We start from the raw sequence: 57,671 nt of genomic DNA on the forward strand, positions 1-57,671 counted from the left end.
GTACGCGCCAACTACCCCGGCGTAGCACTGTTCCAATGCGACTGGGCGTCCAACTTCACCAAGAACGGACTCCACGACCTGGTATGGACCATGAACTTCGGTACAGGAGCCAACATCGACCAACAATTTGCACCGCTGAAGAAACTCCGTCCTGATAGCCCGCTGATGTGCTCCGAATTCTGGAGCGGCTGGTTCGACAAGTGGGGAGCCAACCACGAAACCCGTCCGGCTGCCGACATGATTGCCGGCATTGACGAGATGTTGTCCAAAGGCATCTCCTTCAGCCTCTACATGACCCACGGAGGGACCAACTGGGGACACTGGGCAGGAGCCAACTCACCCGGATTCGCCCCTGACGTAACCTCTTACGACTACGACGCCCCCATCAGCGAATCGGGACAGACCACTCCCAAATACTGGGAATTGCGAAAAGCATTGTCCAAATACATGAACGGCGAGAAGCAGGCTAAAGTTCCCGCTTTAATCAAGCCCATCCGTATTCCGTCTTTCCAATTTACAGAGATGGCTCCTTTGTTCGACAATCTTCCTGCTGCCAAGAAAGACCGCAATATCCGTACCATGGAGGAATATAACCAGGGATTCGGAAGTATTCTCTACCGCACCACACTGCCCGAGATGAAAACCCCGTCCCTGCTCACTGTGAACGATGCGCACGATTATGCCCAAGTTTTCCTGGATGGCAAATACATCGGCAAACTGGACCGCCGCAACGGTGAAAAGCAACTGGAATTCCCCGCCTGCCCCAAAGGTGCACGCCTCGACATTCTGGTAGAAGCCATGGGCCGCATCAACTTTGGACGTGCCATCAAGGACTTCAAGGGTATCACCCAAAGCGTAGAACTTACCGTAGACATCGACGGCCGTCCTTTCACCTGCAACCTGAAGGATTGGGAAGTCTATAATCTCGAAGATACATACGATTTCTATAAGAACATGAAGTTCCAGCCCATCGGCTCACTGAAAGATGAGTTAGGACAACGCATTCCGGGTTGCTATCGTGCCACCTTTAAGGTGAACAAGCCCAGCGACACATTCCTAAACTTCGAGACTTGGGGCAAGGGACTTGTCTACGTCAACGGGCACGCCATGGGACGCATTTGGGAAATCGGCCCGCAACAGACCCTCTACATCCCGGGATGCTGGTTGAAGAAAGGTGAGAATGAAGTGATTGTCTTCGACATCATCGGTCCCAAAGAAGTTAAGTCCGAAGGACTGAGCGAGCCATTACTGGACCAGTTGCTCGTCACCAAACCGCTGACGCACCGCAATGAGGGTGAAAATCTCGACTTGTCCGGTGAGCAGCCCGTCCTCTCCGGCAGCTTCAATCCCGGCAACGGTTGGCAGGAACGCAAATTCGACCAACCCGTCACCGGACGTTATGTCTGCCTGGAAGCCTTGAGTGCACAAGATGGAAAAGACCTGGCTTGCATTGCCGAAATGTATCTGCTGGATGAGAATGGGGAACGTCTGTCACGCGAACCCTGGATTGTCAATTATGCCGACAGCGAAGACGTATCCCACGTCAACTGTTCTGCGGACAAAATCTTCGACCTCCAGGAATCAACCTATTGGAGCACAACAAAAGACACTCCATACCCGCATTCTGTCGTGATTGACTTGGGTAGTACCCGCACCCTGACCGGCATACAATATCTACCCAGAATGGAAAGCGAGGTACCGGGTGGAATCAAAGACTTCAAGGTTTACGTAAAACCCAGGGCTTTCAACTATTAAGCCGGATTTACAACACTAATAGATTCTTTAGACACGGATTACATGAAAAATCATGGATAATAAATGAAGAATATCCATGATTTTTCGCGTAATCCGTGCCTAACTTAAAATCAATCAAACAGATTTTCCGTACAATTCATCGTCTACCACAGCCAGCATTCCCTCCACTTGAGCCAATGCCAGCATACGGCCATGAAAAGAATAACCTGTATTGTACCCTTTATCCTCGTCGCCCAACATCATGCGACCGTGGTCCACACGCATCGGCAATCCCGGATTTTCTTTCTCAAAGATACGAATCAAATCAATGAGGTGTCCCCTTCCCTCCAGATGGGAACTTTCGATAAAGTTTCCACCCGGTATTGCCTTCGTACTGCGCAAATGCACAAAGTGGGTACGCCTGGCAAACTTCCTTGCCAGTTCACGGGTATCATTCTGTTCACCCGCACTCAATGAACCGGCGCAAAAAGTCAGGCCATTATGGGGATTGTCCACTGCACTCAGTATCCAGGCAATATCTGCCTCGTCTGTCACAATGCGCGGCAACCCCAATACCTGAAAAGGAGGGTCATCGGGGTGTACACACATATTCACCCCATATTCCTCGCATACCGGCATGATGGCAGACAAGAAATAACGCATATTCTCGCGCAGAGCCTCCCGGTCTATCCCTTTGTATAGCGCCAGCAAACGCTTGAACAGGGTTACCGGCTCCTTGTCACCTTCCTTGATGTTGCCATTTACGAATCCTTGTGTCTTTACGATAATCGTATCTACCAGCTCTGCCTTTTCAAACTCCGTAATCACCTTATCCAGTTCTGCCACCTTGTCCAGCTCTTCCGGAGAATAATCGGCTTCCGCATTCTCCCGTTCCAATATCATCAGGTCGAAGTAGGCAAAACGGATTCTGTCGAAATAAAGAGAAGATGTCCCGTCTTCCCAGGGATGTTGCAAGTCCGTGCGAATCCAGTCAATCACCGGCATGAAGTTGTAGCATACCGTCCGGATGCCTGCCTTGCCGAGATTGGCAAGGCTTATCTTATAGTTCTCTATCAATCGGTCACGCTCACTCCCCGCATATTTGACAGCCTCGCACACCGGCAGACTTTCTACTACAGACCAGCGCAATCCGAAGGATTCAATATAATCCCTCAAATCTTCAATGGCTTCCAACGTCCATATTTCACCGTTGGGAACTTCATGCAAGGCAGTGACAACGCCTTCCACTCCTATCTGTTGCAACATGGCAAGGGTTATCTTGTCTTTCTTGCCAAACCATCTCCAAGTCTTTTCCATTCTTTATTATTAATTTTCTTGTTTTTCAGGCGTTCAAACGACCCGTTACCTTTTTGCAAAAGTAAGAAAGAATATGAGAACTGTCCATTCTGAATGGATAGATTTGTTTGTTCGCAATGAAAACAATATCTTAGCACTTCATTACATATATTAATTACGCTTATGCAAGACATAACAAACGGACGTTGCGGCTGGTGCGGAACCGACGAGCTGTATATGAAATACCACGATGAAGAGTGGGGAAAAACGGTAACAGACGACAAGACACTATTCGAGTTTCTTGTATTGGAAAGTGCCCAGGCGGGACTGAGCTGGATAACCATCCTCAAAAAGCGGGAAGGCTACCGCAAAGCCTTTTGCAATTTCGATGCCACGCAAGTGGCGCAAATGACCGACGAAGACGTGGAACGGCTGATGCACTTTGACGGCATCGTGAAAAACCGTCTGAAAATCAAGTCGACCATCACCAATGCAAAGCTGTTTCTTGCCATACAGAAAGAATTCGGCAGCTTTTACAACTATACGCTATCCTTCTTCCCCAACCGGAACCCCATTATCAATCATTTTCAGTCATTGAGTGAGATTCCGGTATCATCTCCCGAATCAGATGCCATGAGCAAAGACATGAAAAAACGGGGATTCAAGTTCTTCGGCTCTACCATTTGCTATGCCCATCTGCAAGCTTCGGGGTTTATCAACGACCATCTGACGGATTGCATTTGCCGGAAAGGGTAAGATAAGGCATCCCCTCTTCATCAAACCGGACCGGAATCCAGAGATATCCCGAATACATTAGGCTCTTGGGCCGCCAAATATCGGCCATGAAAAGGTAGCGGTTGCCGGGAAGCTGCAAAATGTAAGTGCTTTGACCGCCGAAAGTCCGCTCACTTCCCTCGCCCTGGCAGGGATTGGGATGCTGTTTCCACGGTCCCCAGATGGAAGGAGCCGAGAACAGACGCGCCGCATTGGGCGCCCAGCCGGTACAACCGGAAGTTATCATCCAGTAAGTGCCGTCTTTCTTGAAGATAGCCGGTGCCTCATTGTGTCCCCCCGGAAAGAGACGGACATATTTTCCGGAATGTCCTTGATAGTCATCTGTCAGTTCGGCTATTTGCAAGGTCAGATTCTCTTCCGAAGAGTAGATATGATAAGCTATCCCATCATCGTCAACATACAATGTCATGTCACGGGACATCTGTCCGCCCTCCAAGTCACGCTTCACGAACAACCCCTTATTTACAGCCTCTCTCCACTCGGGTGTCCACCATTCTTCAAACTGTTCCATATTCCACTGTATGTCCCGTTCTTCCTCCGTCATATTCAGCGGAAATATTCCAGGGCAAACACGACTCGAAGAAACAAAACAATAAGGTCCCGTCGGAGAATCACTGACAGCCACTCCCGCACGGGCAGCCTCATAGCCTTTACCCTTCAGCTCCAAATGAAACCACATGACAAATTTCTTCGTCCTTTTGTTGTAAATCACCTTGGGACGTTCCATAATACAGCCTTTCTCTATTTCATTGCCCGCTTCTTCCGATACAGACAAGGCCACCCCCTCGTATCTCCAGTTACATAAATCGGTAGAAGAGTAGCAAGTTACTCCCACTTCCGTAGAGAATCCCTTTGCCGGACGGTGTTCACCGAACCAATAATATTTACTGTCAAATAACAGTATACCACCACCGTGTGCATTAATATACTCCCCGTTTACATCGTTCCACACTCCGGCCGGAACCATTTCGTCTTTTCCCTTTAAGGTGAAATCATTTTGTGCCTGTAGGCCGGTGATTGACGCTACGATAACCAACCATGCCCCTAAAAACTTGAAATTAAAATTAGTCATACTCTGTCTTGTTTCTATTTATAAAGAAGGGAGCAGGACGCCTTCTCACCGGAAAGTGTATCCTACCCCCTAAATCAAATACCTATTGAAAAATGCCTTTATTTCTCAGCCGGCTGGTCAGCTACCACCGGCCAATAAGGATTCTGGTAAAGAATGGAAGTCGATACATCCGCTCCCGAAGTGGCTGTCAACTGGAATTGCTTGATCATGATAGGATTCAAATAGTGTGCCATTTTCCAAGTACAGCCGTTATAGGCAGACTGGTTGCTGCTTCTCTCGAACGGACGGAGATACTCACTCTTGTCTTTCGATGAGACATTAGCCTTGTCTGTCCCGTCAGCAACCAAAATGGATTTTCCATTATCATCCAGATACCAGTCCTCCATCGGAGTATTCCACAAATGCATACCTTCCAAATGGCTGGGAGCAGTCATCAGTTGGTCCATAGAACGCCAACGGCACAAGTCCATGTAGCGAAGACCTTCAGCCAGGAACTCGCAACGACGTTCACGACGGATATTATACAGAGTCTTGTCAGAGATGACACTTCCACCCGTATAGGCTCCCCAATCATTTTCAGCCTCCTTGCTCATGTCCGTTGCAGCGATAGTCTTGTCAAAATCAGTACTGATGCCGGCACGTTGACGAAGTACAGTCCAATATTCACGAGCCGTAGCATCCAGCGTTCCATTGAGCAGATAACTTGCTTCCATATAATTCAGCAGAGCCTCAGCCGCACGGAAACATACAGCTGCCGTATAACCACCGCCATTGGCATAATACTTACGGTTGAATGAACCACCCTTGCGCAATGCATAGCCGGTAGCATAGCCACGCTCACCGTCACCACTCGTAATGGCCGGATAGGGCTCTTCCATCACAACTTCCGTACCTTCATTATTATCAACTTCAAAAAGGATGTTCTTCTGTCCCGGTTCTTTCAGGAAGATACTGAGACGCGGGTCACGGTTTACACGTACATCAGCAACCGTCTTGTCGCCCATATAATAGCCGTCACCATCCGCATAAGAACCGTGAGCATAAACCGGAGTACCATCCTTCATCAGGAAATTCTGTACGAATCCACGGGTCAGACCGATACGGTAATTACCACGTCCGGCAGCGGCATTGATGTTATGAGTAGAGAGTCCGCGGGCATACTGGCGCCACAACAGTACTTCCTTCACATCCGAAAGGTCTTCTTGTGCAAACATATCAAAGTAAGGATTTGACGGGTCATCAGCTGATTGTTGCAACACACCGGTATTCTCCGTCAAACTCCCTTTGTATTTATCTGCTACAAGTTTGGAAGCCTCTACGGCCTGTTCCAAGAAGTACTTCACTTCATTATCAATGTTTCCGCTCGGATACTGATAATTGTTGTGAAGAGATGCCCCCGGCCAGCCTTCTCCACCAGGTACGAATGCCGTACCCTTGAAATTCTGCAACCAAGTAGCCTCGAACAGTGCCACACGTGACTTAACCAGCATCGCAACATCCTTATTGATACGGGTCGTCGCCATATCGACATCACTCATATAGGCATAAGCCTTGTCAAGATCGGAAATGATGAAACGTGCCACTTCATTACGCGGAAAACGTTTGCTGGCTTCACGGAGAGCTTCCATCTCATCGGCAAGCGGTTGGTTGATAATCGGGAAGTCGCCGAACAACTGGAGCTTCTTAAAGTACTCGTAAGCACGCAGGAAGTACATTTCTCCGATATAGTGCTTGATGGTGGCTACACTCCCGGAAATTGTATTTTGTGAACCGCTCATGTCCTCACCGAATTTGGGAAGTGCTTCAGACAAAAAGAAATTAATACGATAGATGCGTTCGAACTTCCAATTGTCACTTTCGCTATGAGGTACTTTCCAGCGATCCTGGGTATAGCGGTCATTGGCATTCACCTCTATCTGGTTATCGGTTCCTTTGTCTTCACCGAAGATGCCATAAGTCCACTGGCCGAATGACGGAAGGACATTGGGATATTCATCATTCAGATTGGCTTCCAACTGGGCCGCAGTGGAGTAATAGGTTTCGGGAGAAATGCTTGACATCGGCTCTCTGTCCAGAAAATCATCGCAGGAAGTCGTTCCGGCAATCACTGCCATTGCCATGAACGCTTTTACAATATATCTATAATTCGATTTCATAATATTCTTCATTATTTATGGGATTAAAGTGATACGCTAAGTCCAAAAGACCAAGTTCTTGAAAGCGGGTATGCATTACCGGCACTCTTGATAGGTGCAGAAGCATTGCTGTCCGTGTTACCACCGCTGATGGTTTCGGGATCGAACAACTTGCTCAGTTTGGTTCCCGTCCACAGATTCTCGCCCGATACGAAGATGCGGCAGTTGGTGATACCGATTTTGCGAATCATGGAAGCAGGCAATGTGTAGCCAAGCTGGAAGTTCTTCAAACGGATATAAGACGCATCCTGCAGATAGCGGGTTTGGGTTTCCTGGTTCTGGGTACTGTCAAATCTCGGACGCGCATAGTATGAATTGACATTGGCGGCAATCTCATGACCGGCCAGCCCGACGGGTTCATCACGGAAGTAATCTTCGTGTTCCTTCAAACCGGTTGACCACCACATACCCCATTGGCCAACGCCCCAGAAGATATTGGAACCCTGCCAGTAGTCACGCTTCATCACTCCCTGGAAGAAGAGGCGAACATCAAATCCCTTGTAATTGGCATTCAAGTCAAGACCGAAATGATAACGGGGAGTATTGTTGCCTATCACCTTCAAATCACCGTGGTCCTCCAAAGTCTGTGCACCTTTGGTGATGCCCGGTTTTCCATCCTGGTCGGCATACATGATGTCACCGGCAGTCCAAACGCCGGAACCGATGGCACTTTGTCCGCCCACTTTATTCAGATGCGCCTGCATCTCATCATCTGTCTTGGCAATTCCCACGGTTTCAAAGCCCCAGATTTCACCAATCTCGCGGCCTGCGATATAAGTATTGATTGAGTTTGTCGGGTTACCCGGGTATCTGTCTATATAAGTACGTGCATCAGAAACATTGAACTTAATGCCATAGCCCATACCGAAGTTGGTGCGGTCCTGCCATCCGATGGTAAGTTCCCAACCCTTCGTCTTCAAGTCACAGTTATTGGTCTTGGGAGTCGCAATACCCAATGTAGCGGGCAACTCTACAGACGGACCTACCATATTGTCCGTATAACGGATATAAGCATCGAATGACCCGGTCAGACGGTTGTTGAACAGCCCCCAGTCAAGACCGATATTCCAGGTACGCACTTTCTCCCAAGTCAAGGCTGTACTGATAAGGTCGCCTACATAAGCAGTGTTTGGTTTCAGTCCATTCTGCAGCCAGCTTCCGTTTGCCTGCTTCAATGTCATGGCACGATAAGTAGGATACCAGCCGTTTGTATTCATATTCCCCAGTTCACCATAAGAGAAACGGAACTTCAACTGATTGCAAACATCCGCAAAATCTTCCCAGAAGTTTTCCTGGGCAATGTTCCAACCCAAAGAGAAGGAGGGAGACAACTGCCAACGATTGCCACGGCGGAAGCGGGAGGTACCATCATAGCGCAAATTGGCCTCTGCCAGATAACGACCTTTATAATCATAGTTCAAGCGGCCAAAGAAACCCGCTGTGGCCCACTCATTACGATAGCCACCCACCTCGGGCACCTTATCCTTACCGGCGCCGTCAATATTCGAAATCAAGTCCAGTTCCGGAAGGTCTTCCACCTGCAAACCATATCCTTTGGCACTAAAAAACTTCTGGCGCATTTCTTCGGACTGAAAACCACCCATTACCTTAAAATTATGATCATCATTGATAGCAAGAGAATAAGTGGAGTAAATATTCCAGTTCATGTAGCTCTCTTTCTTGTAGTCTTGATAGAGACTTGAGGTTCCTTGCGTATCCACAATATTTCCACTCACATCGTGGTTATAGTAAGGAAGTCCGGTTTCACGTGTATCTATAGAATTGGTACTATAGTTGAACTCAACATTGGTAATCCAATTCTTCACGGGTTCGAATACCAAGCTTGCTTGATGATAAACCTTATCTGTCTGCACATCGCGCTCACCACCCAATGCAAGTGACATCGCCGGCGTATCGGCATTACCATTAAAATAATAGCCGTTTTCATCATAAACCGGAAGATTAGGCCAAGTCTGACGGCCGATTCTCTCATACAAACCGCCACCAAAATTGGTAGGACGGCCAAGGTCTTGACGGACATAACGCAAGCTGTAATTGAACTTCAACCATTTGGTCAGCTCGGCACCAAATTTGGCAGTAGCATTATAGCGCTTCAAGTCATCGGAACCATGACGGAGCAAACCATTCTGATCCAGATAGCCCAATGAAGCATAATAATTGAACTTGTCACCACCACCGCTTACACTGAAATTATGTTCTTGCGAGAAGGAAGAGCCCTTGTAGATTTCGGAAAACCAGTCAGTATTGGCATACGCCGTAGTAAACGGGTCGCCTGCCGGTTTACCCCATACATTGCCATCAGTAGGCAAACCGCCACGATTAGTACCTCCCGCAGCCTGGAAGTCAAGCATCTGCTGCATCACTGTATCAGAGAACTGGGCATTGTCCTGACCGTTGCGTGCAGCCTCATTGAAGTAGTTGGCAAAGGTATAGGAGTCCATCATCTCCGGCAGATTCACCGGACTGTTGAAGCGGAAGCTGTTGTTGTAGTTGATAGTCGGCTTGCCCGATTTGCCTTTCTTGGTAGTCACCAAGATAACACCGAACGGTGCACGCGACCCATAAATAGAGGAAGCGGCAGCATCCTTCAATACAGAAATATTCTCGATGTCCTGCGGATTCACCGTATTGATGTCACCTTCCATACCGTCAATCAAAATCAGCGGACTTCCGCTTGAGCCGTCACCGATGGTACCGTTGCCACGGATATTGATGGACATATTCTTGTCCAGTTCACCGGTATTGGTCGTAATCTGCAAGCCTGGTACCAAGCCCTGCAATGCCTGCGTGGCATTCGCTACCGGACGTGCTTCAATTTCCTTCGCCGTAGCCAGCCCCACAGAACCTGTCAGGTTCACCTTCTTCTGCGTGCCGAAACCTACCACTACCACCTCGTCCAGCATTTCGCTGTCTTCTTTCAGAGTCACAGTAAAGGATGTTTTTCCAGCCACCGGCAGCTCTACCGTCTTATAACCGATAAAGCTGATTGTCAAAGTGGCATCCGAAGGGACTTTCAAAGAGAAATTACCGTCAATGTCGGTAATTGTTCCATTCGTCGCATTCCCTTTCTCCACTACACTGGCGCCAATCACCGGTCCCATCGCATCATTAACCACACCTTTTACATTGATTGTCGAACTCTGTGCGTTCAAGAACTGAACATTCAACAGAAGGGCCATACAAATGGCCAAAGTGACATACACTTTCAGCCCGAGTCCTTCAAAGAATCTCTGTCTTTTCATTGTATAAACTTTAAGATTAAACATTAATTGTTTCACTTTCACTCTTCATTTTAACCGTGAAAACAATGGCAAATGTAGGCGAATGCTGATAGGAAGACCTCCAATAATGCTTCTACGAGGTAGAATTTTAGTTATTCGACCTAATTGAAGCATAATTTGACTTGATCTATGACTGTATGAAGCGTTCCTGATATTCCGTCGGCAACATGCCGAATTCCTTTTTGAAACAAGAACTGAAATATTTCGGGTCATTAAAACCGACGGCATACGCCAGATCGGAAACACGCACAGAACTCCCCTTCTCCTCCATAATGCGGCAGGCCGCTTTCAGACGGATGTTACGGATAAAGGCAGAAGTATTCAGTCCCGTCAGGGATTTCAGTTTCTTGTAAAGGGTGGACTTGCTGGTGCCCATCTCCTCCACAAACTGGGGCTGGTCGAAGTCTGAATCTTCCAGATGGCGGTTTACGCAGTCAATGGCACGCTGCATGAAGTCCTCATCAATGCTGGTATAGTCCAGTTCCTTGATTTCGAACACCAGTTGGTTCTTAAAGTCATGCGCCTTGCGTTCTTTGTATTTCAGCAGATTGCGGATGCGTGCATGCAGCACGGCCAGGTTGAACGGTTTACTGATAAAGGCATCCGCCCCCACTTCATAAGCTTCGGCACGGTCTTCCTCCTTGTTCTTGGCTGTCAGAAGAATCACGGGAATATGACTGAGTTCCAACTTGTTCTTCACATACCTGCAAAACTCGATGCCGTCCATTACGGGCATCATCACGTCCGAAACAATCAGGTCAATATCCTCATTGTCAAGCACAGTCACAGCCTCCTGACCGTTTTCGGCCGTATGGACATTGTATTCACGTTTCAGCAGCCGGACCATTAACTGCAAAAGCTCCTCATTGTCCTCCACCACCAGTATGGTATGCGCTTTGGGCTTTTCAGCAACCACATTCTCCGCATTCTCCTCTTCAAGATAGGTAACGGTTTTCTGTACCGGAAGTACAGCTTCCTCATCAATCTGTTCTTCCTTAAAGTAAGAGCGGTCTACGGGCAAGGTCACGATGAATTCCGTTCCCCGGCCTTCCTCGCTCTCCACTTCAATGCTTCCTCCATGCAGCTCCACCAAGTCCTTTACCAAAGAAAGGCCGATGCCCGTACCAATGGTGTTGAACTTCCGGTAATCCCCCTCGTAGAACCGCTTGAAGAGGCTCTTCTGCTTGTCCTTTGAAATGCCACTGCCATTATCCTTTACATGCAACCGGACGAAGTCCCTGTCTTCGGCATACATCAGCGTGACTTGTATATAGCCACCCTCCTTATTATATTTGGCGGCATTGGAAAGCAGGTTGTAGAGAATCTTGTCCAGCTTGTCCGTATCAAAATAACCGATAATCGACTCCGGATTACAGAGTACGGAGAAATGTATCTTGCGCTTTTTGACAAGCGGCAGGAAAGATTCGGCTTCATTTTTCACAAACGCCGCCACATCTCCTGGAGAGACACGCAACTTCAGATTGCCGGTTTCTGCTTTACGAAATTCAAGAATCTGCTGCAACAGACGGATGAGCCTGCTGATATTGCTACCCATTACCGTATAAAGGTCGTCATGCCCGGGAAACCGCATCTTCAACTCATCGACGGTAGCCGAGATAATGGTCAGCGGAGTCAGCAGTTCATGCGTGATATTTGTAAAGAACTGCAATTTGGCATGATTCAGTTCTTCCAGTTTGGACTTCTCCATCTCCCGAAGATGCAGCTCATTACGCAGCTGCATCCTGTTCTTTGCTGTTCGGAGAATGAAGCAGACAATAGCTGCCCCTATCAGTGCATAAATGATATAAGCCCACCATGTAGCCCAGAACGGTGGCAATACCACCACCTCAAGTTCACGGATTTCCTGACTCCAAATGCCATTTTCATTGGTGGCTTTCAGACGGAACCGATAAGTACCGCTCTTCAAATTATTATAATAGGCAAAACGGCGGTTGGCATCCGTATATTGCCAATCCTTGTCAAAACCTACAAGCTGATAAGCATACCGATTTAAACCGGGATTCTTATAAGTAAGGGATGCGAATTCAATACTGAAATTATTATATCCGTAAGGCAGATCTAACTTCCGCGTAAACGAAGGCATGACAGAAGAAATCCGTTCTCTGACCTCCGGTTCCAATACCGCAAAAGAACGGTTGAAGATTTTTATATCCGTAATCAGATAAGGCACGGCTTCATTGTCTTTCTCCAGAGATGCAGGAAGGAAACTGTTATAACCCTTATTTCCTCCAAAGAATAACTCGCCCTCCCTACTGCAAGAAGACTGTGATATGAAAAAGTTATCCTGCAGACCGTCTGCTGTCGTATAGACACGGACCGTAGCCAAATTCTCGTCCATCGGTACAAAAAGCTGTACCAGCCCCATATTAGTCCCCATCCATAGACACCCTTGCCTGTCTTCCTCTATAGACCCTATCATGTCGGCAGACAGCTGATATTCCTGATTCTTTTCCGTAAATACATTTTCCTTATAATCATATAGATACAACCCTCCTCCCTCAGTTCCGGCCCATAGCCTTCCCGATTTATCCACATGCAAACACAACACCGAGTTCGTTGCCAGCTGGCCGTTGTTATAACTATAGTTACTATATTTCAGCGTTTCGGGATGCAACACATCCCCCATAATATGTATAATTCCATAGTTGGCTGTCGCAATCCAGAAGCTGCCATCCGCATCCTCCACAATGTCCTTCACATGATACCAATCCGCCAACCCGCCTCCGGCAAAAGAAAGTGTTCCGAACCTATAATGCCCTCCATCGGCCAAACTGATTCCCATACCGCCGCGACAGCCTACCCAACAATTCCCCTTACTGTCCTCACACAAGGCCGAAACGCAATCCGAATAGAGATAAGGCGTGTCGGATTCAGTCAGCACCTTCACTTTCTCTCCTTTCTCATAAATCAAGATACCACCGTCATAGGTAGCGAACCATACTTCTCCATTCTTACGCTGAATAATGTAATTGACCGTGGGTACACTGGGAATATCCGAGAATTCCGGGATATGGGAAAAGAACGACAACACACCGGTTTCATAATCCTTGCGTGCCAGCCCATAACTTCCGGTACCCAGCCAAAGGTCTTTATCTGCATCGGCAAACAAAGCGCGGACGGCAGTAGTAGGCACGTCATCCTCTGCCAGATTCAAAGAATAGAAAGCAAACGGAGATTGTTTCGTGTCTATCATCAGGACACCGCCGCCAATGGAACCCAGCCAGATATTATTGAAGCGGTCGCGCAACAGTGAATTTATTTCATCACAAGGTATATGATATGCCGAATGCAACGACTTGTAATTAATGAATGTACCGGGATTCTCCTGCTTCATAATGCTCAGCCCCACCCGGGTCCCTATCCACAAGGTATGGGTGTGTACATCCTCCACAATATCATAAACAATATTGTCCGACAAGCTGGCATCATCCCCTATCCTATGCGAATAATGCGTATAAGACACGTTTGCCATATCCTTTGGGTGATTCAAGAGAAATAATCCGCAATCCCAGCCACCGACCCACATTTTCCGGTTTGAATCCTGATAGATAACATGTGCCGAGTTCCGTTCATTGATTTTGGGATATGCATAGAATTTATCCTCCTTCCGGGAATAACGAAAAAGACCACTGGACCAGGTACCGACCCACAAATCCCCATCCGAGTCCTCGAACAACGATTTGATGGAAGCTGCGGGAAATATACCATCGGTGGACTTGCCGTCATACATCACGAAGGAGTCCTTCTCTGCCACATACCGGCATAAGCCAGAATCCGTACCAATCCATACCTCATTTTCCCGGGTGACCAACAGGCATGAGACCGCATTGTTGGGAATGGCAGGCGCAGTATATTGACGGATTTCTCCGGTTTTCTTATTGAGTGTGTTCAACCCCTCTTGTGTACCAATCCACAAGAAGCCGTCATTGTCATCGGCAAAACAATAAATGTTGTTACTGGTCAACAAACCGGGAGTATTCAAGCTCGATTTATAGACAGTAATCTGGTAACCGTCGTATTTACAGAAACCATACCGGGTGGCAAACCACAAAAACCCTTCCTTATCCTGATATATTTTCTGGACCTCATCCGTCGGTAATCCGTCTAATGTAGAAATCTGCTTGAACTTCAAACGGGAAATAACATCCCCATCAGCCGCATGCCCCAAGGCAGGATACATTGTCCAACAGCTGAACAGGAGAAGACACGTATGCAGACAAAAAAAACTTACTCTATTTTTCATATACCAGATATTAGGAATTATGACAAATATAGCAAGTTCAGCTCACTTTAAAGAAGAATTATACTCTTTTTTTGTCTGCAAATACTTCAAACGAGGCTTTTCTTGAAGGAGTTAGAGGGCGATAACTCCTTCTAACTCCCGATAACTCCCTTAAATGAAAGAGCCGTGCTCCCCCTCTAACTCCTTCAAGAAAAGCCTTGTTATAACAACTTTATTCCTTACCTTTACAGCCGTGTTCTACACCCTAACCGTAGACAAGCAAACAACATATGAAAAATAAATTCGACTACCAGTCTGTGCCTTATGGCTTTGCGCATTGCTTCCACAGCCAGTGCATCCATAAGGAAGAATGCCTGCACCATCTGGCCGCTATCAATTGTACCTCGCAATATCCCACCTTAAGTATCATCAACCCGAACCGTATCCCTGCCGATACCACCGACTGCCCTTATTTTCGGAAAGCCCAAAAGTACCGAGTAGCATGGGGCATCCGGCATCTGCTGGACAATGTACCCCACAAATGTGCAGCCCCGATGAGGAACCAGCTTGTAGGACACTTTGGCAAGACCACCTATTATCGCTTTTACCGCCAGGAACAAGGCTTGTTTCCAAAGGCACAAGCATATATCCGTCAGGTTTTCAAACAATACGGAATTGCCGAAGAACCGAAATTCGAGAGATACAGCGAAGAATACAGCTACAACGATTGAAGCATCCGGACAGCTCAGCTCTTACAAAGTTTATTTTTGAAAAACATCTGTCATGCTATCACGCAGAGGGGGATATCCTTTTGATTATAAACCGATTAAAGCGTGAAAGATACCCGTGATAGATAAAAATCTTCACAACCATCCATCACGCCATAACAAAAGCAGTATCCGATACTTACTTCATTCACCACAGAATAGTGCTATATGCCTAGTTCTCAGTATGAAACTTTTAGTTTCTTAAGCAAATACTATTGGTTTTAACCTTCTAAAACAAAAGTTTCAATAACAGAAACTGAGAGTTTCCCTTAGGAAAACCATTGGTTTCAACAAGTAAAACCTTTTGTTTCAATAGCTGGAAACTATTGTTCCGACAAGCAAAACCAGCGTGGAAGTCTGCACAAAGCATCCCAAATCACCAGCTTTTTCGACTCAAAACATCAGATTTTCCACAGAAAAACGCTGGAATCGACCTAAAAAAGCATGGAATCACTTGCAAAAAGAGCCTAATTGTCGTACCTTAGTACACTGTAAGCAAACCATTTTGCCTGCATGTGACAAAACAAAAAATAGAAATGAAAATCACCCAACTGAGAGAAAAAGACGGGAATCTGACACTGAGCACGACAGACTTGGACACCTTCCTACAGAAAATCAAAACGGAGACCAAAACCCAGCCCGTATCCACTTTCCGCCAGCAACTGCGATACTGCTTGCCCGGCAAGCGCTGCAACGAGGCAGACCGACTGCCCAAAGTACTCCCGGCAGCCGAATTCCGCAAGACGAACGGTGTCTGCCAGATGAAAACCTACAACGGCATCGTGGAACTGACCGTAGGCCCGCTTTCCGGCAAGTCCGAAATAGCCCTTGTGAAACGTCTTGCCTGGGAACAGCCCCAGACGCGGCTCGTATTCACCGGTTCCAGCGGACGGACTGTAAAGATTTGGACTACCTTCACCCGTCCGAACAATTCGCTGCCGGGCAAACGGGAAGAAGCCGAAGTATTCCACGCCCATGCCTACCGCCTTGCCGTGAAATGCTACCAGCCCCAACTGCCTTTCGACATTCTGCTGAAAGAGCCCAAGCTGGAACAGTACTCCCGCCTCTCCTTCGACCCCGAAGCCATGTACCGCCCGGACTCCATACAGTTCTATCTTGCACAGCCCGTCTCCATGCCCGACGAAACCACCTATCGGGAAGCCCTGCAAGACGAGAAGTCACCCCTGACGCGCGCCGTGCCGGGATATGAAGCCGAAGAAGCCATCATCATGCTGTTTGAAGCCGCCTTGCAGAAGACTTTCGCCGAAGCGACGGGTGCCGGTGCCGACAACAGCCTGCACTCCCTGACCGTACGCCTTGCCGAGAACTGTTTCCGTTCGGGCATCCCCGAAGAAGAGACCGTGAAGCGTACCTATTTCCATTATTATCTGCGCCAAAAAGAGACTGTCATCCGGCAGATTGTAAGAAGCGTTTACCAAGAGAACAAAGGCTTCAATACCCAAAGCAGCCTCAGCAAAGAGCAAAGACTTGCCATACAGACGGACGAGTTCATGAAACGCCGCTACGACTTCCGCTACAATACCCAGGTGGGCGAAGTGGAATACCGTGAACGCCACTCGTTCCGTTTCCGCTTCTCCCCCATCGACAAGCGCACGCTGAACAGCATTGCACTGGATGCACAGTCGGAAGGCATTCCCTTGTGGGACAGAGACATCAGCCGGTACATCTACTCCAACCGCATCCCGGTATTCAATCCGCTGGAAGATTATCTGTACGACCTTCCGCACTGGGACGGGAAAGACCGTATCCTGGCACTCGCCCGGACAGTACCCTGCAACAACCCGTACTGGGCCGAACTGTTCCACCGCTGGTTTCTCAACATGGTGGCACACTGGCGCGGCAATACCGACAAGAAATATGCCAACAGCGTCTCCCCCTTATTGGTAGGTGCACAAGGCACCCGCAAAAGCACCTTTTGCCGAAGCATCGTCCCGCCCGAGCTGCGTGCCTATTATACGGACAGCATCGACTTCTCGCGCAAGCGCGACGCCGAACTTTACCTCAACCGTTTTGCGCTCATCAACATCGATGAATTCGACCAGATAAGCAGCACCCAGCAAGGATTCCTGAAACATATCCTCCAGAAGCCGGTGGTCAACGTGCGCAAGCCATACGCCAATGCCGTGCTCGAGATGCGCCGATATGCCTCGTTCATCGCCACCAGCAACCAGAAGGACTTGCTGACCGACCCCAGCGGCAGTCGCCGGTTCATCTGCATAGAAGTGACGGAAGCAATAGACACCAACCGCCCGATAGACTACAACCAGCTTTATGCCCAGGCCATGCACGAACTGGACCACGGCGAACGCTATTGGTTCGACCAGTCGGACGAACGGATTATGACGGAAAACAACCACGATTTCGAACAGATACCGCCCGAAGAGCAACTGTTCTACCACTATTTCCGCGTTGCCGGAAATGACGAGGAGGGAGAATGGCTGTCGTCTGCCGAAATACTGAACCGCCTGCGCCGGTACAGCGCCATCCCGCTGTCCACCAAGAGAGTGAATGTATTCGGAAGGATACTGCAGAAACATGAAGTGCCGTCCCGCAGAACACGGTTCGGCACGCTGTATCATGTGGTGGAGTGCAAGAGACAAGAAGATTAGTCTTTAAAATATTCAGACACCGGCAATGCTTCTATCGTTTTATCTCCTACGGAAAATTTGTCATGTTGGTTATAAGTGAGTATCAGTCCATGCCCCATCTTGAAGAAAGACAAGGCATCCAGTAAGCCATCTACTTCCCTTTTCCGGTTTTCTGCGGTCAAGGCATAGCATACCTGGATGGCAAGCTGGGGCACAGAATTGCGTACAACTATAAAGTCGCATTCCTTCCGGTTCTCATTATAATAGAATATCTCAGAATAACGGCGACGCAATTCCGCAAAAACCATGTTCTCCAGCCTCCGCCCCTCATCACGGGTGAAAGATGAAGAGGTGACAAATACAACACCATTGTCCACACAATACACTTTCTTCGGGTTCAACAGTTGCGCTTTATATGAATATGAAAATTTCGGAACAAAGTTTATCAAGTAAGTCTGTTCGAAATAAGAGAAATAATCAGACACAGTAGAAGTACTTTTCATTCCCAGTATCTGTTTCAGTTTTGTAGCAGACACCAGATTGCCCACATTCCCCATCAAATAGGCCAAGAGACTTTTCAAAGAGTGGTCATCACGTATATTATATCTCACGGCAATATCACGATATACTATATCATTGACTAAATCCGTCAGAACATCCTGATCATCCAGTTGCAAGTATTGAGGGAAGCCACCCCGATGCAGATAGTCGTACAAGGAACTGTCACCGATAGTCTTACCCGTAAAACCGCAATATTCAGCATACGAAAAAGGGAACAGTTCTTTCGTAATATGTCTTCCTGTCAACTTCGTGCCCAATTCACGACTCAACATCGAAGCATTGGAGCCGGTGATTCCCACATAAAACCCTTCATCCAACTTGCCCCGAATATACACCTCCCAACCATCAACAATCTGTATTTCGTCAAAAAGAAGAGCGATACACCCTTCATGTTCCTTAATAACTTCATCCACTATACGGAAATCACTGAATTCAAATCCATACAGTAAAGGGGTATCAAAATTCAAGGAGAGCACCTCTTCCGGCTTGTATCTATCCACCGATAATTGTGCCAGCAATGTACTCTTACCACAACGGCGAATACCAGATATAATCAGTGCATAGTCTGCTACCAAGGGAGGTAAAGACAACAATAGGTCACGTCGGAAACTTTGAAATTTCCTCAACCGTTCACGTTGCACACGTATGGCTTCTACTATATCCGATTTGCTTATCATAGGGCTATGTCATTTATATTCAGATACAAATATAAACATTCCATTCTGAATAAACAAATCTATCCATTTAGAATAGATAGATTTGTTTATTCGGAATGAAAGCACTACCTTAGCACCTCATTACAAAAATAACGCTTATGCAAGACATTATAAACGGACGTTGCGGCTGGTGCGGAACCGACGAGCTGTATGTGAAATACCACGATGAAGAGTGGGGAAAAACGGTAACAGACGACAAGACACTATTCGAGTTTCTTGTATTGGAAAGTGCCCAGGCGGGACTGAGCTGGATAACCATCCTCAAAAAGCGGGAAGGCTACCGCAAAGCCTTTTGCAATTTCGATGCCGCGCAAGTGGCGCAAATGACCGACGAAGACGTGGAACGGCTGATGCACTTTGACGGCATCGTGAAAAACCGTCTGAAAATCAAGTCGACCATCACCAATGCAAAGCAGTTTCTTGTCATACAGAAAGAATTCGGCAGCTTTTACAACTATACGCTATCCTTCTTCCCCGACCGGAACCCCATTATCAATCATTTTCAGTCATTGAGTGAGATTCCGGTATCATCTCCCGAATCAGATGCCATGAGCAAAGACATGAAAAAACGGGGATTCAAGTTCTTCGGCTCTACCATTTGCTATGCCCATCTGCAAGCTTCGGGGTTTATCAACGACCATCTGACGGATTGCATTTGCCGAAATCAGAAACAATAAAACAAAGAAATATACAGAAGCAAGCAAAACATCAACACAAAGCGGTCACCCTCCCCCATCGGAAAGGCGACCGCTTCAGTGTTATAAAATCTGTTTCTCAGTATGTAATACACTGAGAAGAAATATTATTCTATTCCGATACTATGGCATACGGGAAAAAGGATGAACGTAAACTCATAATCAGCGTATGGCACCAGGTATTCCGGACGGGCTATACGTCCCCAACTGTCTTCGCAACCCAGACCGGCTTGCACCTTGTCGATACAGAGATTAGTCAAATCAGCTTCATCCACCTCTTGCGAGTGTCCTTGCTCTTTGCTCCAGCCTTCATCTAAAGACTCGATGGTATAGTGCAAGGCAGATGCGGAGAAGGGAGCGGCTGCCACAATCTTGATGCCATTACCAGACTGATCCAACATCTTCCACCAACGAATATCGGTCTTTGTTCCGTTTTCCTGCGGACGGATGTAGGGATAGAACTGCTCGGCCACACTTTGGCGATAAATGCCTAAGTCGGCGCAATGATTACGGTCAATATAGTTTTCAACCGGACCGCGTCCATAGTATTCAACGGTTTCAAAGCTGCGCGGCATAGGCATCTGCAGACCGAAACGGAACATGTTCGATACTTTGGCATTCTTGTCGGCAGTCAGCTTCTGGGTCACCTTGACGGCACCGGCATTGTTGATGACATAAACAAGGTTCAGCTTAGCTGAAACACCCGGCATGTCGTAAGCAGATTCTACAATCACCTGATTGTTCTCCGTGCGCTGTTTGAAAGAGGTCAGTTTGATTTCCGGATTCTTCCAAGCGATATATTTGCGTTGCAGATTGGCACCGTAGTCGTTGTCAACAGGCGCACGCCAGAAGTTTGGTTTTAAAGCCTCGCCGTCTTTAATCATATCCCGGCCATTCACTTCGTACTTAGTCAGATAACCGTTGTGCTTGTTGATTTCTACACGGAAAGCATCACCGGAGACGATGAGGTAGTTCCAATCGTTATCCTGTACTTGGGGAGCCGTCATCTCGATATTGCTCTGTTCGCAGTTCTTCAATTCCATGGAAGGAGCTTGGTAAGGATTGAGCGTCAACTGGTCTTTTGCCACTACATGTCCGGCGGAAAGCAATCCTTCACGGTTCTTCAGCTTATAGGAAACATTCAGCAACCACTCGGTGCATTGGCAAGTCTTGCCCAAGTCCAACTTGATTTTGGCTGTCTGTTGGGGAGCTACATTCAGATTATCCACACGACCGGTCCGTATCACCTTACCGCCTTTCAGTACCTCCCACTCCATATAATAGGCAGAAAGATCACGGAAGAAGTATTCATTGAACACATTGATTTCGCCGTTCTTCAAGTCGGCCGGAGTAGTCCAGATGTCCTGATAGATACGGCCTACCTCATACATGTGGGGATTGGGCACACGGTCGGGGCTGATAAGACCGTTATCGCAGAAGTTACCGTCGCTGGCATCAAAACGGTTAAAGTCACCGCCGTAGGCATAAATCATCTTACCGTTTTTTCCTGTCCAACGTACAGACTGATCAACAAAATCCCAAATAAAGCCACCTTGGAATTTGGAATATTTACGCACCAAATCCCAATATTCTTTAAAACCTCCTTGCGAGTTTCCCATCGCATGAGCATATTCGCACTGAATCAGGGGCTTTGTCATAGAATCATCCTCACTGTATTTCTTACATCCGTCATAGCCATAATACATCGGGCAATAGATGTCTGTCTTGCCTGTTTTACCGGCTTGTTCATATTGTACGGCACGGCTCGGGTCTTCAGCCTTTATCCAATCGTAGGCAGCTTCGAAATTAGCGCCATAGCCGGCTTCGTTGCCCAAAGACCAGAAAATGATGCTGGGATGATTGAAGCTACGCTGCACATTGCGCTGGTTACGCTCCATATGTGCTTTCCTATAGTCCTCACGTTTGGCAAGTGTCTCTTCCCCATAACCCATTCCGTGGGATTCGATATTGGCTTCGGCCACTACGTAAATACCATATTGGTCGCAGAGGTCGTACCAGAGATTATTGTCGGGATAGTGGCAGGTGCGCACGGCATTCAGGTTGAACTGCTTCATCACCTGAATATCCTGAATCATGCGTTCGCGAGAAATGACGTAACCACCGTCCGGATCCATCTCGTGGCGGTTGGCTCCCTTGAAGAGAACGGGCTGGCCGTTGACAAGTATCTGACTTCCTTTCAGCTCTATCTTTCGGAAGCCCACCTTTACGGGAATCACCTCACTGCTGCCTTGCAAAGTGGCACGTAGGGTATACAAGTAGGGCGTTTCCGCCGTCCACTTATGAGGATTCTCCACATTTATCAAGGCAGTAGCGTTACCTTTGGCGACAGCTGTAGCCACCTGTTTTCCGGCAGCGTCCAGCAGTTCAAGACTGACATTGCCGCCACCCTTCACATCAAGCTGTACTTTCAGGGAACCGTTCTTATAAGCAGTATCCAAATCGGGAGTGACACGGATGTCCTGAATGCGCTTCTTGTCACGGGCATACAAGTAGCAATCGCGCCCTACACCGCTATAACGGAAGAAGTCCTGGTCTTCCAGATACGTCCCGTCACACCAGCGGAATACCTGAAAGGCTATCAGATTCTTTTGTCCCGGCTTCAAGTAGGGTGTCAGGTTGAATTCAGCCTCCAGTTTGCTGTCCTCACTATAACCTACGTACTTGCCGTTTACCCACAAATACATATTGGAAGTCACGGAACCGAAATGAGCAATGATGTCCTTACTCTTCCAGTCGGCAGGTATTACAATCTCACGACGGTAGGAACCTACATTGTTATTCTCCGTTGGCACCTGCGGTGGATTGTTCTTGAACTGATTGCGCCAGGCATATCCGGTATTCACGTAGATAGGGTCGCCGAAACCGTTCAGTTCCCACATACCGGGAACGGCCATATCGCTCCATCCCTTGTCGTTGAACCCCACTTTCCAGAAATCCGTGGGACGGGCATCGGCATTCTTCACCCAGAAGAATTTCCAGATACCGTTCAGAGTCATGTAATTGGAAGAATGTTCTTTTGCTCCACGAGCCGCAGCATCTGCCGACTCATAGGCAAAATAGTTGGTGTGCATCGGAGCACGGTTCACGGCATTCACTTCAGGGTTTTGCCATTCAGTGAAGGACTGTGCGCTTGCGGCAATGGCAAAAGTCGCAAGCAGTCCGGTAATGAAATGTTTCTTCATGGTAAATAGTTTATAAAAATTAGCAACGGCATACAAGCAGAACCGGTATGCCGTCACAAAGATACGCCTATCCTATAATTAAAAGGAAGAATAATCGTTCAAAAAAGGCTGAATTTAATTCTTTAAATAAGTGTTCATAACTAGTTCACATAATTAAATTAGGTGACTAAATGGGAATTTATTTTGATTGAGTACTTATCCGCAAACGATAGACTCCGAACGAACGAGGCTGAAGCTCCAGGCTCAGAGAACGGGAAGCCACCTCCACCGGACGAATACGTGGAACAATAGCCTCCTGCTCCAGTGTATTCTTGGCTTTCCAGTCATCACTTTGCAAATAGGTGCAGGAACCCGAGACAAGCTGCCGCTTCTTCAATCCGCTGAACTCTATCTGTACCTTCTCCGATCTGCTGCCCGCATTGACAAGCTTCAGAATTACTTCTCCCGTAGGAGCATCCAGCACTGCCGATGCATAAAGGCTGTCCTGCCCCGTCACGGGTTTTCCGTCCATTTGCAGGTTCAGCACATCTGTTCCGGCATTCATACCGTACATCTGCTGTACGTAATAGTTGGGAGTCCGCATCATACGGAGATTGTCGAACCAAATCAAATCGGGATTCCACTGCCAGGCATCCACATGGGCAAACAACGGAGCATAGGTAGCCAGGCGCACCACATCGGCATTACGTTCCAGTCCCGTCATAAAAGCTGCTTCGGACAGTGCCGCCAAGAAATTATTGGCTTTCCCGGTGGGGTGGTCATGCGATGCATATTCACCGGCAAAGACTTTCGGTCCTTTACGGTCATAGTCATCATAGCGGGCAGCATTGGCAAAGAACCAGTCGGGAGCCATATAATAATGCTCGTCCACCAAATCCACCCCGATGCGTTTCATTTCGGGCCAGAGGTAATCGAACTTGTCCCCATCTGCACTCGGACCGGAAGAACCTACAATCTGCATATCGGGATATTCCGCACGGATGGCTTTCGTGAACACTTCCAGACGCTCGGGATAGACTTCCCCCCACTGTTCATTGCCGATGGCAATCATTTTCAGACCGAACGGTTCGGGATGTCCCATATCGGCACGCACCTTTCCCCACTTGGAGGTTGCAGCACCGTTGGCAAACTCGATGAGGTCGAGGGCATCCTGCACGTACGGGCCGAGTTCTCCAAGGGGAACCACTTCGTTGCTTTCGTATTGGCAGGACAGCCCGCAGCTCAGTACCGGCAGAGGCTCTGCACCGAGGTCTTCACTCAGCAGGAAATATTCGTAAAAGCCAAGTCCGTAACTCTGGAAATAATCCGGGAAAGCTTTATGCTTGAATGTATAGTTCCAGCGATTTTCTTTCAAAGGACGGTTCTCTACCGGACCCACGGAATTCTTCCATTGATAACGGGTGGCAAGGCTGTTGCCTTCGATGATACAACCGCCGGGAAAACGGAATACTCCGGGATTGAGGTCATAGAGGGCTTGTACCAAGTCGGCACGCAATCCATTCTCACGCTTCTTCCAAGTGTTCACCGGGAAGAGAGAGATGTGGTCCATATCTACCGTACCCTCCGTCTGCAACACAACACGCAGACGCGAGCGAACATCGGTAAAAGGAGCTTTCAGCACAGCCGTCAGCTTCTGCCATTCACTGCCTTTCACTTCCAGTTCCTTCTTCAGGAGATTCTCTCCGTTGGAATTCACCAGTTCGACGGAAAGCTTCATTGGTTTGGTATCCGGCGTACGGACATAGGCGGAGAAACGGTAATCTTCTCCTTTTTTCAGGCCGATGCCACGATAACCTTCATTATCCAGTCCGGCACGCAAAAGACAGCCGTCATTGGTAATGCGCACATAATGCGGATTGCGGTCGAAGCAGGGCCGCTCGTCCTGTACCGTCACCTCGCCGAAAGGTATCCACCCCACCAGCGGCTGCGGGAACTCAAAAGAGCGGTTCTTTACCAGTTCGGCATACAAACCACCGTCCGCACCGAAATTAATGTCTTCGAAGAAGATTCCATACATGGCAGGATTTATCCGAGCCGTCGGTTTTGATACATCAACAGTCATCACATGCTGTTGCGCCTGCATGCCAAGAACAACGAACAATGTCAATAGAAATAAAAGTCTTTTCATGGTTTTAATCTGTTTATAACGATAGCATAAGCTAAATTATGACGACATACTTAGCTATTCTACATCAATCCTATTTACCGGCAACCATACATCCATCTTGCCCTCACCCCGGTGTGCCCATGCATAATAAGGTATCAGGGTCAGCGTCACATCTCTGGTTGCCAACTTTCCGGCAGCATCAAAACCAAGAGCCTGCACTTCTGTGGTAATTTCGTTGATGCCATACAGCAGTTCGGGCTTCTCCGTCACCTGGAATTTCGGATGACGGTTCAGGATGATATTCTGTATATTAAAATCATTATCGGCCCACTCGGCACAATAAACGATAGGACCACGCTCAACGGCCACCCGTCCACGGTCGGCAACCACTTTTTCATTGGCTTTCACCACACGGGGGTGCATGTCGAAATGCACCTCTACCACATCCCCTTTCTTCCACTTCCGGTCTATCCGGAGATAGCCTTTACGAAGTTCACCGGTCACCTCCTCGCCATTCACCAATACACGATAGCCCAACTTCAGGTCGTCGGCATACGAATAAAGGTCACTCGGAAGTACACTGCCGCGCACCCAACCCGGAATACGGATATTCATCGTAAACGGCAGGTTGCCCTGAGCCACCTTCACACGAATATCTCCGTTCCAGGGGTATCCGGTTTCCTGCTCCAGCACCACTTTCTTTTCATTCAACTTCAGCTCGGCACGGTTGGACAAGAAAAGGTTGACGTACACCTGATTGTCTTTCACGGCATACACATATCCCGGCAAAGAAGGAATGAACCGGCTGATGTTGCTAGGACAGCAGGCACAACCAAACCACGGCTGGCGTGTAATCGTATGGTCGGCATTAAAGTGATACTTACCATCGCAAGACAACGGATTGGGATAGAAGAACTTGCCTCCGTCCAATGAAACGCCGGAGATTAATCCGTTGTAAAGCGTACGTTCCAGCACGTCGAAATACTTGGAATCGCCATGCAGCAGAAAGAGGCGGTAATTCATGTAAACATTGCCGATGGCGGCACAGGTCTCATTGTAGGCAGTCAGATTCGGCAATTCATAGTTATCACCGAAAGCTTCGCCCGTGTGACGCGCACCGATACCGCCGGTAATATATATCTTCTTGCCGACGATATTCTCCCATATCTTGTCGATAGCCTTGATGTAGGAGCTGTCACCCGTAATGGCAGCCACATCAGCCATACCGGAATACATGTAACCGGCACGTACGGCATGTCCCACTGCCTCTTCCTGCTCCAGTACAGGCTTGTGCGACTGCAAATAGATGTCCTTGCGTGCCGTAGTGCCGCGCGCGTCGAGGAAGAACTTGGCCTGGTCGAGATATTTCTTATCTCCTGTCACGGTATAGAGGCGTACCAATGCCATTTCGGCAATCTGATGTCCGGGAATCACACGCTTCTGTCCGGGGCCTTCACCGATATTCTTGCATACGCAGTCGGCATAACGGATAGCTATATCCAGGAAGTTCCGCTTGCCTGTAGCTTGATAATAAGCCACAGCCCCTTCCACCATGTGACCCAGATTATAGAACTCGTGGCTCAAATTCTCCACCTCCGACCAGCGTTCCGGCCCCGACCAATCGTGCGGATGCTTGGGGTTCATGGTACGTGCGGTGTAAAGATACCCGTCCGGTTCTTGGGCGGCGGCCACTATGACCAATACGCTGTCGATATATTCTTCCAGTTTCTTGTCCGGGTAAGTCTGCAAGGAGTAACTTGCACCTTCAATCGTCTTATAGACATCCGTATCGTCAAAGGAGAAGCCTCCCACCTTATACTCATCACTGGGATGAGTAGCTTTCACAAAGTTTTCATAACGTCCCGTTTCCTCACACTTACTGAAAGCCAACGGGATGGTTACCTCGCGGCTTGCCTTCAAGCGTTGTCCCCAGAAACTGTCCGTCACCTTCACTGAAGTGAAAGGAACCGGGTCGATGGGATAACCGGAATGCAAAGTCTGTTGCTTTTGTGCCGACACACTGCCGGTCATGGCTGCAACAAGTGCCAAAGTCAATAATCGTTTCATATCTTTTAAGTTTTTAAGTTCCCACGCACGGAATTACACGGATTTATCCTTATTTCCCCTTATTCTCATGGATACGTATCACCGTAAACGAATAGGCAGGCAAGGTATAAGGAAACTCCGTACCGCCGATGTCGACGAAGGTGGAAGTCACGGAACGTGCCTGCTTGTCTTTCGGGTCACCCGTCAGGAGCGTCTTCACTGCCGAGGGATTCTGCAAGTCGATGCCCTTCAGCTTCACTGTAGAGGAAACCTCCACCGGAAGCAGGTTCACCAGCTTTACGATATGGTCACCCGTAGCCTCATCCTTTACCACCGAAACGCCGACGCGCTTGCGGACAGCCTCTTGCCCATTACTCAGTGTGACGTGCGAGGTGATGTACTGCGTACCCGCATTCTGTCCGTACATCTGCTGTGTGTAGTAGCCCACGGTAGGCTTCACCTCCGTGTTATTGAAATAAATCAAGTCGGGATTCCACTGCGTATGCCCTTCCTTTGCCAGCAACGGAGCGTATGAGGTCATTTCCACCACATCGGCATTACGTTCCACAGAAGTCAGATAGAGGGCTTCTGCCAACGCTGTCTCTATGTTGTTGGGACGTCCGGGCAGGTGGGCGGCATATTCGCCCAGATAGACCTTGGACTTGGTACGGTCATAACGGTCGTAGTAGTCCTGGTTGTGAATCATCCAGCCCGGATCCACGTAATAGTGTTCGTCCACCATGGGCACGCCCAGTTCCGTGGCAAGGCGCCAGCCCTCCGCATAGTCCGTGCCTTCGTAGAAAGGACCTACAGTGCCGACAACCGTAATTTCGGGATGCTTCTCCCTGACAGCCTTGTATATCATGGCAAAGCGCTCCTCAAACACTTCGGTAATCATATCCTCGTTGCCGATGCCGATATACTTCAGATTGAAAGGCTTGGGATGGCCTGCCTCAGCACGCTTCCTGCCCCACACGGTGCGGCGTGCATCGCCGTTGGCATACTCTATCAGGTCGAGCACATCCTGGATATAGGCAGGCATCTCTTCCATCGGGATGCCACCCTGCTGGCCGTAGCGCATCAGTTCCTTGTTGGCCCCCTGCGGACAGTTGTCGGCATAGTGCGAGTGTGTGCCCGAATTCTGGCACGGCACGCCCGCTGCCAATACCGGCAGAGGTTCGGCACCTATATCTTCGCAGAAGCGGAAGTACTCGAAGTAGCCCAGTCCGCGTGTCTGATGATACCCCCACAGATTGCGCAACGGCTTACGCGCTTCGAGCGGTCCGATAGAGCCTTTCCAATCATAGATATTGTCGATGCCGTCGCCATGAGCCACGCAGCCGCCGGGGAAGCGGACGAAGCGTGGATGCAGGTCGGCAAGCGTCTGCGCCAGGTCGGCACGCAAGCCGTTCTTATGGCCCTTGAATGTATTTTGCGGAAAAAGGGAAATCATATCGAGATGCAGTGTCCCCACCGTCTGCGGCTGAAGCGAGAGCACGGCGGCACGCACATCGGCGTTTGCCGTCAGCACCGTCTGCTGTTTCTTCCACTCTTTGGAGGACACATTGACGGAAGAGCGGGCAATCTCACGGCCCGTCTGGTCGAGCAGGCAAACAACCACCTTGCCTCCCTTGCTGCCCGGTGCCACGCGGGCGAAGAGAGAGAAATCGTACTTCTCCCCTTTCTTCAAGCTGATGCCGTCGAAACCGTCGTTCTGCAATGTCACTCCGGGACGCGCCTCCAATACGGCATAATGAGGGTTATTGGGATGAATGGGGTCGGCAGCGGCAATGGTAACGGCAGCCGAAGTATTCCCCTCTTTCACCGCCCAGGCATATGTGCCGTCCCAACCTTGGTGTGAACCGTCCTTAGACGAATACTCGAAGTCGCGGTTCTGTACCAGCTCGGCATACAGTCCTCCATCCGCAGCATAGTTGATGTCTTCGAAGAAAATACCTATCAGATGCTTGCTGATGGGTTTTGCACATTCCGTCTCCACTTCGATAGTCGCCTCCACCGGTTTCAGTCCGGCAAAACGTACGGGGTCTTGCTCGGTACGTTCGGCATGGAGTGCCTGGCGGTACTTCTTATGCTCTGCAAAGGAGATGACACGCTGCACCGTGGCATACGGTACACGCTGCATCCAACCCTGCTGTACGGTACCGTTCAGCAGAACCTCCTTCCGCACGTTAGGATAGACCTCCGCCGGCCGGTATTCGGCAAGGCGAGAACGGTCAAAGTATTTCTGCGCTTTCCATTGCAGCAAGTCGGGAGACTCGACGTATGCAAGGGAGTTTCCGCTTTCCGTCAGTTCCCAGATACAGTGCCAACGGTCGTCGGCACGGGTCTGCATCAAGTGCGGTTTCAGCATCCGCTTCATTTGCCCCCAGGGGCCGAAGTCCGAGTTGACAAAGGAGCTGCCCTCTGCCACGCTGAACCATCGGTTGCCATTGGGACTCCAGGCTAGTTTCAGACCGCCACTGCCGTCGGCATGGGAGTAGGAAAAGAGATAGACTGAATCGGGTTCATTCGCCACTCCATTCGTTATAGCCTGCAAAGGAACGGTCAGTGTCAAGAACAGACACAAGGACAATAATTTCAAGAATCCATTCATGGTATTAAGTCGGTATTAATCATTTACATTTAGTTCGATAGTCACAATCAGCCGTATTCTGAATGCCATTCAGTCGTATAGTGAATAGGGTTCAGTCGTATAGTGAATGCCATTCAGTATACGACTGAATCAGGACAATTATAGACCTCTGATAATCAAAGATTTGCAAAAGGAGTAATCCGTTATGATATATCATTACAAAACAAAGATTGCTCCATACCTTCTTTATTCCACGATTACCGCCCCTCCCTGCGGCTGAACCGTGAGTTGCAGAGAGCCGTCAGCCTTTATCCTCTGCAGCTTTAATTGAGGCTGCATCTTCTTGTCATCACTATACAGAGACACCTCTTGTCCTGCCAGCACAGGAAGGTCAAGCTTCAGTTTCAATGGTTCCGCCGTTGCATTGACAGCGGCTATGTACCACGTGTTGCCATGACGACGGGCAAGAACAATATATCTCCCCGGATAGCCGTCAATGAAACGGGTCTCGTCCCAAGTAGTGGGCACTTGTTTCATAAAGTCGAGGCAGATTTGCGGAGCATCCGTCAAGTTATTAGGTGCCAAGGCGAAGTTCTGGATAGGATTTTGGAACAGCACTGCCGTTGCCAGCTGAAAGATGTCCGTGGTGCGGCGAATAGTTCCACCATCGTTGCTGCGGTTCAGACACTTGTTCAGGAACACACCGCCAAACTCCATGCATCCCACAGCATTGCGGATGAAAGGGTGCAGCGTGGCATTGAAGGCCTCGTTATCACAGAAATGTTGGCTAAATACCAGATTCTCGGAAGCCAGCACCGCCTCGCTGCCTACGTAATTGGGATACATCCGTTCCCAGCCGCGAGGCAAGGTACAGCCGTGGAAGATAACCATCAGACCGTGGTCGTCGGCATCGCTCAGAATCTCCTCGTACAAACGCAGGGTCTCCTGCTTGTCACCGCCGAAGAAGTCTACTTTGATACCCTTCACATCCAGACTTTGCAACCAGCGCATCTCTTGCTTGCGGGCAATGGAGTTATCCATCCGGTTGACGGGACTCTGCTCTATATCGTTCCAGTAACCACTGGAGCTATACCACAAGAATACCTCCACACCCTTGCTGCGGGCATACTTGACAAACTGTTCCATGCGGTCGCGACCGATGTTGTTGTCCCACCAGTTGTCAATCAATACATATTCGTATCCCATGGCGGCCGCCAAGTCAACATAGCGCACCTGGTCGTCGTAGTTGATGCTGCCGTCCTGCCAGAGAATCCAGCTCCAGGTGCCACGGCCCGGCTTGTAATCATGGGTGGTGGTATAGCGTGTTTCCACTACATCCCAGGGGACGGTGGTTTCCACAATCGGCTTCAAGGTTTCGCCCACCGTCACAGTACGCCACGGCGTGGAGCCCGGCAGGGAAAAGGCAGGTGACACCGTTCCGTTGCCGTTGTTCTCTTCCGGCATGGGGAAAGCAATGCGATACACGCCGTTATCCCAATCACTCAAACGCGAGCCACAATAACGGCTGTCCACTCCGGTTTCACTGAGCAGTACCCAGCCGTCATCCCCCACCTTGAACAAGCAGGGAAATGTATATCCATGTCCATAACCCGAACGTTCGTTCATCGGGGCATCTGCCTTATATTCTTCTTCGTAACTGGGTTTGGTACGCTTCCACCCTATCATGGCGTCGCTCTGCGGACAAAGGAAAGTGGTGGTCTGCGACGGGAAGCGGAAGCCGGTCCGTTCGCTGTTCACCGTGACGCTTCCTTTTCCCTGCTCCCTCGGCAAGGTGTAACGGAAAGCCACGTCATTGTTGCTGACGCGGAAAGTTATCTGCACATTCTTCCCCTCACCGTTGACGAATGAACAAAGCAATTCGTTTGCCCGGTAATGGATGTGCGAAGCTTTGATTCGGGATTGTTCATAAACCGTATCAAGAGCTGTGACTTTATGTTCCTTCAACTGCAATCCTCTATAGAAATCACCCACATTTGTCTCCATCCCCAAGGGAGAAGATTCCAGCATTTGCTTTCCATTGTAGGTGACGGCGTAAGACACTTCGCCGTTGGCTGACGGGCAGGATACCGTAAGCTGCAATTTTCCATCCGGACCATTGACAGATACACTCTGTGCTGCCAGCGGACCTGAGAGGGCAAACAACCAAACCAGTAATTTCAATCTATTCTTCATGGTATTAAATTATTATGTTATATCATTAAATCAAAAGGTAGGCACCACCGGCCTGATGGTTCCGTCTTCATTGAACTCCATCCGGTCTATGCAGACTTCACGATGAACGCCGGGGCCATCTTTCAAGTACCATTTATTAATACGGTGGTAAACGATTCTCCACTCATCTGTACCGGGAATCTGCAATACAGCGTTGTGTGCCGGACCGTAAATTTCCTTTTCCGGATTCTGAATCAGCACAACGGGTTGCTTGGCAACTTCGATAGGACCGAGCGGCGACTTGGATGTACCGTATGCCACATGGTAATTGGGCGAACCGGTATCGTCTACCGACCACATGAAATAGTAGAGCCCGTTGCGATAAAAGACATAGGCTGCTTCGCGGAAAGCATAGTCCTGCAAGGTGCCTCCCGCCGGTGTCATCACCGTAACGGTATTTTCCTTGATGGACACCATATCGTCGTTCAGCTCGGCACCTGCCATGTAGCCGTTGCCCCAGTAAAGATAGGATTTGCCCGAAACAGGGTCTGTAAACACATCCACATCAATCTGTTGCCCGCCACCGACGGGTGAAGCAGTAACGACAGGGCGTCCCAAATCGGTGAAAGGGCCGGCCGGAGAATCGCTCGTAGCCACTCCAATCTGCTTGCCGCCGCCATTCTTGGGGTTTCCACTGTAATAGAAGAAGTATTTATACTTACCGTCCACTTTTTTCTCTTCAATGCAAGGCGCCCAAGCATTGCCATCTGCCCAGGGCACTTGCTCCGACTTCAAGTCCAGCATGACGCCTTCATCCTGCCAGGTCTTCAAATCCGTGGAGGAGAATACGGTGAAATACCAGCCTCCCCAACCCGGCTGTCCGTCCGTAGTAGAATAGATGTAATACTTTTGGGTCTGATGGGAATAAAGGATTTCCGGGTCGGCATGGAAACCCGGCAATACGGGATTGTTGGGCAATGCGCCCAGTTCTGTCGGCTTGCCCCATTCATCGGTAATGCGCAACAGCTCATGCCGGGTAATGGGGATAATGGTCCCATGACGGGGATGGAAGTTCATCTTCACCTCGCTGTCTATCACCTTAAAATTCTTCAAGTCAGTGGTTTCCGTAAACTGATAGCTTCCTTTCATATAGACGTCGTACATCAGGATATACTTATCCTGCCCTATCAGTTTGAAAGTGCCCGCACCCTCTACGGCTTCCTTAGTCTGTTGCTTGTAATCGGGTTCTTCCGTCCATGCCCCGGAGGTCAAGGAACGGGTGGTGGCCACCTTTATGCCGTTTCCATGCCCTTCCGTCTTATAGAAAAGGTGGAAAACACCATCCTTATAGACAATGTCTCCATCGATGCACGATTTCCCGTTCTCCGGCAGAAACAATGGCTTGGGCTCTCCCTCCAAATCCGTAAACTCCGCATTGGCATAAGCATAATATATGACATCGGCTCCATCGCCATGCAGCATAGACCAATACACCATGTACTTTCCCACCTCCGGGTCGTAGATAGTCTGCGGAGCCCATACACGCTTCAAATCCTCCTGACCTGAATAGCGCTTCTGTATATTGATAACGGAGTGAGACCAGTTGACCAAGTCGGTAGATTTCAGCAAAACCATGGCACGGTTGGAACTCCATCCATTGGCTGAAACCATATCTGTCACTACCATATAGAAAGTCTTGCCATCCTCGCAACGAAGGATATGCGGGTCGCGGACTCCCCCGGTGGAGCTGATGACTTTCGAGTCGATTACCGGTTCATTATCATTCAATGCCCAGTAGGTATAACCGTCCATGCTTACAGCATAGCGCACAGCTTCTTCATCGCCACTATTCCCAGTGAAATAAGTGAACAAATAAGCTACATAATCTTTTTCGGGAAAGGATTTTTGCCAGGAATATCCCGGAAGTGCAAACAACGACAATAACATTGCCGCCAAAAGCATCCGGAAAGTGTTTTTCATCCGTACAATCATAATCTTTTTATATTAAACCTTTTAACGGGTGTAAAATTAACACTATATACATTATAATACAAAGAAAGTGTATATGTTGTGTAACATATACACTTATTTAATCTCTCCAATCAGTCGGCATTCAAAAAACGCACCATCTCACAAGCTGCCAGCAGAAATGCCCCTACCCCAAAGTTAGCAGTAGAGTTGGCATCAACCACTTGTCCGGGAATGGCTTTCTCGCCAATCGGCTGTACATACCCTATGCGGCCATCGGGCTGCAAGGCTACAGTAGTCAGATAATTCCACGCCTTCATCACTACGGGTTGATAAGCAGCCTTGTCCAGCAAGCCGTTGTTCATCCCCCATAATAGACCATAGGTAAAGAAAGCCGTACCGCTGGTTTCAGGACCGGGAGCATGCTCAGGGTCGAGCATACTGCGTGTCCAGTAGCCTTCCGGCTGCTGGCAGGCAGCCACGGATTTGGCCATCGTCTGGAAGCGGTCTATGTACTCTTGGCGGTATTGGTCTGTTTCGGGCAGGTCTTTCAGTACCTTTGCCAAGGCAGCCAGCACCCAACCGTCGCCACGCGCCCAGAAGTCTTTCTTACCATTCACACTTTTGTGTTTTGGATAAATATATTTGCCGTCGCGATAGTATAGGCCTTCCTCCGCATCGTACATGATGCTGTTGGCATAGGTCCAGTATTCATGCAGTTTCTCCAGATATAACGGATTGCCGGTCAGCTTGTACATCTTTGTCATAACGGGCATTACCATGTAAAGTCCGTCTGCCCACCACCAATAATCGTTCTTGTCCGTACTCATCTGGTATTCCATCACTTCGCGCGCACGGGCTATCTTCCCGGAATCCGGCTTCACGGTATACAAATCCGCATAAGTCTGGAAACAAATCTGATAATCACCGAAAAGCACATAATCATCACTCTCCCCATAGCTGTACTTCCACTCTTCCTTGTTGTCACTCTTCGCGCCTTTCCATTCATTATGTTCTGCCCACGCCTCGGAATAGGCATAGCATTCCGGATTACCGGTCAGGAAGAACACCTCCATGTTTCCCGTATGATAGGCGGCATTGTCCCAGAAAGAGCGCCCATGTTGCGGATGGGTCTCCTGCCAATAGTTGTTCACCCGATTGATAATCTCAATCACTTCTTCCGGTTTCGGCTGCTGAGCGGTGCATGAGAACAGTCCCCAGCAAAAAGCCAAACCCAATAAAAATAAGCATGTCGTTTTCATATACTAATACTGTTCTTTTATCTTATTACTTCCAATACATATACCGATTGCGGTGCAAACTCCACAACCCGCTCTCCGTCTCCTTGCTTGGCATGCTGCACAAACAGATGCAGCCGCTTCCTGCTCTTCCACAATTCCGTGTCATGAGACGGTTCCCAGGCACCGACAGTGAAGTCGGTCAAATCGCTGATGCTCCACTTACTGTTTGCCACATCCGTAGCGTGCGCCAAAGAGACTTTGCTCCCCCGTTCTTCATCCCTGAATACATAAAATATCTCCCCGCCATCTACTACGATGCGCGGACGGGCCATCGGAATCATCTTCGTGCCTCCACCTTTCAGGGAAAACGGAGTGGTACGCCCGGAGACCTGGCGGCTGTGCCACATCTGCCCGTCATGCCAGACAATCCGGTATTGCGGGACGTCGCTGTCCGGGTCGCGCCAATAGGAAGCAATGTACGGATTGCCGCCTGCATCGGCACTCATGCTGGTCTGGTTTATCAGTTCCGAATTCTGAGGAATGCGGCAGGCATACTCTGCATTACCCAGACGGATGGGCAAATCATATTTCTTGCCATTTGCCTTATACCATGTTACGCCATTGTCAAAGGAACGGGCGTAGCATAGGTCATGGTTGGTTTCCACATGCCAAGTCTCGCGCCAGACCCACGACAGATGGATGGTTCCAAGCTCATCTACATATAGCTGCCAGTAAGCATTGCGCTTGTTCTCGCCATCAATCAGTACATCCTGCACACGGCTCCATTTCTTCTCCTTCAAGGAATAGCGGTTCATCACCAGGTTGCCCCGGCCGGAAGAACCGGAACGGTATGCAAACAGCAGGTCGCCTCCGGACAGCAGATAAAACTCCGGATAGGTTACATTGCCTTCATCCACGCCCGTCATGGGCTCCTTCTCACCCAATTCCAGTGAATGGGGTGCAATGCTGCGACAGTAGTTCAAGGGCTGTCCGTGATGGTCGAAGGCTACATGAATATACCCGTCACCGTCCAGCATCATGCTGATGACGTTATGGGCATCCTTCACATTCCCTTTATACTGTGTGCGGTGCAGTGTCCACTGTCCGGCATGGAGGTTCCGTTTTCCAAGAGTCAGGAACCCTTCCGCATCATAGTAACTGATGTATTGCTCGTCACCTTGCGTCACCAGCGAATTATTACGGAATACGGCAGTGTTGACGGAAGTCTGGCTGTATCCTTTCCCCACTTCCACCAGATGCGTTTCGGGAAGGACACCGGCAGCACCCTGTGCACAGAGTGCCACCGGAAATCCACCAATCCCCCAAACAATTAATATAAATACTATAAAAAATGAATCAGTCTTACTCATAATAGGCATGGTCTTTGGGGAATTCTTCACCACCCCACGCCTTTTTCGAGGTCCATGCCTGCGGAGCATCTGTCCAGAACGGATGGTCGGCGGGCAAGCCCAGGGGCAAGAATGCCAGGGAAGCCATGTAAAGGCTGCCGTTGTTAGTATACCAGTCGGAGATATGAGGCTGGGAACCATTGAATCCCAATGTCAGAAAACCTTTCTCGTTGAAGTTCCGGTTGTCACCGAACATACGGTTGATGACAGCTGTCATGGCAGCACGTACCTGTCCGTTCGACAATTCCTTGGGCAACCATCCACGCCATGCCAACAAAGCCAATGGTTGGAGGGTACCGGTGCGGTAGGTAATGGAACGCCCGAATACGGGGAAGGCCCCCTCGGGAGAGATGAAACGTTCCAGAATCATGCCGAAACGCTGCATGCGCTTCTGGGCACGCTGGAAATTGCAATCCGGCGCATTCCATATCTTATTTTTTCCACTGTTCGTAAAGACTTCCAGACACTCCACATACATGGGATGGAGTACGAAGCTGTTGTAATAGTCAAAGGCAAATCCCGGTCCGTCGCTATAGAAGCCGTCACCTACATACCACTCTTCCACCTTGCGCAGAGCGGAGACAATACGGTAAGCATCACTCTTGGCACCAGCCTTGCGCAGGAAACATTCTACCGTAGACGAGAACAGCAGCCAGTTGGTATAAGGAGGGTCCACACGGCGCAACTGGGTGAACTCTTCAATGTAACGCCGTTTAGTCAAACTATCCAGAGGCACCCACAAAGCATCGTATCCTCGCAGGAAGCTTTCAGCAACATAAGCGGCATCGACCAGCGGCTGTCCCTCTTTCCGCCAAAGTAGGTAATCCTGACTTTCCAGGTCTACCGCCTGCGCATAACTTTTCAATGCCCACTCGCGGAGCTGCCTGCGCTGCTTGCCTTCGGCAGTGTCATCGTCCGGCAAAGAGAGCCAGGGTGCCAACCCCGCCATCAGACGTCCGAAACATTCCATATAGGTCACCCGTTTGTCGCGTCCATCCCAAGTGGGGCTAAGCTCCACCTGCATATTTTCCTGGAGCTTCCCTTCACTCATATTGCTCAGTACCGGAGCAGCCATTTGATACAACACCCCGGCCCAAAGTTCGCGGTCTGTCACTTCCTTCTCTTTTTTCTTCTTGGCAGCCATTTCCTGAGCGGGCAGCAATAAAACTGCCACCAGCAGCAGCCATAAGTAGTTACTTTTTCTCATGATATTATTTAAGTTTGTTTTTCAATACTGCAAAATTACCCCATTCCCGGTAATTTCGGGGGCACTATTGTTTCAAAAAGGGGTAAATATCGGTCATTAGTACCCCAAAAGCTCAGAAATCACAAGAAAAAGCCTAAGATTAAACCGTGCTACGACGGAAGTGAATAAAGTATTTGCCGCTATATTTGTTTCTTCATGAACTGCACCAGTACGAGGGCAATGCAATAAGCTATAATCTGTTCAAACCAAAAGTCAAGTCCTTCAAACATATTACTCATTATTTTAATAGACACCCATTCCTTTTTCTGATAACAAAGGAAAGGAGTTTATTCGGAATAATGAATTTCCATACGACTCAAAAAATGTTCTATTTTTCCGGATTACAGACAAAACTGAGAATATCCACCAAGACACTGACTACTTCCATATTACATTAAATGTCCCGAAAACCGATATATTCTCCTGCCAAAAGACTATTTTTGCAACAAATATCCATAAGCATACCATGGCAGGCATCTATATTCATATACCTTTTTGCAAGACACGCTGTATCTATTGCGATTTCTATTCCACCACTCGCAGCGAATTGAAGCAGCAGTACATCCGTGCCTTGTGCACTGAACTGAAAACCCGCAAGGGTTATCTGAAGGAAGAACCGATAGAGACCATCTACTTTGGCGGAGGAACTCCCTCACAGCTCGCTCACGAAGATTTCGAGCAGATATTCCGGACTATCAAAGAGGTGTATGGAACAGAACATGCCGAAGAAATTACCCTCGAGGCCAATCCCGACGACCTGACGGAAGAATATGTGTCCATGCTGCGCACCCTCCCCTTCAACCGCATAAGCATGGGGATACAGACATTCGACGCCCCCACCCTGAAACTGTTGAACCGCCGGCACAATGCCGCGCAAGCCATCGCAGCCATACACCGCCTCCGCCAAGCCGGCTTCCGGAATATCAGCATCGACCTCATCTATGGACTACCGGATGAAACAGACCAACGGTGGGAACGCGACCTGCAACAAGCCGTCGGCCTTGATGTGGAGCATATCTCCGCTTATCATCTGACTTACGAAAAAGGCACCCGCATCTACGAAATGCTGCAGAGCCATCGTATCAGCGAAGTGGATGAAGAGAGTAGCGTGCGCTTCTTCTCGGCGCTCATGGACACCCTGGGAGCCGCGGGGTATGAGCATTACGAAATATCCAACTTCTGCAAGCCCGGCATGTACTCACGCCACAACACTGCTTACTGGAAAGGCATTCCGTATTTGGGCTGCGGCCCTTCAGCCCACTCCTTCAATGCGGAGACAAGGGAATGGAACACAGCTTCTCTGGAAGGATACATAAAGTCCATTGAAGAGGGACACCGTTCCTCCGAAACAGAAATTCTGGATAAAGTGACCCGTTACAATGAATACATTATGACTTCCCTGCGTACCATGTGGGGAATCTCCCTGACATATACGGAAGAAGCCTTCGGCACAGAGTTGTGCCAATATTGCACGAAAATGGCAGCCCCCTACCTCCAAAGCCACAAACTGGAGATGCAGGCAGACCGCCTGCGCCTGACCCGGGAAGGTATCTTTGTTTCGGACGGCATAATAAGCGACCTGATGTTCATTGATTAACAGCAAAACCGGGAGACTGCATGACCGAACAAGAAGTCAGACGCTACTTGCGCCAAATGAAGGAAGAAGACTCGGAACGGGCTTTTCACAGTTTCTACAATCTGTGCTACGACCGCTTGTTCCGTATTGCCTGCTATTTCGTGAAGCACGAAGAATGGGCGCAAGAAATTGTGCTCGACGTCTTCATGAAGCTTTGGGAACAACGCGCCCTGTTGCCGGAAGTGAACAACATAGAGGATTACTGCTTTATCCTTACCAAAAATGCCTCCCTCAATTACCTGGAAAAAGAGAACCGGCACCCTACACTCTCGTCCGAACAGCTTCCCGAAGTTTCCGGCCAGGCCGATTCCCCCGAAGACACTCTTATCAGCGAAGAACTGTTTGCCCGATATGTCAAGGCGCTCGACCGCCTGCCGGAGCGTTGCCGTGAAGTATTCATCCGCCTGCGCGAAGAGAAACAAAGCTATGCACAAGTGGCGGAGGAGCTGAACATCAGCACAAAGACAGTAGACGCGCAACTGCAAAAAGCACTCACAAGACTCAAGGAAGCATTGCTGACGGAGTGAACTCTGCTTCATCTTCCTTGCAAGAAGCCGCGTATGCATGTATGAGATGTACATCTCGAGCTGCATGAGATACACATCTCGCACAACATGAGATGCACATCTCGAGCACACCTTCCCTATTGATTGAAACAGAGAAACAAGGAAGTCATACGTAGGCAGGACGGACTTTCACGGACAAAGAGCTTTAGATTAACATTATTTCAGGATATAGGCATAGGGAATTCCTGAAAAGGAGCTGTCTTTACATGCAGAAAAGGAGTCATAGGCTCTTAATAAATTGCCAAAAATGAAAGTGAATAACGAGAATTTCGACAAGGTACTGAACAAACTGGTTGCTTCTACCCGTTCCCCACGAGGACGCTTTACGGCAGAGAACAGCTGGAGGCTGCTGGAAAGCCGTTTGCTAAAGCGCCGCAGCATGAAGCGGTTCTGGATGCGTACAGCCAGTGCCGCAGCCGTAGTCCTGCTCTGTGTAACGAGCTGGGCAGCCTATCAGTTCTTATACGTAGCACCACCACGGGAAGCCATTCCCACAGAAGCCATACATACTACCGAGGAAACCCAAGTAATTCATAGCGTACTGACATTCGATCAGCAACCCTTGCAGGAAATCGTCCGTCAACTTTCCGAAACGTTCCGTACCGATATACGTATCGAAGGAGACAGCCTGAAGAACTATCATATGACAGCTACCTTCCGCGAAGGGGAGAGTCTTACAGAAATCCTCGACCTACTGAAGGACGCCGGCAACTTTACCTATAAAAAAGAAAACAACACTATTATCCTTACTACTAAACTTAACTGACAATGACCAGCTCTACTATCTGTTCGCACCACCGCATCAGAACCGTACTTCTGATGTGTGTGGTTCTTTTAAGCGCCTCACTCCATGCACAGGCACAAAACAAGGAAACACGTATAAACCTGAATATCCGTAACGCAACTTTAGAGAGTTTCGTGAAGCAACTGGAAAATGCAACCGGATTCTCCTTCATCTATGGGGAAGAAGTAAAGCTCACGCACCGCATCACACTGGAGATGAAACAAAAGAACATCAGTGAGATATTGCAACGTGCCTTTGAAAACGAACCCATCACGTTCGAAATATCCGGAAAGCACATTCTACTCCATAAGCGGCCCGTGCCGCAGAAACCCGTTAGCCGTAAGTTCACCATCAGCGGATACGTGACCGACGGAGCGTCTTCCGAGACGCTGATTGGTGCCAATATCCTTGAGAGTCGTTGTTCCACAGGTACTGCCACCAATCCTTTCGGTTTCTATTCCCTCACCCTGCCGGAAGGGGAAACGGAACTGGTTTTCTCCTACCTGGGCTACGAAAGCCGGCATAGCCGGTTCGAACTGACGAAAGACACCTTACTCAACGTCAGGCTGGACAGCAATAACCAGCTGGCAGAGGTCGTGGTGCTCTCGGACAAGCGGGAGGCCGGCATAGAAAGCACAGCCATGGGAGCGCATGAGATACCGATGACACAAATCAGGCATACCCCGTCCATATTGGGAGAAGCCGACCTGCTGAAGACCATTCAGCTGATGCCGGGTGTGCAAGCCGGTATGGAAGGTTTTGCAGGCATGTATGTGCGAGGGGGAGGTCCCGACCAAAACCTGGTTATGCTGGACGGAATTCCTGTTTACAACGCAGACCACCTGCTGGGAGTATTCTCCATCTTTACGCCCGAAGCGGTAAAGAACACCACACTCTTCAAAAGTTCTTTTCCTGCCCGCTACGGCGGGCGTCTTTCGTCTATAGTAGATGTACGGACCAACGACGGGGACATGCATAAATACCACGGCGCATTCAGCATAGGCCTGCTGACGGACAAACTGCATATCGAAGGCCCTATCTGGAAAGAACGGACCTCCTTCAGTTTCAGCGCACGAGCCATCCCCACCCTATTCTTCAAAAATCTCATTGTAGACAAAGACGACACCTATTCCGACAAATACAACTACTATTTTTACGACGTCAATGCAAAGGTCAACCATAAGTTCAGCGACCGTAGCCGCATCTTCCTCAGTTTCTACAAGGGGAAAGACCACTATCATTATGACAGTTACTACCACGGTGACAATTACGACAACAGCATTAAGAATTATTCCAAGGACAACAGCCATCTGAATTGGGGAAACACCATCGCCTACGGCCGCTGGAACTATGTATTCAACAGCAAGCTGTTTTGCAACACCACCGTCTCATACAACAAATATGAGATGGGGCTGGACGGAAACATGGAAGATACCTATACTGTCGCCAATAAAGTACAAGACAGATACTATTACTCCTCCAAGTTCAACTCCGGTATCCGTGACTGGAGTGCGCGTATGGACTTTGACTACACCCCCATGCCGCAGCACCACATCAAGTTCGGTGCAGAGTACATCCACCATACGTTCCGTCCGGGAATAGCTACCTCGAAAATACAAGATATAGATAATGGCGCCCTCCAGGAAGATACGGTTTACAATACCAGCAACAGCCATGCCATGCGCGGACAAGAAATCTCCCTTTACGCCGAAGACAATTTCAATGTAAACGCCAGGTTCAGTCTGAATGCAGGTGTACGCACATCGCTGTTCCACACACAAGGGAAAAGCTACTATTCGCTGCAGCCCCGCCTTTCCGCCCGCTATGACCTCGGACAAGGATATTCTGCCAAAGCATCCTATACGTGCATGGCACAGTATGTGCATCTGCTGTCCTCTACTCCGCTGTCTATGCCTACCGACCTCTGGGTACCCATTACCAAAGACATCAGTCCGATGTATGCCAACCAGTTCTCCATAGGAGGCTACTATTCCGGACTGCCGGGTTGGGAGTTCTCCGTCGAGGGATATTATAAACAGATGAAACACATACTTGAATATCAAGACGGTGTATCCTTCTTCGGCACCTCTACCAACTGGGAAGAAAAAGTGGAAATGGGCGAAGGCCGCTCCTTCGGTCTGGAACTGATGGTACAGAAAACATTGGGCAAGACTACCGGCTGGCTGGCATATACCCTATCCAAGACCGATCACCGTTTTAAGAACGGTACCATCAACCAAGGCCGATGGTTCCCCTACAAATATGACCGCCGCCACAGCATCAGCCTCAATCTCAGCCATAAGTTCAGTGACCGCATTGATGCAGGAGCTTCCTGGATATTCAATACCGGTGGATGTATCACTATCCCCGAAAAGGCTACTATTATCGTCAGCCCCGATGGAGTCATCGAAGAGACCGGCTACATCTCCAGACGCAACAACTATCGCCTGCCTGCCAGCCATCGTTTGAACCTAGGTGTTAACTTCAACAAAAAAACCAAACATGGCATACGCACCTGGAATATCAGTATCTACAATGCATACAATGCCATGAATCCGAACATCGTTTACAGCAAATACAAGAAAAGCAGTTATCTATACCAACCGGATGGTAATGGAGGATTCATAGAACATAAAGAGGAAGGGAAAATCAGTATCAAAAAACTGACCATCCTGCCCTGCATCCCTTCAGTTACCTATACTTACAGATTTTAAACACATCAGCATATGAAGATCCAAATGAAATTACACCTATTATATATAGTAGCTATTGTCTTGTTGGCATCATGTGAAAATGAAATTCCTTACAATCCAGACAACCAACAACCGCTACTCATCATGAATGCCCAACTGGATGCAGGAAAAGACGTTAATGAAGTCTTTCTGCACTTGAGCAAGGGCAGCAGCATAGTACGTTTGAACGAAGCTACACTGACCTTGTTTATCAATAACCGCATTGCTGAAACTCCTCAAGCACTGACACCGGAGGAAATCTTCGGTCCACCGGAAAATTATCCGGAAGACGCCATCTTTGTATACGATGCTATCTTGTATAAGCTGTTTCGCCTCAACACCCCTTTGCATCCCGGCGACAACATACGCCTAGAAGCCACTGCCGAAAACGGAAAATACCATGCCAGTGCCGAAGTCACCGTGCCGCAACCGATAGAGAGCCTGCACGTGGACACTTGCTTGGCCTACCTGCGCGAGTACAGCGGACAAACCCTTTACCGCCAATACAAAATTACATTGCAAGACCGCCCCAACGAGAAGAACTACTACCGGCTGGACATTTGGAATGACCGTAGTTACTATTGCAAATGGAAAGAATACCTGGAAGATGAAAACGGCAGCCTCATCAAAGTGGAAGACGAGGACGGCTCTTGGCATTGGGCCTCCATACCCAGAGACACTACCATCCTTGCTCCCCGACAGAACGAAATCATCAACCGGGAAGATGTTATACTGACTGACGGCCACCCTGGCAACTATGATGATGAAGAAAATGAATTGTTTCCCACCATAAATAACAAATACAACATATTCAATGATAACACTTTCCGTGATTCGTATGCCACATTAAAAGTATATACCCCTCTCTACCAAGAATATTATCCGGTAGAGGGACACTACTACGACCATATATCCCGCAAACAAACCATCACCGTACGGCTGCTTAGTATCACTGAAGCCGAATACCGCTACCTGAAAGCCTTAAACTGCCTGGATGATGGGGATTACGACAATACTTTAATGGAACCTATCAGTCTGCCTTGCAACGTCATAGGTGGATTAGGCTTTGTGGGAGTCTGCTCTGAAAGCAGAGTAATCATAGAATTGCCCGAAACTGTTTGGCAATAACATTTTGACTAATAAAAATCCTTTTATCCATTACAATAAACTGAATTTCATTTAACCTACATTACATTCGTATTACAAAAAGCATCCAAATAAAGCATTTTCACACTACAAAATTGATTTAAGTCAAGAAATGAAGGTATAAACTACACTTTTTTACGTATTCATTTTTGTGTTATAAAACATATACCTATATTTGCATAGGTAAAAAGAAAAAGCTAAGCGCTTAGAGAGTTTTCAATAGGTATTAGATTGAGATTAGTTTTTAGGAATAACAATTAAAAAGTAGGTATTATGAAACGTTTAGGATTAACATTAGTGGCAGCAGTCTGCCTGACTGCTACAACATTTGCAGCAGGAAACCAACCTACAACTGCAAAATGGGAAGGTAACATCAACATAACAAAGTTGAGCAAGTATTTGAATCTGGATTCCAACCAGCATGAAGAAGTGGCAAACATCTGCGAATATTTTACAGAACAGATGGAACGCGCTACAAATTCCAAGAAGAATCAGGAGAAGTTACTCCGTAATGCAGTTTATGGTAATCTGAAGTTGATGAAAAAGACTCTGAATGAAAAGCAGTATGCTGATTATGCCAGAGTATTGAACGTCACACTGCAGAACAAAGGTATCGAAGTGAAATAAACTTCGCTTCTGATAAATACGAAAATAGTATTTGATAAATAAAAAGGCATTGGACTTTAGAGGTTCAATGCCTTTTCTTTACGTCAACGCCACCAAAACCTGCGGCGTCAACTCCCTAACCAAATAATTCTTATCACTTTACAAGCAGAATCTGTCTTGCAGCTCTTTCTTATACTTTCTGGAAACCAGCAGTTCCGTCACTTTGTCAAATGGTGGATAAAGCATGCATTTGCTATCCTTTATAATCATCAGATAATCAATATTGATAATATACGATTGATGTATCTGCACGAAACTGGATGAATATTGAGTAATCTGCTCAGCAGTCATTCCGCGACGCAACACCAACGGCGGCTGGTTGTTTAGTATCACCTCCCATTGTTTACGCTCGGAACAATAGCGAAAAAAGCCGATTTCAGCCGGACGCAACGCACGCATATCATTAGTTGGCGTAAATACGATAAATGTCTGTCCGGTATGCAACGGTGCACCAATGGGATATGACATTCTCTGCCCAGCCTCTGCCTGCTCTACAAAACGCGCAAGAATATCCCGCAACTCCTGCTCTTCAAAAGGTTTCAGCAGATAGTCGAACGCAGCCTCCCGGATAGCCTGAATCATGTACTTATCATAAGCCGTATAGAAAACAATCCGCATATTCCACGAAACACTGTCACGTATTTCCTGCAGTAATTCCATTCCAGTCATGTCCGGCAGTTCCACATCCAAGAACAACAAATCCGGCTGTACCTTGGCAATGAGTTTTTTCCCTTGTTTACCATTACGGGCAGTTCCTTTCAAAAAGAAGCGTGCATCCTTTCCCAATTCAAAACTCAGATTCTCAAGAGCCACCTCATCGTCGTCAACTATTGCAACCTTATATTTATCCATGTTCCTTTTATGTTTTTCTTCTCGCGAATATATACATAATCCTACTCCCATACAAAGCAATAGAAGGTCATTTACGGACTATTTGTCTGTAAATATGCCTATCCTTGCAAAAAATAAGATTAAACGGTTCTTTTAAATTCTGTAATCGTAGTTGTCAGGCAGCCAGAAAGTCACCTCACAGCCCATCTCACCACTCTGTAGAGAGACATTGTGCACCAAAACATCAATGGCCTCCTTGTTCTTATTGTTGAGAATCCGAATGGTCTGCATAATGACTTTCATTCCCGTCCCCGTGCCCCGGTTCCGACTGTCCGGACGATAACCGCCACCATTATCCGTTATCTTTATACAGATACCATTTCCCCGGCGGCAGACCGAAACCCAAAGATTACGTTCACCTTCCTTCTCGCGCAACGCATGCTTCACTGCATTTTCAACCGGAATTTGAATCATCATAGACAGAATCCTTATTTGCTCCGGCTGCACATCCTTTTCTATCTTCAGTTCCGAATGAAAATCCGGACCTAAAGAACGGCGTTCCAGATTAATATATGTTTTCACAAAATCCAGCTCCTCTGCCAAGGTTACACACAGTTGTTCCACCAATTCCAGATTGCGACGCATCAGTTTTACCAGCGACGAAAGCTCTTGCTTTTCTTCCACATTCCGCTCCACCATCTCCCGGTTCAGCACATTGAAGATAAAATGAGGGGACAAGCGGTTACGGATATTCTCCAGACGAAGTGTAGAGACTGTGCGATGATTCCGTGCAAGCAACAAAGCACGTTTCTTTTTGCTGTACAGATAAAGGAAAACCGCCGTCAATATAGATACAACAGCTACAGCAAACACGACAAACTGTATCTGCCTCAGCACCAGCACCTTGTTTTTCTGCTCCTGAAGCAAAACCCGATGTGCTATCAAGGTAGAATCCTGCTGATAACGCAAAGTCAAGTCTGCCGTACGCATCCGGACACGCTCATTCCTGATAGAATCATCAAGCTGGTTGTTCCTCTGCAGATAGTGATAAGCCCTCTTGTAGTTGCCGGTTTCCTCGTAAAACTGCTGAAGGTATTTATTACGGATATGTACCATATCAGGGTCGATGCCCGGAGGGACTACACTCTCGGACAATAAACGACGTGCCTCTTGAAAGTCTTTCTGAAGCAGAGCCAATTCTATTTTCTGCGTATCGATATAATATAGTGCAGTACTCACCCCCATTCCCTCAAAAAAAAGTTGGCATTCATTTATATATTTAACAGCCAAATCAACCTTATTCAGTTGAAGATAACAGTCTCCTAAATTCAACCTCCCCAGATTAAGTTCAAAACTCATATCAGCATATCCTTCGACTAAATCAATAACCTTTTGAAAATATTTTATCGCTGTCTGGTAATCCTCCCTATAATAGTAAGAAGTCCCTCTATTATTCAAATAAATATATTTTTCATAAGGTAGCATACTGTCATAGCTTTCTCCTGCTAGATTATAATAGTAATCACACTGTTCAAAATCACGCATGGTAACATATACTTGTGCCAAACCATAATAAATGGGAGGTTTCTTGGTAGAAGCTATATGCAAAGAGTCGCACATCAACAAAGCTCTCCTATACCAAGCTGCCCCTATATCCAATTTTCCTAAACGGTTATTCGCATCTGCAAGATTCATCAAAATATCCGGCACCACTTCAATCCTAGTCCCTCTCATCCGTAATTCATAAGCCTTCCGGAAACAAATTTCAGCAGAATCCATATTCCCAACACGTGCAAAGATATTTCCCTTCATATTGAAACATTCAGACTCCAAATCTGCCATTTGAGAAGAACTATGCTGCCTTTCTATAAAGTCATGTATCTGCTGGATTACGATTTGTGCCGAATCAAGCTGTGAAGTAATCAAATATGTTTTCAGTGTCATTGCCAGATAATTATACTTGACCAAGCTATCCTTTGCCTCTTCCATCTTTTGAAAAGCCTTCAACCTTACCTTTCGGGGCACAATGGCCACAGAATCTCCATTTATATGGGAAAAATCCTCAAAAGCTCTCATTTCTGTGTATACGTCCTCTTTATCTCCGGGCGCACAAGCTCCTAGAAGCACAAACCCTAATATCCAATAAATATAAAATCGAATTCGCTTATCCATCCTCTCTCCCATGTTTCTCGTAATTAGATTATTTATTCAATACATCTACAAACTTAAAATATTTTTGCGAAATACCGTCAAGCATAAGGCGTATTTCTCAACCACAAAAGAGCATACGCTACCGCTTTATTAAAACGAAACAAAAAATCACATCATAGTACAATATTTAGCTACATAAGCCATTAAAACAACATTTTAGTACATTTCAAACTTTTTCTCATTTTCTTATTTACATTTTTATTAATTACTTTGTGGATAAAGAATTGCGAATATACTCAATCAAACAAAATAATACAATCACACAAAGAAAGGCTGTTTCCAAAAGAAAACAGTTCTTTTACATAATTTATAAGTTCTATGTTAGACAGTGGACAAATCATAGCAGATAGATACGAGCTACTCAAACAACTAGGAAGAGGAGGATTTTCTGAAGTTTGGCTGGCACAAGACAAACTTACGGATGTTAAGGTCGCCATAAAAATATATGCTCCAGGGATGGGGCTTGACGATGCGGGGATATCCCTTTTCACACAAGAGTTCTCCCTCGTATTTGATATGAATCATACCAATTTACTGCATCCTACTTATTATGACTGCTGGGAACGGATGCCATACCTGATTTTGCCTTTTTGCAAAAACGGTTCGGCCTTCCAATACCTTACTGACAACAACCGGATAACAGAAACGGAAAGCTGGCATTTGCTCCATGATGTTGCAGAGGGACTGGCTTATCTTCATGCAAAAACTCCCCCGGTTATCCATCAGGATATAAAACCCGATAATATTCTGATTAATGATGAGAATAAGTATATGATTACGGATTTCGGAATCAGCGCACGGATTAGAAGTACATTACGCAGGAACCAAGGCCAAGAATCCAGTGGAGGAACTTTGGCCTATATGGGACCAGAACGTTTTGGTCCATCTCCCGCCCCTATTATGGCTAGTGACATTTGGTCATTGGGAGCAACAATGTATGAGCTTCTAACCGGTATGCCGCCCTATGGCGATCATGGAGGCGTATTGCAAAAAAACGGTGCAGACATTCCACTTATCAACGAAGACTTTTCTCAAGAATTAAAGGATATCATTTACAAGTGCCTTGCCTTAAATCCATGGGACAGACCCACAGCCAGACAAATTGCAGACTACACTTCCCAACATATCAATGGAAGTCTCGTCCCCTTTAGTCTGTCAAACAACAGCCATGATACTTTGCAAGAGGAAGAGGACAAAACCCATGAGGATTCCATTAGCGCACACTCTTCTGACATAAATAAGATGTCACCCTATCAAGACAAAGGGAAACGCAAAAAAGTTATAGTCGTAGCAGCAATCACAGCTATATTCGCAACAATTGTCATCATCTTTTCGCTAATAAGCGGCAAAGAACCAGTAGTGGAATCCATACCGGAACCGACTCCAACGATTGATTACGACAAAATGTGTCTGTCAATCATTCAAGAAGGCGAAAACTCTAAAATACAAGGAGATGTTTTCCGATTTGACATTGACACTTTAAAGCAAAACAATGATTCCGTATTTGAGGATTTTTACATAAATGCCATTGGCAAATACCGCCAAATAAATTACTACAAAGATTCCATCTCCGCGAAAATATACTTAAATGCAACAGAACTGAAACAGCAAGTAGAGGCCATACTGGATTCTGCCTATCATGTTTTTAAAGAAAAGGCAAATATCATGAAAGACCTTGACCAAGCCGTAGCAGCCCAGGCTTTTGAAGACCGTGCAAAAAAAATAGAACCATATATAAACATAGACAACAATGAAAATGAATAAACTTATCAGACTGATTGTTTTAGCGTTCGCTCTCTCTATGCCAATAAGTATATGGGGGCAATGCGCCTCCATCTATCAAAAGGGAGAGACATACATGAAAAGAGGAAGATACAGAGACGCTATTAAAAGTTTTAAAGCAGCCATGAAATGCGACAGCAATCTGGAGCAAGCATGCAAAAATAAAATCAAAGAGTGTGAGGAAAAAATAAATCCCGCTCCCAAGCCAGCGCCTCCTGCCGAAATCACCAGACTTACCATAGACAGAAAAAGCCTGGAATTTGGGTGTGAGACAAAGACTGCAGAAAGTATAAAAATAGAAAGTCTTCCAGAACAATGGACTGCAATATCAGATGCAGACTGGTGTCAAGTGACTCCCGGTGAGAAGAAACTCTCCATAAGCTGCCAGACCAATTGGCTGACTATCGAACGTAAAGCCACCATTACAATCAGTAATGAAAAGATGAAAGCTACGGTCAGTGTTACCCAAGGTGGCCAAGAAGAATTCATTAATATCGCATTAGATAAATTGGAATTCGGCTCCAAAGGAGAAATTAAAGAACTGCAAGTAGACTCCAATGCCGAATGGGAAGTTGCAGATATTCCTGAATGGTGTGAAGCTATAGCAAAAGACCGTGGCAAACTCATTCTAAAAGTGGGAAAAACCAAGAAGGCCAGAGAAGGAACTCTCATAGTTAAAAGCAAAGGAGGAAAAATATCTTCAATTATTCTTTCCCAGAAAAAGGGAGGTCTATTCTAAATTCATGGTAAACCGACAATGGTGAGAAACTCTGATTTATACAAAGTAATTCCATTATTAAAGTAAAATCTTATGAGATGTATGAATTGCGGTTGGGACAACCATTCCAACACAACAGTATGCCTGAAATGCGGGCAACCTTTGCGAATGCCGGAGAATTATGCCAACAGTCAGGACATTTTTATTTCAAAAGAAGGTCATGGAGAAGCTATACCCAAACCGACAGTATTGAATGTCAGCTCTAATGAAGAAAAATGCAGAAAAACTGTAGTGTTTTCCACAACAAATGAAGAAGAGAATCATTCTACTGTTGTACAGCCAATTATAGAATGTCCCAATTGCAATTACCCGGTAGTAGGAGATTTCACAAGTTGCCCTTGCTGCGGAACTCCATTAAAAAAGGCAAACATATCAACAAACAATGAATACAAAACAATAAGAGTAGAAGAGGAAGCATCTTCCATTTCTGAAGAGAAAATGCTCTGTCATGAATGTGGAAGTAAGATAGCAATAACCTGCTCTTTTTGCCCGAACTGCGGTGTCCGCGTACATCGGCCAACCATACGCCGACAAATAAAGAACATCACAGAGACAGAACCGGAAACCAAACCTCACTGTTCATTAACAATTATACCGGAAGAAGAAGAGAACATTCTTCCGAAAAGATTTGAATATGAAGGGAACTCCATCATCTTGAACCGGGAAAATACAGAAATGTCTAATCGTACAATCACCTCAAAGGAACAAGCTGAAATAGTTTTCGATGATGGTCATTGGTATCTGCTTGACCGAAGTATGCTCCAAACGACCTATATCCAGGTAAACAGAAAAATAGAAATCATACCGGATGATATCATTGTACTAGGCGACCGAAGATTCAAGTTTGAATGTGACTAAATATAACTCTTGTGAATAACCGGACTGTCGACAGATGTGATTATAATGTAGGGGAATATATCAATAACCGTTATAGGGTTTCCCAAACATTAGGCGAAGGTTCATTCGGTAAAGTATATCGGGTTACGGACAGCGCAAGCAAAGATTATGCGCTTAAACTACTGAGATTATGGGAAGTTCCTCCTGAAATACGTAAACCATTAATGGAACGTTTCGAGATGGAATTCAAAACTGGGCAAATTGATTGTGACTATTTAGTGCGTTCATTGGACTACGGTACAGTTGGAGGCAACCCTTATATTGTAATGGAATACTGTTCCGGAGGAGATTTAACACCTTATTTAGGTTCTGGAAGCAGTAAGATTCCTCTAATTTGCCAACAAATTCTAATAGGTTTACATGCTTTGCATACCAGAGGCAAGGTTCACCGTGACCTAAAGCCGGAGAATGTCCTTTTCAAGAGTAACGGAATTGCTGCGTTGACAGATTTCGGTATAGCAGGGGATAGAAACAAACGTATGACTGAACGCAATATTTTTGGTAAACCCAACCAAATCTTCGGGACTTATGCATATATGCCGCCAGAACAAGTGAACCGCATGCGAGGTGAGGCCACTGTCCTACCCACTACGGACATTTTTTCTTTTGGAGTATTAGCCTTTCAATTATTGACTGGCAGTTTGCCCTTTGGCGAATTGAGCAGTCATAATGAATTGGCACTATACCAGAAACGTGGGAAAAATGGAGATTGGAACCGGCAGAAATTGACACAGTTGAAACATAGAGAGCAGTGGCAGCAACTCTTTGCAGGATGTCTTAATCCAGATTTCAAAAAACGTTTCCAGTCTGTGCAAGAGGTATTGGAACACCTGCCAGCAATAAGCCAAGTCCCCATGGAAAGAGGATATTGTCCACCACAAACAGTCAATGGTTTCTGTATACGTATTATGCAAGGTGAAGAGTACGGAAAAATATATCAATTAAGTGAACTTATAAAATATGGCAATAGAATCCTTACTATCGGGAGAGAACGCGACAATCTGCTACATATAACAGAACAGCAAAGTGCCTATATATCACGCCATCATTGCACAATAGAAACAAATCCCGCCACTGATAAATGGATTATTCGGGACGGGCAATGGCAGAAGGAGTTAAAGTTGTGGCAGGAGTCCAGTAATGGGACTTATGTCAATTCCACCCAAGTCACCAAACAAGGGCATATACTGAAAATTGGAGATATCATCTCCATTGGGGATGTAAAAATGAGATTTGAAAACTATTAATTATATATCAAGTAGTATGGATACACAAAATTACAAACGTACCTTAGCCGGCTCAGTAGGGGCTGGTATGGGGGCATTAATGGGTGCTTCCGGTAGAACTTACTTTATTTTGGAGCACAAGACCTCTTCAAAGTATCATCAAGCGGGAGAATCCCAAAAAATCATTGTCGACCAAGTAGAATTAGGTAGAGACGCTTCCTGCCAAGTACGCTTTGATGAAAGTTTCGAAACAGTTAGCCGCAAACATGCTGCAATTGTACGCGACGGTGAAAACTGGAAACTTATCCACCTTTCACACTCCAATCCGACATTGGTCAACGGACATCCTATAAATGGGTCCTACTATTTACAAACAGGAGATGAAATACAATTATCCGTTGGCGGACCACGCTTGGGATTCATTGTTCCACAAGGTCGCCAAGCATTAACTTCCAGCATTGGATTGACTGAGAGAATGAGCCTTTTCCGCAAACAAGCCTTACGCCCCTACAAGACCGCATTAACAATCATGGGAATTGTTTTCGTACTGGCGGTGGCAGGATTGGCTGCCTGGAACTACAGTTTAGGTGTAAAAAATGATTTGTTGGCACAGAAGACAGAAGAACAAGAACTTCAACTGAAAGGATACCAAAACCAATTGGATTCACTGGGGACCGAAAGAGCATCTCTAGAAGCACAGCAACGGGAGTTAGAGACCAAATTACGAAACAGTGACGGTAATGCAGAGGCCTTAAAAACACAGTTGGACAACGTTAATAGTCAATTAAAGAATGTCAATGCAAGTTTCTATAAGGTCAAATCAGACTTGGACAATCTCTCAAACAGCATAAGCACTAAAAGCATTGAGAATTCAAGCAATGCCATTAACGCAAATATACAAGAAGGCACCAGACTCTCCAAAGACCAATATTATGAAGACCCTGATATAGCAGATGAACAAGACAGTAATGCTTCAGGAGATTTGAAAGATTATTATGATTATATCTATACAATTAAAGTCGACCGTATTGAAATCGAATATAATGGAACAAAGTTTGATCCGGGCATACAAGTTTCAGATATAATCTGCGGAACTGGCTTCATGCTATCAAACGGAATGTTTGTAACAGACAGGCAGAATGTCGAGCCATGGATATACTCCAACACAGAGTGGAAAGACCCATGGCGTAAACTATTGGCTGTATACAAAGGAGCAGGATGTAATATCATTATCCATTACCGTGCATACAGTACCAAAGGAACTGGAAAGCCTCTGACATTTACCAGTAGCGATTTTGCCAAAGACGGACGAAATGATGTACAAGTGACCGAAATAGAAGTAGATAAATCCATCAGGGTACAACTAAGGGAACATGGGATAAAATTGACCTATACACGTAGGAAATATATCAGTGTCAGCATTGTTACCCCTGCTGCCAACAGTTGGGCATACATTAGAGGAAAAGGCGTTTATGGTGAGGGATTGCCTTACGACATTACCGCCGCAGACAACATGAGTGGAGGTACAGAAGTTCAAATGGTGGGCTATGCAGGTTATGCTGATATTCATAATCTTACTCCGGCTCATTTCAATGACCATACCAATATAGCCGATACAAAATACGAGACTACCATATTACAGAATCGTGTGGCAGAGCCCGGTTATTATGGTTCTCCAGCATTCCTTCTAGAAAATGGTTCTTACAAAGTAGTGGGTTTCATGGTAGGAAGCATAGAGGGTAAGGATCGTTTAGTACCAATCAGAAATTTAATACATTAAAATTAAACATGTCCGAGATAAGCATTAAATTAGCGGCAGGTACCAATGTTGGTTTAGTCAGGAAAAACAACGAAGACAATTTTGTTGTCAATCGTGATTTATGCCAATCAGAGTGGATTATCCCCCAATCGATAGAACCCATTTCTTTAGGACGGTATGGCAGCATATTGGTAGTGGCCGACGGAATGGGCGGCACCAATGCCGGAGAAGTTGCTTCTGCCATAGCCATTGAGACGGTGCAAAATGCATTCACCCCCGAGAATTTAGGAGATATTATTACGCAGGAAGGCATTGTTACCTCAGAAGAAGCCGTTGAAGAATTTCTGGGTAGAACTGTCAAAACCGCTGATTTAAATATTGTCAATGCAAGTAAAGAAGATAGTAGTACCCAGGGAATGGGTACTACTATTGTCATTGCTTGGATATTGAACGATAAAGCCTATATCTGTTGGTGTGGCGACAGTCGTTGTTATGTATTCAATGGCAATTCAGGTTTTTGCCGTTTATCTAAAGACCATTCCTATGTACAAGATTTAGTAGATCAGGGAAAACTAGATCCTGAAAATGCGTTTGACCATCCTTACAGTAATATCATTACCCGCTGTTTGGGAGACCCGACCAATCGTTCCAATCCCGATTTCCGTTCCTATAATTTAAAGGATGGCGATACTCTCCTACTATGTAGTGATGGGTTATGTGGTTTATGCCACGACGAAGAGATAATGCAAATTATAGAAGAGAACCAGGATGATTTAATGACATGCAAGGATAGGTTGATAGAAGCTGCTCTTGAAGCAGGTGGATATGACAATATTACGATTGTGCTATGCCACATCATGCTACAGGATACCGAGCCCAAAGCAAAGTTGAACAATACAGTGTTCAGCAAACCCAACCACCACAAAATCCGGAAAATTCTTCTGTTACTCCTGGTACTGGCTTTAGCGGCAGGCTTCTATTTATATAGAAATCCACAGCAATATGCAAAATGGAAAACGATACTATATCAGGCAGATACGGTTCTGGTTACAGAGACAGACACTACTAACACTACCCTAACAGATTGATTACTATTGTGAAACTATGCAACTGAAAAATGGTGATATATTTGCTGAACACTATCAGCTGAAGAAACTATTAGGAGTCGGAAGCTTTGGTGAAGTCTGGCTTGCCCGAAATATATTGGCAGATGTAGACGTTGCCATAAAGTTGTACGGACTGTTGGATGACAACGGCATAAAAGATTTCCGGGAAGAATTCAAACTTGCCTACAAATTACACCATCCCAATCTACTGCACCTTAATCATTTTGATGTTTTTGGACAGTGCCCTTTTTTGGTAATGCCTTACTGTCCCAAAGGGTCCTCAGCGAGCTTGAAAGGCAAAATGTCTGAAAAGCAAATCTGGCGCTTCATACGCGATGTATCATGCGGATTGATGTTTCTTCATAATCAGAATCCTCCTATCATTCATCAAGATATAAAACCCGATAATATTTTGATAGGGGATGATGACAAATTCATCATCTCAGATTTTGGCATCAGCCGTAAACTGGAGCATACTTTTCGTAAAAGTATCAACAAAGTAGAAAGTTCCGGAACACTTGCCTATATGGGACCAGAACGTTTTGCAGAGAAACCACTGATTGTGGCTACCAGCGATATATGGTCTTTAGGGATGAGTGTTTATGAATTATCCACTGGTCTTGTATTATGGGAAGGTATGGGAGGTTGTGTCCAACTGAATGGTGCACATATTCCAGCATTAGATGAGAAATATTCTTCCCAATTGTCCCAGTTTGTTCACGCATGCCTTGCCCTCAACACTTGGGACCGCCCCACAGCCCAACAAGCCTATGAGTTTGCTTGCTCCATACTAAAACAAACAAAGACAGACTCTCCTTCAGTACAGCTGAAGCCTATTGCTCCACTTTTTCCTAAAACAACATCACCACGCCTTAAAGAAAAGTTCTGTCCTTCGAACATGCATAAACGCATAGCAGGATGGACCGGCCTTGGTATAGTATTGATTCTATTGCTTGTCAAAGGAGGTTCCATATACTTTAGACACCTTGAAGAAGAGCGCAAGTACGCTGCATGCCGTACAGAAGAAGACTACAGAGATTTTCTAAAAGAATACCCCTCCTCATCTCATGCAAACTTTATAAAACAATTTTTGGGAAACAAGGTAAATCCAATCTCCCCAATAAATAGAGAAGAAAACATCGTTATGGACTCGGTAAAAACGGATACTGCAAAACTTGAACAGTTCCAAGAGGAACCTAAAAAACAGATTGTCCACCCACATCCACAACCTTCTTCACAGCCAGTTCTTCCCATTACTGATATAAGAGAAGTCAGAAGAGAAAATGAAGAACGCCTCTTCTATAGTTGCCAGTCGGTAGCAGATTACGAAGAATATTTGCGAAAATATCCCAAAGGCAGGTTTGTACACAAAGCCAAAAGAGCAATCCAGCAAATAGAATCAGAAATGATGCAGTCCAATCCTTCCACTCAAGAAATACACATAAGGAAAAATACAAGAGTCAATGTCAGACTATAAATAATGAATAGGGCATTCCAATGTTTGAACTGCCCTATTCACTATTCAAATACTTGATTTTATTTAATCGTCACCATCGTCGCCCCAAATCCGTACTCCTGGAA

36 protein-coding genes (2 of these 36 cut by a window edge) are annotated in these 57,671 nt (G+C 46.9%); 18 read left to right on the plus strand and 18 right to left on the minus strand.

What is annotated here, in order from left to right; genetic code table 11:
- Nucleotides 1-1,755 carry the 3' portion of a beta-galactosidase gene (locus ACESTD_RS07855; protein WP_373158739.1) on the plus strand. The gene continues 1,566 nt to the left of window position 1, outside the view, so 1,755 of the gene's 3,321 nt are visible here — the last part of the coding sequence; the start codon falls outside the window, past its left edge; it ends in the stop codon at nucleotides 1,753-1,755.
- Nucleotides 1,756-1,869: 114 nt separating this feature from the next.
- Here ACESTD_RS07855 and uxuA read toward each other — a convergent pair whose 3' ends face one another.
- On the minus strand, nucleotides 1,870-3,051 hold the full coding sequence (gene uxuA, locus ACESTD_RS07860; RefSeq protein WP_005833251.1) for a mannonate dehydratase: 1,182 nt from the start codon (nucleotides 3,049-3,051) through the stop codon (nucleotides 1,870-1,872).
- A gap of 162 nt (nucleotides 3,052-3,213) precedes the next feature.
- On the opposite strand from uxuA, the gene ACESTD_RS07865 reads away from it, so the two are divergent.
- Nucleotides 3,214-3,786 (plus strand): DNA-3-methyladenine glycosylase I, encoded by a 573-nt coding sequence (locus tag ACESTD_RS07865; RefSeq protein ID WP_005837491.1) that lies wholly within the window; start codon nucleotides 3,214-3,216, stop codon nucleotides 3,784-3,786.
- Here the strand turns inward: ACESTD_RS07865 and ACESTD_RS07870 are convergent.
- The 4 genes from ACESTD_RS07870 to ACESTD_RS07885 all read right to left on the minus strand — a co-directional run bounded on the left by ACESTD_RS07870 (nucleotide 3,746) and on the right by ACESTD_RS07885 (nucleotide 14,658).
- Nucleotides 3,746-4,897, minus strand: a complete 1,152-nt coding sequence (locus ACESTD_RS07870; protein WP_061411572.1) for a glycoside hydrolase family 43 protein — start codon at nucleotides 4,895-4,897, stop codon at nucleotides 3,746-3,748. The genes ACESTD_RS07865 and ACESTD_RS07870 overlap by 41 nt on opposite strands.
- A 98-nt stretch (nucleotides 4,898-4,995) precedes the next feature.
- Nucleotides 4,996-7,053, minus strand: coding sequence for a RagB/SusD family nutrient uptake outer membrane protein (locus ACESTD_RS07875; protein ID WP_005833256.1), 2,058 nt, complete (start codon nucleotides 7,051-7,053; stop codon nucleotides 4,996-4,998).
- A gap of 23 nt (nucleotides 7,054-7,076) precedes the next feature.
- Nucleotides 7,077-10,355 (minus strand): TonB-dependent receptor, encoded by a 3,279-nt coding sequence (locus ACESTD_RS07880; protein WP_005833257.1) that lies wholly within the window; start codon nucleotides 10,353-10,355, stop codon nucleotides 7,077-7,079.
- Between the two features lie 166 nt (nucleotides 10,356-10,521).
- Nucleotides 10,522-14,658: a hybrid sensor histidine kinase/response regulator transcription factor gene (locus ACESTD_RS07885; protein WP_061411574.1), complete on the minus strand. Its 4,137-nt coding sequence runs from the start codon at nucleotides 14,656-14,658 to the stop codon at nucleotides 10,522-10,524.
- Nucleotides 14,659-14,927: 269 nt separating this feature from the next.
- Between ACESTD_RS07885 and ACESTD_RS07890 the strand changes: the two genes are divergently transcribed.
- The gene (locus ACESTD_RS07890) at nucleotides 14,928-15,368 is read left to right on the plus strand and encodes a DUF6078 family protein (RefSeq protein ID WP_005833259.1); all 441 of its coding nucleotides are present in this window, start codon (nucleotides 14,928-14,930) and stop codon (nucleotides 15,366-15,368) included.
- Between the two features lie 572 nt (nucleotides 15,369-15,940).
- Nucleotides 15,941-18,034 (plus strand): BT4734/BF3469 family protein, encoded by a 2,094-nt coding sequence (locus ACESTD_RS07895; RefSeq protein WP_005833260.1) that lies wholly within the window; start codon nucleotides 15,941-15,943, stop codon nucleotides 18,032-18,034.
- Here the strand turns inward: ACESTD_RS07895 and ACESTD_RS07900 are convergent.
- Nucleotides 18,031-19,251, minus strand: coding sequence for an ATP-binding protein (locus ACESTD_RS07900; RefSeq protein ID WP_061411578.1), 1,221 nt, complete (start codon nucleotides 19,249-19,251; stop codon nucleotides 18,031-18,033). The genes ACESTD_RS07895 and ACESTD_RS07900 overlap by 4 nt on opposite strands.
- 137 nt (nucleotides 19,252-19,388) lie before the next feature.
- Between ACESTD_RS07900 and ACESTD_RS07905 the strand changes: the two genes are divergently transcribed.
- On the plus strand, nucleotides 19,389-19,967 hold the full coding sequence (locus ACESTD_RS07905) for a DNA-3-methyladenine glycosylase I (RefSeq protein WP_005830137.1): 579 nt from the start codon (nucleotides 19,389-19,391) through the stop codon (nucleotides 19,965-19,967).
- Between the two features lie 125 nt (nucleotides 19,968-20,092).
- On the opposite strand, the gene ACESTD_RS07910 is transcribed toward ACESTD_RS07905, so the two are convergent.
- From ACESTD_RS07910 to ACESTD_RS07950, 9 genes are all read right to left on the minus strand, one after another.
- Nucleotides 20,093-23,188 (minus strand): glycoside hydrolase family 2 TIM barrel-domain containing protein, encoded by a 3,096-nt coding sequence (locus tag ACESTD_RS07910; RefSeq protein WP_151852477.1) that lies wholly within the window; start codon nucleotides 23,186-23,188, stop codon nucleotides 20,093-20,095.
- A 178-nt stretch (nucleotides 23,189-23,366) separates the two neighbouring features.
- Entirely contained in the window at nucleotides 23,367-25,316 is a 1,950-nt protein-coding gene (locus ACESTD_RS07915) for an alpha-L-arabinofuranosidase C-terminal domain-containing protein (RefSeq protein ID WP_373158738.1), read from the minus strand.
- 54 nt (nucleotides 25,317-25,370) lie between these two features.
- Nucleotides 25,371-27,362: a glycoside hydrolase family 127 protein gene (locus ACESTD_RS07920; protein ID WP_373158737.1), complete on the minus strand. Its 1,992-nt coding sequence runs from the start codon at nucleotides 27,360-27,362 to the stop codon at nucleotides 25,371-25,373.
- A gap of 49 nt (nucleotides 27,363-27,411) precedes the next feature.
- Nucleotides 27,412-29,955, minus strand: coding sequence for an alpha-L-arabinofuranosidase C-terminal domain-containing protein (locus ACESTD_RS07925; protein ID WP_195291926.1), 2,544 nt, complete (start codon nucleotides 29,953-29,955; stop codon nucleotides 27,412-27,414).
- Nucleotides 29,956-30,180: 225 nt separating this feature from the next.
- Nucleotides 30,181-32,127, minus strand: coding sequence for a glycoside hydrolase family 97 protein (locus tag ACESTD_RS07930; protein WP_373158736.1), 1,947 nt, complete (start codon nucleotides 32,125-32,127; stop codon nucleotides 30,181-30,183).
- A 30-nt stretch (nucleotides 32,128-32,157) separates the two neighbouring features.
- Nucleotides 32,158-34,098 (minus strand): family 43 glycosylhydrolase, encoded by a 1,941-nt coding sequence (locus ACESTD_RS07935; RefSeq protein ID WP_039160464.1) that lies wholly within the window; start codon nucleotides 34,096-34,098, stop codon nucleotides 32,158-32,160.
- 110 nt (nucleotides 34,099-34,208) lie between these two features.
- Nucleotides 34,209-35,336 carry a glycoside hydrolase family 88 protein gene (locus ACESTD_RS07940; protein WP_117958852.1) on the minus strand — a complete coding sequence of 376 codons (1,128 nt, stop codon included), beginning with the start codon at nucleotides 35,334-35,336 and terminating at the stop codon, nucleotides 34,209-34,211.
- A gap of 17 nt (nucleotides 35,337-35,353) precedes the next feature.
- A complete protein-coding gene (locus ACESTD_RS07945; protein WP_016273056.1) occupies nucleotides 35,354-36,685 on the minus strand; it encodes a BNR repeat-containing protein in 1,332 nt (443 codons plus the stop codon).
- A complete protein-coding gene (locus ACESTD_RS07950) occupies nucleotides 36,678-37,931 on the minus strand; it encodes a DUF2264 domain-containing protein (RefSeq protein WP_195289019.1) in 1,254 nt (417 codons plus the stop codon). The genes ACESTD_RS07945 and ACESTD_RS07950 overlap by 8 nt, the downstream gene beginning before the upstream one ends.
- A 505-nt stretch (nucleotides 37,932-38,436) precedes the next feature.
- Here ACESTD_RS07950 and hemW point away from each other — a divergent pair.
- The 6 genes from hemW (at nucleotide 38,437) to ACESTD_RS07980 (ending at nucleotide 45,461) form a co-directional block, all read left to right on the plus strand.
- Entirely contained in the window at nucleotides 38,437-39,567 is a 1,131-nt protein-coding gene (gene hemW / locus ACESTD_RS07955; protein ID WP_057255807.1) for a radical SAM family heme chaperone HemW, read from the plus strand.
- A 20-nt stretch (nucleotides 39,568-39,587) separates the two neighbouring features.
- Complete coding sequence (locus tag ACESTD_RS07960) at nucleotides 39,588-40,133, plus strand: RNA polymerase sigma-70 factor (protein ID WP_005833278.1); 546 nt, start codon at nucleotides 39,588-39,590, stop codon at nucleotides 40,131-40,133.
- Nucleotides 40,134-40,419: 286 nt separating this feature from the next.
- On the plus strand, nucleotides 40,420-40,938 hold the full coding sequence (locus tag ACESTD_RS07965; protein ID WP_005833280.1) for a DUF4974 domain-containing protein: 519 nt from the start codon (nucleotides 40,420-40,422) through the stop codon (nucleotides 40,936-40,938).
- 2 nt (nucleotides 40,939-40,940) lie between these two features.
- On the plus strand, nucleotides 40,941-43,670 hold the full coding sequence (locus ACESTD_RS07970) for a TonB-dependent receptor domain-containing protein (RefSeq protein WP_373158735.1): 2,730 nt from the start codon (nucleotides 40,941-40,943) through the stop codon (nucleotides 43,668-43,670).
- A gap of 12 nt (nucleotides 43,671-43,682) precedes the next feature.
- Nucleotides 43,683-44,816 carry a DUF4249 domain-containing protein gene (locus ACESTD_RS07975; RefSeq protein WP_005833284.1) on the plus strand — a complete coding sequence of 378 codons (1,134 nt, stop codon included), beginning with the start codon at nucleotides 43,683-43,685 and terminating at the stop codon, nucleotides 44,814-44,816.
- Between the two features lie 291 nt (nucleotides 44,817-45,107).
- Nucleotides 45,108-45,461: a hypothetical protein gene (locus tag ACESTD_RS07980; RefSeq protein ID WP_005830102.1), complete on the plus strand. Its 354-nt coding sequence runs from the start codon at nucleotides 45,108-45,110 to the stop codon at nucleotides 45,459-45,461.
- A gap of 138 nt (nucleotides 45,462-45,599) precedes the next feature.
- On the opposite strand, the gene ACESTD_RS07985 is transcribed toward ACESTD_RS07980, so the two are convergent.
- Nucleotides 45,600-46,352: a LytTR family DNA-binding domain-containing protein gene (locus ACESTD_RS07985; protein ID WP_005833286.1), complete on the minus strand. Its 753-nt coding sequence runs from the start codon at nucleotides 46,350-46,352 to the stop codon at nucleotides 45,600-45,602.
- Nucleotides 46,353-46,484: 132 nt separating this feature from the next.
- Nucleotides 46,485-48,515, minus strand: coding sequence for a histidine kinase (locus tag ACESTD_RS07990; protein WP_373158734.1), 2,031 nt, complete (start codon nucleotides 48,513-48,515; stop codon nucleotides 46,485-46,487).
- A gap of 345 nt (nucleotides 48,516-48,860) precedes the next feature.
- Between ACESTD_RS07990 and ACESTD_RS07995 the strand changes: the two genes are divergently transcribed.
- From ACESTD_RS07995 to ACESTD_RS08025, 7 genes are all read left to right on the plus strand, one after another.
- Complete coding sequence (locus ACESTD_RS07995) at nucleotides 48,861-50,306, plus strand: serine/threonine-protein kinase (protein WP_151852967.1); 1,446 nt, start codon at nucleotides 48,861-48,863, stop codon at nucleotides 50,304-50,306.
- Nucleotides 50,293-51,063 carry a BACON domain-containing protein gene (locus ACESTD_RS08000; RefSeq protein WP_005833292.1) on the plus strand — a complete coding sequence of 257 codons (771 nt, stop codon included), beginning with the start codon at nucleotides 50,293-50,295 and terminating at the stop codon, nucleotides 51,061-51,063. The genes ACESTD_RS07995 and ACESTD_RS08000 overlap by 14 nt, the downstream gene beginning before the upstream one ends.
- A 72-nt stretch (nucleotides 51,064-51,135) precedes the next feature.
- A complete protein-coding gene (locus ACESTD_RS08005; protein WP_373158733.1) occupies nucleotides 51,136-51,960 on the plus strand; it encodes a zinc ribbon domain-containing protein in 825 nt (274 codons plus the stop codon).
- 11 nt (nucleotides 51,961-51,971) lie between these two features.
- The gene (locus ACESTD_RS08010; RefSeq protein ID WP_005830090.1) at nucleotides 51,972-53,246 is read left to right on the plus strand and encodes an FHA domain-containing serine/threonine-protein kinase; all 1,275 of its coding nucleotides are present in this window, start codon (nucleotides 51,972-51,974) and stop codon (nucleotides 53,244-53,246) included.
- 16 nt (nucleotides 53,247-53,262) lie between these two features.
- Nucleotides 53,263-55,005, plus strand: a complete 1,743-nt coding sequence (locus ACESTD_RS08015) for an FHA domain-containing protein (RefSeq protein WP_005830088.1) — start codon at nucleotides 53,263-53,265, stop codon at nucleotides 55,003-55,005.
- 8 nt (nucleotides 55,006-55,013) lie between these two features.
- Nucleotides 55,014-56,072, plus strand: coding sequence for a PP2C family serine/threonine-protein phosphatase (locus ACESTD_RS08020; RefSeq protein ID WP_005833300.1), 1,059 nt, complete (start codon nucleotides 55,014-55,016; stop codon nucleotides 56,070-56,072).
- A 16-nt stretch (nucleotides 56,073-56,088) separates the two neighbouring features.
- Entirely contained in the window at nucleotides 56,089-57,567 is a 1,479-nt protein-coding gene (locus ACESTD_RS08025) for a serine/threonine-protein kinase (RefSeq protein ID WP_005833302.1), read from the plus strand.
- 59 nt (nucleotides 57,568-57,626) lie between these two features.
- Here the strand turns inward: ACESTD_RS08025 and ACESTD_RS08030 are convergent, their stop codons facing one another.
- Nucleotides 57,627-57,671, minus strand: the 3' portion of a protein-coding gene (locus ACESTD_RS08030; protein ID WP_005833304.1) for a DUF2027 domain-containing protein. The gene runs 1,086 nt beyond the window's last position; the window shows 45 of its 1,131 coding nt (coding positions 1,087-1,131); its start codon lies beyond the right edge, outside the window; the stop codon is at nucleotides 57,627-57,629.

The sequence above is a fragment of the Bacteroides sp. AR20 genome (assembly GCF_964250605.1).
Lineage (GTDB): Bacteria > Bacteroidota > Bacteroidia > Bacteroidales > Bacteroidaceae > Bacteroides > Bacteroides uniformis.

Coding starts and splice junctions, on each gene's coding strand:
- ACESTD_RS07980 (WP_005830102.1), top strand. CDS start 45,108: ATGAAACGTTTAGGATTAACATTAGTGGCAGCAGTCTGCCTGACTGCT.
- ACESTD_RS07880 (WP_005833257.1), bottom strand. CDS start 10,355: ATGAAAAGACAGAGATTCTTTGAAGGACTCGGGCTGAAAGTGTATGTC.
- hemW (WP_057255807.1), top strand. CDS start 38,437: ATGGCAGGCATCTATATTCATATACCTTTTTGCAAGACACGCTGTATC.
- ACESTD_RS07875 (WP_005833256.1), bottom strand. CDS start 7,053: ATGAAATCGAATTATAGATATATTGTAAAAGCGTTCATGGCAATGGCA.
- ACESTD_RS07900 (WP_061411578.1), bottom strand. CDS start 19,251: ATGATAAGCAAATCGGATATAGTAGAAGCCATACGTGTGCAACGTGAA.
- ACESTD_RS08005 (WP_373158733.1), top strand. CDS start 51,136: ATGAGATGTATGAATTGCGGTTGGGACAACCATTCCAACACAACAGTA.
- ACESTD_RS07940 (WP_117958852.1), bottom strand. CDS start 35,336: ATGAAAACGACATGCTTATTTTTATTGGGTTTGGCTTTTTGCTGGGGA.
- ACESTD_RS07930 (WP_373158736.1), bottom strand. CDS start 32,127: ATGAAGAATAGATTGAAATTACTGGTTTGGTTGTTTGCCCTCTCAGGT.
- ACESTD_RS08000 (WP_005833292.1), top strand. CDS start 50,293: ATGAAAATGAATAAACTTATCAGACTGATTGTTTTAGCGTTCGCTCTC.
- ACESTD_RS07935 (WP_039160464.1), bottom strand. CDS start 34,098: ATGATTGTACGGATGAAAAACACTTTCCGGATGCTTTTGGCGGCAATG.
- ACESTD_RS07870 (WP_061411572.1), bottom strand. CDS start 4,897: ATGACTAATTTTAATTTCAAGTTTTTAGGGGCATGGTTGGTTATCGTA.
- ACESTD_RS07905 (WP_005830137.1), top strand. CDS start 19,389: ATGCAAGACATTATAAACGGACGTTGCGGCTGGTGCGGAACCGACGAG.
- ACESTD_RS07985 (WP_005833286.1), bottom strand. CDS start 46,352: ATGGATAAATATAAGGTTGCAATAGTTGACGACGATGAGGTGGCTCTT.
- ACESTD_RS07990 (WP_373158734.1), bottom strand. CDS start 48,515: ATGGGAGAGAGGATGGATAAGCGAATTCGATTTTATATTTATTGGATA.
- uxuA (WP_005833251.1), bottom strand. CDS start 3,051: ATGGAAAAGACTTGGAGATGGTTTGGCAAGAAAGACAAGATAACCCTT.
- ACESTD_RS07865 (WP_005837491.1), top strand. CDS start 3,214: ATGCAAGACATAACAAACGGACGTTGCGGCTGGTGCGGAACCGACGAG.
- ACESTD_RS07945 (WP_016273056.1), bottom strand. CDS start 36,685: ATGAGTAAGACTGATTCATTTTTTATAGTATTTATATTAATTGTTTGG.
- ACESTD_RS07975 (WP_005833284.1), top strand. CDS start 43,683: ATGAAGATCCAAATGAAATTACACCTATTATATATAGTAGCTATTGTC.
- ACESTD_RS07895 (WP_005833260.1), top strand. CDS start 15,941: ATGAAAATCACCCAACTGAGAGAAAAAGACGGGAATCTGACACTGAGC.
- ACESTD_RS07960 (WP_005833278.1), top strand. CDS start 39,588: ATGACCGAACAAGAAGTCAGACGCTACTTGCGCCAAATGAAGGAAGAA.
- ACESTD_RS07920 (WP_373158737.1), bottom strand. CDS start 27,362: ATGAAACGATTATTGACTTTGGCACTTGTTGCAGCCATGACCGGCAGT.
- ACESTD_RS07965 (WP_005833280.1), top strand. CDS start 40,420: ATGAAAGTGAATAACGAGAATTTCGACAAGGTACTGAACAAACTGGTT.
- ACESTD_RS07885 (WP_061411574.1), bottom strand. CDS start 14,658: ATGAAAAATAGAGTAAGTTTTTTTTGTCTGCATACGTGTCTTCTCCTG.
- ACESTD_RS07995 (WP_151852967.1), top strand. CDS start 48,861: ATGTTAGACAGTGGACAAATCATAGCAGATAGATACGAGCTACTCAAA.
- ACESTD_RS08020 (WP_005833300.1), top strand. CDS start 55,014: ATGTCCGAGATAAGCATTAAATTAGCGGCAGGTACCAATGTTGGTTTA.
- ACESTD_RS07890 (WP_005833259.1), top strand. CDS start 14,928: ATGAAAAATAAATTCGACTACCAGTCTGTGCCTTATGGCTTTGCGCAT.
- ACESTD_RS07925 (WP_195291926.1), bottom strand. CDS start 29,955: ATGAATGGATTCTTGAAATTATTGTCCTTGTGTCTGTTCTTGACACTG.
- ACESTD_RS07915 (WP_373158738.1), bottom strand. CDS start 25,316: ATGAAAAGACTTTTATTTCTATTGACATTGTTCGTTGTTCTTGGCATG.
- ACESTD_RS07970 (WP_373158735.1), top strand. CDS start 40,941: ATGACCAGCTCTACTATCTGTTCGCACCACCGCATCAGAACCGTACTT.
- ACESTD_RS07910 (WP_151852477.1), bottom strand. CDS start 23,188: ATGAAGAAACATTTCATTACCGGACTGCTTGCGACTTTTGCCATTGCC.
- ACESTD_RS08025 (WP_005833302.1), top strand. CDS start 56,089: ATGCAACTGAAAAATGGTGATATATTTGCTGAACACTATCAGCTGAAG.
- ACESTD_RS08015 (WP_005830088.1), top strand. CDS start 53,263: ATGGATACACAAAATTACAAACGTACCTTAGCCGGCTCAGTAGGGGCT.
- ACESTD_RS07950 (WP_195289019.1), bottom strand. CDS start 37,931: ATGAGAAAAAGTAACTACTTATGGCTGCTGCTGGTGGCAGTTTTATTG.